General features: G+C 72.4%; 45 protein-coding genes and 1 pseudogene (1 of these 46 running past the window's edge). 17 read left to right on the top strand and 29 right to left on the bottom strand.

Annotated elements, in window-relative coordinates; genetic code table 11:
* Positions 1 to 85, bottom strand: partial view of a helix-turn-helix transcriptional regulator gene (locus JNW98_RS09875; protein ID WP_223767779.1) — the 5' end (the start) only. Its footprint begins 656 nt before the window's first position; the window shows 85 of its 741 coding nt (coding positions 1-85); the start codon lies at positions 83 to 85; its stop codon lies off the left edge, out of view.
* 266 nt (positions 86 to 351) lie between these two features.
* Between JNW98_RS09875 and JNW98_RS09870 the strand changes: the two genes are divergently transcribed.
* The 3 genes from JNW98_RS09870 (at position 352) to JNW98_RS09860 (ending at position 3,158) form a co-directional block, all read left to right on the top strand.
* Positions 352 to 1,299: an ABC transporter ATP-binding protein gene (locus JNW98_RS09870; protein WP_223767753.1), complete on the top strand. Its 948-nt coding sequence runs from the start codon at positions 352 to 354 to the stop codon at positions 1,297 to 1,299.
* Complete coding sequence (locus JNW98_RS09865) at positions 1,296 to 2,066, top strand: ABC transporter permease (RefSeq protein ID WP_223767752.1); 771 nt, start codon at positions 1,296 to 1,298, stop codon at positions 2,064 to 2,066. The genes JNW98_RS09870 and JNW98_RS09865 overlap by 4 nt, the downstream gene beginning before the upstream one ends.
* Positions 2,067 to 2,171: 105 nt before the next feature.
* Entirely contained in the window at positions 2,172 to 3,158 is a 987-nt protein-coding gene (locus tag JNW98_RS09860) for a COX15/CtaA family protein (protein WP_223767751.1), read from the top strand.
* 73 nt (positions 3,159 to 3,231) lie between these two features.
* Here the strand turns inward: JNW98_RS09860 and JNW98_RS09855 are convergent, their stop codons facing one another.
* A complete protein-coding gene (locus tag JNW98_RS09855) occupies positions 3,232 to 3,606 on the bottom strand; it encodes a hypothetical protein (protein WP_223767750.1) in 375 nt (124 codons plus the stop codon).
* Positions 3,607 to 3,698: 92 nt separating this feature from the next.
* Positions 3,699 to 4,640, bottom strand: a complete 942-nt coding sequence (locus tag JNW98_RS09850) for a heme o synthase (RefSeq protein ID WP_223767749.1) — start codon at positions 4,638 to 4,640, stop codon at positions 3,699 to 3,701.
* Positions 4,641 to 5,120: 480 nt separating this feature from the next.
* Here JNW98_RS09850 and tkt point away from each other — a divergent pair, with 480 nt between their 5' ends.
* Genes tkt through pgl form a run of 5 tightly spaced genes read left to right on the top strand, consistent with a single transcriptional unit; the run spans position 5,121 to position 11,711 of the window.
* Positions 5,121 to 7,202: a transketolase gene (gene tkt / locus JNW98_RS09845; RefSeq protein ID WP_223767748.1), complete on the top strand. Its 2,082-nt coding sequence runs from the start codon at positions 5,121 to 5,123 to the stop codon at positions 7,200 to 7,202.
* Between the two features lie 37 nt (positions 7,203 to 7,239).
* Entirely contained in the window at positions 7,240 to 8,355 is a 1,116-nt protein-coding gene (tal, locus tag JNW98_RS09840) for a transaldolase (RefSeq protein WP_223767747.1), read from the top strand.
* 1 nt (position 8,356) lies between these two features.
* Entirely contained in the window at positions 8,357 to 9,880 is a 1,524-nt protein-coding gene (gene zwf / locus JNW98_RS09835) for a glucose-6-phosphate dehydrogenase (RefSeq protein WP_223767746.1), read from the top strand.
* Positions 9,877 to 10,932 carry a glucose-6-phosphate dehydrogenase assembly protein OpcA gene (opcA, locus tag JNW98_RS09830; protein ID WP_223767745.1) on the top strand — a complete coding sequence of 352 codons (1,056 nt, stop codon included), beginning with the start codon at positions 9,877 to 9,879 and terminating at the stop codon, positions 10,930 to 10,932. Before zwf ends, opcA begins: the two co-directional genes overlap by 4 nt.
* Positions 10,929 to 11,711 (top strand): 6-phosphogluconolactonase, encoded by a 783-nt coding sequence (gene pgl / locus JNW98_RS09825; RefSeq protein ID WP_223767744.1) that lies wholly within the window; start codon positions 10,929 to 10,931, stop codon positions 11,709 to 11,711. Before opcA ends, pgl begins: the two co-directional genes overlap by 4 nt.
* Positions 11,712 to 11,971: 260 nt before the next feature.
* Here pgl and pgi read toward each other — a convergent pair whose 3' ends face one another.
* The 13 genes from pgi to JNW98_RS09760 form a co-directional block, all read right to left on the bottom strand.
* Positions 11,972 to 13,624, bottom strand: coding sequence for a glucose-6-phosphate isomerase (pgi, locus tag JNW98_RS09820; protein WP_223767743.1), 1,653 nt, complete (start codon positions 13,622 to 13,624; stop codon positions 11,972 to 11,974).
* 219 nt (positions 13,625 to 13,843) lie between these two features.
* A complete protein-coding gene (locus tag JNW98_RS09815; RefSeq protein ID WP_003957010.1) occupies positions 13,844 to 14,179 on the bottom strand; it encodes an RNA polymerase-binding protein RbpA in 336 nt (111 codons plus the stop codon).
* Between the two features lie 158 nt (positions 14,180 to 14,337).
* A complete protein-coding gene (gene secG, locus JNW98_RS09810; RefSeq protein ID WP_040890769.1) occupies positions 14,338 to 14,568 on the bottom strand; it encodes a preprotein translocase subunit SecG in 231 nt (76 codons plus the stop codon).
* Between the two features lie 150 nt (positions 14,569 to 14,718).
* Positions 14,719 to 15,495 carry a triose-phosphate isomerase gene (tpiA, locus tag JNW98_RS09805; RefSeq protein ID WP_223767742.1) on the bottom strand — a complete coding sequence of 259 codons (777 nt, stop codon included), beginning with the start codon at positions 15,493 to 15,495 and terminating at the stop codon, positions 14,719 to 14,721.
* 6 nt (positions 15,496 to 15,501) lie between these two features.
* Positions 15,502 to 16,713, bottom strand: coding sequence for a phosphoglycerate kinase (locus JNW98_RS09800; protein ID WP_223767741.1), 1,212 nt, complete (start codon positions 16,711 to 16,713; stop codon positions 15,502 to 15,504).
* Positions 16,714 to 16,842: 129 nt separating this feature from the next.
* Positions 16,843 to 17,847, bottom strand: coding sequence for a type I glyceraldehyde-3-phosphate dehydrogenase (gap, locus tag JNW98_RS09795; protein WP_223767740.1), 1,005 nt, complete (start codon positions 17,845 to 17,847; stop codon positions 16,843 to 16,845).
* Between the two features lie 196 nt (positions 17,848 to 18,043).
* Positions 18,044 to 21,010 (bottom strand): M14 family metallopeptidase, encoded by a 2,967-nt coding sequence (locus JNW98_RS09790; RefSeq protein ID WP_223767739.1) that lies wholly within the window; start codon positions 21,008 to 21,010, stop codon positions 18,044 to 18,046.
* A 261-nt stretch (positions 21,011 to 21,271) separates the two neighbouring features.
* Positions 21,272 to 22,291, bottom strand: a complete 1,020-nt coding sequence (gene whiA, locus JNW98_RS09785) for a DNA-binding protein WhiA (protein ID WP_223767738.1) — start codon at positions 22,289 to 22,291, stop codon at positions 21,272 to 21,274.
* The gene (locus JNW98_RS09780; protein ID WP_185943717.1) at positions 22,282 to 23,331 is read right to left on the bottom strand and encodes a gluconeogenesis factor YvcK family protein; all 1,050 of its coding nucleotides are present in this window, start codon (positions 23,329 to 23,331) and stop codon (positions 22,282 to 22,284) included. The genes whiA and JNW98_RS09780 overlap by 10 nt, the downstream gene beginning before the upstream one ends.
* Entirely contained in the window at positions 23,328 to 24,260 is a 933-nt protein-coding gene (gene rapZ, locus JNW98_RS09775; protein WP_223767737.1) for an RNase adapter RapZ, read from the bottom strand. The genes JNW98_RS09780 and rapZ overlap by 4 nt, the downstream gene beginning before the upstream one ends.
* A gap of 163 nt (positions 24,261 to 24,423) precedes the next feature.
* Positions 24,424 to 26,430: an excinuclease ABC subunit UvrC gene (uvrC, locus tag JNW98_RS09770; RefSeq protein ID WP_223767736.1), complete on the bottom strand. Its 2,007-nt coding sequence runs from the start codon at positions 26,428 to 26,430 to the stop codon at positions 24,424 to 24,426.
* A 113-nt stretch (positions 26,431 to 26,543) separates the two neighbouring features.
* Positions 26,544 to 27,410: a hypothetical protein gene (locus JNW98_RS09765; protein ID WP_223767735.1), complete on the bottom strand. Its 867-nt coding sequence runs from the start codon at positions 27,408 to 27,410 to the stop codon at positions 26,544 to 26,546.
* A gap of 5 nt (positions 27,411 to 27,415) precedes the next feature.
* Positions 27,416 to 28,051, bottom strand: coding sequence for a papain-like cysteine protease family protein (locus JNW98_RS09760; protein ID WP_223767734.1), 636 nt, complete (start codon positions 28,049 to 28,051; stop codon positions 27,416 to 27,418).
* Positions 28,052 to 28,283: 232 nt separating this feature from the next.
* Between JNW98_RS09760 and JNW98_RS09755 the strand changes: the two genes are divergently transcribed.
* On the top strand, positions 28,284 to 29,222 hold the full coding sequence (locus JNW98_RS09755; protein ID WP_223767733.1) for a hypothetical protein: 939 nt from the start codon (positions 28,284 to 28,286) through the stop codon (positions 29,220 to 29,222).
* A gap of 30 nt (positions 29,223 to 29,252) precedes the next feature.
* Here JNW98_RS09755 and JNW98_RS09750 read toward each other — a convergent pair whose 3' ends face one another.
* Both JNW98_RS09750 and uvrA read right to left on the bottom strand, forming a co-directional pair.
* Complete coding sequence (locus tag JNW98_RS09750) at positions 29,253 to 29,690, bottom strand: QcrA and Rieske domain-containing protein (RefSeq protein ID WP_223767732.1); 438 nt, start codon at positions 29,688 to 29,690, stop codon at positions 29,253 to 29,255.
* Positions 29,691 to 29,871: 181 nt separating this feature from the next.
* The gene (uvrA, locus tag JNW98_RS09745) at positions 29,872 to 32,910 is read right to left on the bottom strand and encodes an excinuclease ABC subunit UvrA (protein WP_223767731.1); all 3,039 of its coding nucleotides are present in this window, start codon (positions 32,908 to 32,910) and stop codon (positions 29,872 to 29,874) included.
* 250 nt (positions 32,911 to 33,160) lie between these two features.
* Here uvrA and JNW98_RS09740 point away from each other — a divergent pair, with 250 nt between their 5' ends.
* The 3 genes and pseudogenes from JNW98_RS09740 to JNW98_RS09730 form a co-directional block, all read left to right on the top strand.
* Positions 33,161 to 33,847: a maleylpyruvate isomerase family mycothiol-dependent enzyme gene (locus JNW98_RS09740; RefSeq protein WP_223767730.1), complete on the top strand. Its 687-nt coding sequence runs from the start codon at positions 33,161 to 33,163 to the stop codon at positions 33,845 to 33,847.
* A 64-nt stretch (positions 33,848 to 33,911) separates the two neighbouring features.
* Positions 33,912 to 34,568, top strand: a complete 657-nt coding sequence (locus JNW98_RS09735; RefSeq protein WP_223767729.1) for an MBL fold metallo-hydrolase — start codon at positions 33,912 to 33,914, stop codon at positions 34,566 to 34,568.
* Positions 34,569 to 34,797: 229 nt separating this feature from the next.
* Positions 34,798 to 36,045: pseudogene (locus tag JNW98_RS09730) on the top strand (MFS transporter); the annotation flags it as partial.
* A gap of 153 nt (positions 36,046 to 36,198) precedes the next feature.
* Here the strand turns inward: JNW98_RS09730 and JNW98_RS09725 are convergent.
* From JNW98_RS09725 to uvrB, 4 genes are all read right to left on the bottom strand, one after another.
* A complete protein-coding gene (locus JNW98_RS09725) occupies positions 36,199 to 37,197 on the bottom strand; it encodes a TerC family protein (RefSeq protein WP_223767728.1) in 999 nt (332 codons plus the stop codon).
* A 181-nt stretch (positions 37,198 to 37,378) separates the two neighbouring features.
* Positions 37,379 to 39,316: a TerD family protein gene (locus JNW98_RS09720; protein WP_223767727.1), complete on the bottom strand. Its 1,938-nt coding sequence runs from the start codon at positions 39,314 to 39,316 to the stop codon at positions 37,379 to 37,381.
* Positions 39,317 to 39,456: 140 nt separating this feature from the next.
* Positions 39,457 to 40,035, bottom strand: coding sequence for a TerD family protein (locus JNW98_RS09715; RefSeq protein WP_223767726.1), 579 nt, complete (start codon positions 40,033 to 40,035; stop codon positions 39,457 to 39,459).
* A 242-nt stretch (positions 40,036 to 40,277) separates the two neighbouring features.
* Positions 40,278 to 42,410 carry an excinuclease ABC subunit UvrB gene (gene uvrB, locus JNW98_RS09710; RefSeq protein WP_263420588.1) on the bottom strand — a complete coding sequence of 711 codons (2,133 nt, stop codon included), beginning with the start codon at positions 42,408 to 42,410 and terminating at the stop codon, positions 40,278 to 40,280.
* Positions 42,411 to 42,638: 228 nt separating this feature from the next.
* Here uvrB and JNW98_RS09705 point away from each other — a divergent pair, with 228 nt between their 5' ends.
* From JNW98_RS09705 to JNW98_RS09695, 3 genes are all read left to right on the top strand, one after another.
* A complete protein-coding gene (locus JNW98_RS09705) occupies positions 42,639 to 43,607 on the top strand; it encodes a glycerophosphodiester phosphodiesterase (protein WP_223767725.1) in 969 nt (322 codons plus the stop codon).
* Positions 43,608 to 43,726: 119 nt separating this feature from the next.
* The gene (locus tag JNW98_RS09700) at positions 43,727 to 45,184 is read left to right on the top strand and encodes a WGR domain-containing protein (protein WP_223767724.1); all 1,458 of its coding nucleotides are present in this window, start codon (positions 43,727 to 43,729) and stop codon (positions 45,182 to 45,184) included.
* Positions 45,185 to 45,243: 59 nt separating this feature from the next.
* A complete protein-coding gene (locus tag JNW98_RS09695; protein WP_223767723.1) occupies positions 45,244 to 45,525 on the top strand; it encodes a DUF6343 family protein in 282 nt (93 codons plus the stop codon).
* A 17-nt stretch (positions 45,526 to 45,542) separates the two neighbouring features.
* Here the strand turns inward: JNW98_RS09695 and JNW98_RS09690 are convergent, their stop codons facing one another.
* From JNW98_RS09690 to rpsA, 4 genes are all read right to left on the bottom strand, one after another.
* Entirely contained in the window at positions 45,543 to 45,911 is a 369-nt protein-coding gene (locus JNW98_RS09690) for a tetratricopeptide repeat protein (RefSeq protein WP_223767722.1), read from the bottom strand.
* A 128-nt stretch (positions 45,912 to 46,039) separates the two neighbouring features.
* Positions 46,040 to 46,648, bottom strand: a complete 609-nt coding sequence (gene coaE, locus JNW98_RS09685; RefSeq protein WP_223767721.1) for a dephospho-CoA kinase — start codon at positions 46,646 to 46,648, stop codon at positions 46,040 to 46,042.
* A gap of 25 nt (positions 46,649 to 46,673) precedes the next feature.
* Positions 46,674 to 47,618 (bottom strand): PAC2 family protein, encoded by a 945-nt coding sequence (locus JNW98_RS09680; RefSeq protein WP_223767720.1) that lies wholly within the window; start codon positions 47,616 to 47,618, stop codon positions 46,674 to 46,676.
* A 152-nt stretch (positions 47,619 to 47,770) separates the two neighbouring features.
* The gene (gene rpsA, locus JNW98_RS09675) at positions 47,771 to 49,276 is read right to left on the bottom strand and encodes a 30S ribosomal protein S1 (RefSeq protein ID WP_185943698.1); all 1,506 of its coding nucleotides are present in this window, start codon (positions 49,274 to 49,276) and stop codon (positions 47,771 to 47,773) included.
* Between the two features lie 372 nt (positions 49,277 to 49,648).
* On the opposite strand from rpsA, the gene JNW98_RS09670 reads away from it, so the two are divergent.
* Positions 49,649 to 50,464 (top strand): class I SAM-dependent methyltransferase, encoded by an 816-nt coding sequence (locus JNW98_RS09670; RefSeq protein ID WP_223767719.1) that lies wholly within the window; start codon positions 49,649 to 49,651, stop codon positions 50,462 to 50,464.
* A gap of 59 nt (positions 50,465 to 50,523) precedes the next feature.
* Here JNW98_RS09670 and JNW98_RS09665 read toward each other — a convergent pair whose 3' ends face one another.
* Complete coding sequence (locus JNW98_RS09665) at positions 50,524 to 52,035, bottom strand: L-lactate permease (protein WP_223767718.1); 1,512 nt, start codon at positions 52,033 to 52,035, stop codon at positions 50,524 to 50,526.
* 221 nt (positions 52,036 to 52,256) lie between these two features.
* Between JNW98_RS09665 and hrpB the strand changes: the two genes are divergently transcribed.
* Positions 52,257 to 54,812: an ATP-dependent helicase HrpB gene (gene hrpB, locus JNW98_RS09660; protein WP_223767717.1), complete on the top strand. Its 2,556-nt coding sequence runs from the start codon at positions 52,257 to 52,259 to the stop codon at positions 54,810 to 54,812.
* A 19-nt stretch (positions 54,813 to 54,831) separates the two neighbouring features.
* On the opposite strand, the gene JNW98_RS09655 is transcribed toward hrpB, so the two are convergent.
* Positions 54,832 to 55,023, bottom strand: a complete 192-nt coding sequence (locus JNW98_RS09655; protein ID WP_223767716.1) for a hypothetical protein — start codon at positions 55,021 to 55,023, stop codon at positions 54,832 to 54,834.
* A gap of 201 nt (positions 55,024 to 55,224) precedes the next feature.
* Positions 55,225 to 57,671: DNA polymerase I (gene polA / locus JNW98_RS09650; RefSeq protein ID WP_223767715.1), on the bottom strand; the 2,447-nt coding region annotated here is incomplete at its 5' end.

The following is a 57,671-nucleotide window of genomic DNA, read 5'->3' as shown; positions in this document are numbered from 1 at the left end:
GGATGGAGCGGGCCACGCGCGCGCGGGTGCCGCGCTGCTCGTCGTGGGCACGCTGCTCCTCGCGTGCCGGGGCCGCCGGGGACACCGGGGATACGGCCTCGCGAGCCGCGGGCACGGGCGTACCGGCCGCGGGTACGGGCGATCCGGGTCCGGCGGCCGTACCGGCCGGGGGCCCTTCCGGTGCCTCGCCCGCGTATTTCACAACACCATTGTTGCGTAATTACCTGAGCCGGGACAAGCCTCGACGCCCCGTCCGGCGGTGGTCTCGATCACTAAGGGTCACCTAACCGGCACGGCGATCACGCACCCCGGCGGCATCGGGAGGCCCGCGGGGTTCGTAGACTTCCCGCCATGCGCAGCGCCTTCCCGGAGGACCCCCGGACCCCGGCGGTCGAGGTCCACGGCCTCGTCAAGCGGTACGGGCGGAAGACCGCGGTGGACGGTCTCGACCTGTCCGTCGCGGCCGGCACCCTCACCGCCGTCCTCGGCCCCAACGGGGCCGGCAAGACCACCACCGTCGAGACCTGCGAGGGCTACCGCCGCCCCGACGCCGGCACCGTCCGCGTCCTCGGCCTCGATCCGGTGGCCGACGCCGCCACCCTGCGCCCGCGCGTCGGCGTGATGCTGCAGAGCGGCGGGATCTACTCGGGCGCCCGCGCCGACGAGATGCTGCGGCACTTGGCCGCCCTGCACGCCCACCCGCTGGACGTGGGCATGCTGATCGAACGCCTCGGCCTGGACTCCTGCGGACGCACGACGTACCGGCGGCTCTCCGGCGGCCAGCAGCAGCGGCTCTCCCTGGCCATGGCCGTGGTCGGCCGCCCCGAGCTGGTCTTCCTGGACGAGCCCACGGCCGGCCTCGACCCCCAGGCGCGCCGCGCGACCTGGGACCTGGTCCGGGAGCTGCGCGAGGACGGCGTCACCGTCGTGCTCACCACCCACCACATGGAGGAGGCGGAGGAGCTCGCCGACGACGTCGCGATCATCGACGCCGGCCGGGTCATCGCCCAGGGCAGCCCCGAGGAGCTGTGCAAGGGCGGCGCGGAGAACACCCTCCGCTTCACCGGCCGGGCCGGCCTGGACGTCGCCTCCCTCCTCAAGGCCCTCCCCGCCGACTGCGCGGCCGTCGAGCTCACCCCCGGCTCGTACCGGGTCACCGGCTCCGTCGACCCGCAGCTGCTCGCCACGGTGACCACCTGGTGCGCGCAGCACGGCGTGATGCCGGACCGGATAGCCGTGGAGCGGCACACCCTGGAGGACGTCTTCCTCGAACTGACGGGCAAGGAGCTGCGCGCATGACCACCCCGGGAACCTTCGCCCCCCGCCCCGGCGCCGCCCCCCTCCCCCGGATGATCCGCGCGCAGGCCGCGCTGGAGACCCGGATGCTGCTGCGCAACGGCGAGCAGCTGCTGCTGACGGTCGTCATCCCGACGCTGCTGCTGGTCCTCTTCAGCACGGTCGACGTCGTGGACACGGGCGACGGGAAGGCGGTCGACTTCCTCGCCCCCGGCATCCTCGCCCTGGCCGTGTTGTCCACCGCCTTCACCGGCCAGGCCATCGCCACCGGCTTCGACCGGCGGTACGGGGTGCTCAAGCGGCTCGGCGCGTCCCCGCTGCCGCGCTGGGGGCTGATGGCCGCCAAGACGGCGTCGGTGCTGGTCACCGAGGTACTCCAGGTCGTCCTGCTGACGGTGATCGCGTTCGCGCTCGGCTGGTCGCCGCACGGCAACCCGTTCGCTGTCCTCCTGCTGCTCGTCCTCGGCACGGCCGCGTTCTCCGGCCTCGGCCTGCTGATGGCGGGCACGCTGAAGGCGGAGGCGACCCTGGCGGCGGCGAACCTGGTCTTCCTGCTGCTGCTCGTCGGCGGTGGCGTGATCGTGCCGCTGGACCGCTTCCCGGACGCCGCCCGGGCGGTGCTGGAGCTGCTGCCGATCTCGGCCCTCTCCGACGGGCTCCGGGACGTGCTGCGGGACGGCGCCGGGATGCCCTGGCGGGACCTCGGCATCCTCGCCGTGTGGGCGGTGCTGGGCCTCGGCGCGGCGGCCCGCTTCTTCCGCTGGGAGTGATCACGCGGCCGGCGTGAGCGCCGATGACACGGCGCTCACCTCGGCTTTCGCGCCCCGCCCCACCCCTCGTGAATCCATGCACAAGCGGGCCCTTACGATGAGCCCGTGCCGAATTCGCTGAATCCTCTGCAGGCCATCGCCGACCGCTGGCAGCCCTCCGCGCGCTTCGTCCGGCGGGCCGCGTTCGCCTGCGTCGTCATGGGCGTGATCATCGTGGTGACGGGTGGCGCGGTCCGGCTCACGCAGTCCGGTCTGGGCTGCCCGACGTGGCCGACCTGCACCGAGGACAGCCTCACGCCCACCCCGGCGATGGGCATCAACGGCGTCATCGAGTTCACCAACCGCATGCTGACCTACGTGCTCTGCGTGGTCGTCGGCATCGCGATCATCGCGGCCCGCGCCCGGAGCCCGCGCCGCCGGGACCTGACCCGGCTGGGCTGGGCCCAGTTCTGGATCGTCGCGGGCAACGGCATCATCGGCGGCGTCACGGTCCTCACCGGCCTCAACCCGTACATCGTCGCCGCGCACTTCCTCGCCGCGACGGCGCTGCTGACCGTCGCCGTGGTCATGTGGCACCGGTCCGGTGAGGGCGACGACGCGCCGCGCGACCTGGTGGCCCGCCCGGTCCGCCAGCTGAGCTGGGTGCTGGTCGTCTCGACCGTCCTGCTGATCGTGGCGGGCACGGTGGTCACCGGCTCGGGGCAGCACGCGGGCGACGCGTCGAAGGACGTCCACCGCATCCCGCTGAACTTCCGGGAGATCACCCAGCTCCACGTGGACCTGGTGTTCATCGTGCTCGGCCTGACGGTGGCGCTGTGGTTCGCGCTGCGCGCCGTGAAGGCGCCGGGCGGGCCGCGCCGCCGGGTGGTGGAGCTGTTCGCCGTCCTGATGCTGCAGGGCGCCGTCGGCTACGTGCAGTACTTCAACGACTCGCCCGAGTTCGTCGTCGGCACGCACATGTTCGGATCCTGCCTGGTCTGGATCGCCGTCCTGCGGGCCTTCCTCTCGCTGCGGGACCGCGGCGAGCTCGTGACGCTCCCGTCCCCCGCCGCGGAGCCCGAGCCGGCGAAACTGGCCGCCGCCGAGCGCTGAGCGACCGCATACGAAACCGGAGGGGCGGACACGAAAGCGTGTCCGCCCCTCCGGCGTTTTCCGTACGGCCCGGTCAGCCGTTGGACGGCCCACCCAGCTGGATCCCGGCCATCCGCGACCACTCGTACGGGCCGGTGCGCACCTTGGCGGCCATCTCCCCGTCGAAGTCCTCCTGGACGCTCAGACCCGCCGGCTCGGCCAGTTCGAGGGCCTTCTCCGCCGTGGCGTAGGAGGGGGCCACCAGGTTCCCCCACTCCCCGTCCGCGCCCACCAGGGCGATCCGGGTCCTGCCCCGCCCTATGTGGGCGAGCTGACCCTCCGCGCTCCCGCCGTGGGTCCGTGCGAAGTCGCCGATCTGCTTGGCCAGCCGGGCCGCCCGCCGCTGCGCCCTGGCGTCCAGCGGGGCGTTGCCGGCCTCGGTGTCGCCGGCCTGCTTGGTGTCTGCCATGACCAGGATGCTACCGACGGGTAGCCGGAATGGCGACGGGCGGCGCGGGTGGCTTTGACCACCCGCGCCGCCCGTTCGAAGCGACTGTCGGACTACCGCAGGAAGGGATCGATCGCGACCGCGGTGAACAGCAGCGAGACGTAGGTGATGGACCAGTGGAACAGCCGCATCTCCTTCAGCTTCGCCCCGGTGACCCCGGCCTTGGCGCGGGCCTGGAGGGCGTGTGCCTCCTTGAGCCACAGAGCGCCGCAGGCCACGGCCACCACGGTGTAGAACCAGCCGGTGTACCCGAGCGGCGTCAGCAGCAGCGAGACGCCCACCATCACCCAGCTGTAGAGGACGATCTGCCGCGCGACGGCCTTGTTGCCCGCGACGACCGGCAGCATGGGGACGCCGGCCCGCTCGTAGTCGTCCTTCACCTTCATCGACAGCGGCCAGTAGTGCGGCGGCGTCCAGAAGAAGATGACGAGGAAGAGGATCAGGGAGGCCCAGGAGACCTCGTTCTTCACCGCGGACCAGCCGATGATGACCGGCAGGCAGCCCGCGATGCCGCCCCACACGATGTTCTGCGCGGTGCGGCGCTTGAGGAGCATCGTGTAGACGACGGTGTAGAAGAGCGAGGCGCCGAGCGAGAGCATCGCCGACAGGGGGTTGACCAGGAACCAGAACCAGACGGTCGACCCGACGGTGAGCGCCGAGGCGAAGACCAGGCACTCGCGCGGCGAGACCATGCCGGTGACCAGCGGGCGCTGGGACGTCCGGTCCATCATGGCGTCGATGTCGCGGTCGTAGTACATGTTGAACGCGCCCGCGCCGCCGGCGGAGAGGTAACCGCCGAAGCAGGTGGCCAGCACGAGCCACATGTCCGGGACGCCTTCGGCGGCCAGGAACATCACCGGCACCGTCGTCATCAGCAGCAGCTCGATGACGCGCGGCTTCGTCAACGCCACGAAAGCCTTGACACGGGCCCCGAACGGCCGGTGACCGGGACTCTCGACGAGTACCCCCGCAGGACGGGATTCGACGGCCGTCACGCACACCCCTGACAGAGATAAGGCCAGCAAGCACATCCGGCCCGACGGCCGGGGAAGACTTGCGCGTACCACGCCACTCTAGACGCAGGGCCTCGCACGGCCTCCGCCGGGGTGGGTCGTGTTGGTCCCCGGGGAATCCGGGCGAAAGCGAGCCCGGGCCGCTTCCCGCGCCCTTCCTCGGGGTGCCCCGCGCCCTTCCGCCGGGTGCCCCGCGGGCGTCCTCCGAGAGGCGCGCTCCGGCGCCGCACCGCAGGCTTGACACATGACGGACACCCGCCGGCCGGGAATCTTTACCGCCCAGGACCGGTTGCCCGGGGCGTGCGGCGGGCAGCCGGACAGTCGCGAGCGGCAGCCGGGCATCCGCCGAGAGTACGCGAAAAGACGGGCATTCCCTCGGGGGTAGGCTCGACACCGCCGCGTCGTGGCGGAACATACCGCCCCCGGCAAGTGAAACAATGTGGAGAGGAGCCCTGACCTAGGGTGAGCACCAAGCCGACCACCACAGACCTCGAGTGGACCGATCTGGACCAGCGGGCCGTCGACACCGCCCGCGTCCTGGCCATGGATTCCGTGCAGAAGGTCGGCAACGGCCATCCCGGTACGGCCATGAGCCTGGCGCCCGCCGCGTACCTGCTCTTCCAGAAGCTGATGCGGCACGACCCGAGCGACGCCGACTGGACCGGCCGCGACCGTTTCGTCCTCTCTCCCGGTCACACCAGCCTGACCCTCTACGTCCAGCTCTTCATGGCCGGCTACGGCCTGGAGCTGTCGGACCTCAAGGCCTTCCGCACCTGGGGCAGCAAGACCCCGGGCCACCCGGAGCACGGCCACACCCGCGGTGTCGAGACCACCACCGGCCCGCTGGGCCAGGGCATCGCCAACGCGGTGGGCATGGCGATGGCCGCCCGCTACGAGCGCGGCCTGTTCGACCCGGAGGCCCCGAAGGGCGAGTCGCCCTTCGACCACACCATCTGGGCGATCGTCTCCGACGGCGACCTGGAGGAGGGCATCTCCGCGGAGGCGTCCTCGCTGGCCGGCCACCAGAAGCTCGGCAACATCGTCGCCCTGTACGACGACAACCACATCTCGATCGAGGGCGACACCGCGACGGCGCTCTCCGAGGACGTCCTCAAGCGCTACGAGGCGTACGGCTGGCACGTCCAGCGCATCGAGCAGGCGCCCAACGGCGACTTCGACATCCAGGCGCTGTACGCGGCGCTGAAGGCGGCGCAGGACGAGACCGAGCGTCCGTCGCTGATCGCCGCCCGCACGATCATCGCCTGGCCGGCCCCGAACGCGCAGAACACCGAGGCCGCGCACGGCTCGGCGCTCGGCGACGCCGAGGTGGCCGCGACCAAGGAGGTCCTCGGCTTCGACCCGAAGCAGACCTTCCAGGTCGACGAGGACGTCTTCGCACACGTCCGCAAGGTCGTCGACCGCGGCCGCGAGGCCCACGCCACCTGGGAGAAGAAGCTCACCAAGTGGCGCGAGGCCAACCCGGAGCGGGCGGCCGAGTTCGACCGGATCAACGCGGGCGAGCTGCCCGACGGCTGGGAGAAGGTCCTCCCGGTCTTCCCGGCCGGCAAGTCCGTCGCCACCCGCAAGGCGTCCGGCGAGGTCCTCAAGGCCCTCGGCGGCGTCGTGCCCGAGCTGTGGGGCGGCTCCGCCGACCTCGCCGGCTCGAACAACACCACGATCGACGCGTCGTCGTCGTTCCTCCCGGAGGGCAACCCGCTCCCCGAGGCGAACCCCTACGGCCGCACGATCCACTTCGGCATCCGCGAGCACGCCATGGGCTCGACCATGAACGGCATCGCGCTGCACGGCAACACCCGCGTCTACGGCGGCACCTTCCTGGTGTTCTCCGACTACATGCGCCCCGCCGTCCGCCTCGCCGCGCTGATGAAGCTGCCGGTCACCTACGTGTGGACGCACGACTCCATCGGCCTCGGCGAGGACGGCCCGACGCACCAGCCGGTCGAGCACATGGCCGCGCTGCGCGCCATCCCGGGCCTGAACATGGTCCGCCCGGCCGACGCCAACGAGACGGCCATCGCCTGGCGCGAGATCATGAAGCGCCACGCGAGCAAGCCCGCGCCGCACGGTCTGGCCCTCACCCGCCAGAACGTCCCGACCTACGAGGCCAACGAGGGCGCGGCCAAGGGCGGCTACGTGCTGTTCGAGGCCGAGGGCGGCCGTCCCCAGGTGATCCTGATCGCCACCGGTTCCGAGGTCCAGATGGCCGTCGAGGCCCGCGAGACCCTGCAGGCCGAGGGCGTCCCGACCCGCGTCGTCTCGATGCCGTCGGTCGAGTGGTTCGAGGAGCAGGACCAGGCGTACCGCGACGGCGTCCTGCTGCCGGACGTCAAGGCCCGCGTGGCCGTCGAGGCGGGCATCGGCCTGACCTGGCACCGCTACGTCGGCGAGGCCGGCCGGATCGTCTCGCTGGAGCACTTCGGCGCCTCGGCGGACTACCAGGTCCTGTTCCAGGAGTTCGGCCTGACCTCGGAAGCCGTCGTCGAGGCCGCCCGCGAGTCGCTGGCCGACGCCGGCCGCCGCTGACGCGCAAGCACACGATTCAGTAGGAGATGTAGAACCCATGACAGACGCACTCAAGCGCCTCTCCGAGGAAGGCGTCGCGATCTGGCTGGACGACCTGTCCCGCAAGCGCATCACGTCCGGCAACCTGCGCGAGCTGATCGACGACAGCCACGTGGTCGGTGTCACCACCAACCCGTCGATCTTCCAGAAGGCGATCTCCAGCGGCGACGGCTACGAGCAGCAGCTGTCCGACCTCGCGGTCCGCAAGGTCACCGTCGAGGAGGCCATCCGCATGATCACGACGGCGGACGTGCGTGACGCCGCCGACATCCTGCGCCCGGTCTTCGACGCCACGGACGGCCAGGACGGCCGGGTGTCCATCGAGGTGGACCCGCGGCTGGCGCACGACACCCACGCCACCGTGGCCGAGGCCAAGCAGCTCGCGTGGCTGGTCGACCGCCCGAACACCCTGATCAAGATCCCGGCCACCATGGCGGGCCTGCCGGCCATCTCCGAGACCCTCGGCCTGGGCATCAGCGTCAACGTCACGCTGATCTTCTCGCTGGAGCGCTACCGCGCGGTCATGGACGCCTACCTGACCGGTCTGGAGAAGGCCAAGGCGGCCGGCCTGGACCTGTCGCTGATCCACTCGGTGGCGTCCTTCTTCGTGTCCCGCGTGGACACCGAGATCGACAAGCGCCTGGACGCGCTGGGCACCGAGGAGGCCAAGGCGCTCCGCGGCAAGGCCGCACTGGCCAACGCCCGCCTCGCCTACCAGGCGTACGAGGAGGTCTTCTCCTCCGACCGCTGGCTGGCCCTGGAGAAGGCCGGCGCCAACAAGCAGCGTCCGCTGTGGGCGTCGACCGGCGTCAAGGACCCGGCCTACAAGGACACCCTGTACGTGGACGACCTGGTCGCCCCGAACACGGTGAACACCATGCCGGAGGGCACCCTGGAGGCCGCCGCCGACCACGGCGACGTCAAGGGCGACACCGTCCGCGGCACGTACGAGCAGGCCAAGGCCGAGCTCGACGCGCTGGAGAAGCTGGGCATCTCGTACGACGAGGTCGTCCAGCTGCTGGAGGACGAGGGCGTCGACAAGTTCGAGGCGTCCTGGAACGACCTGCTCAAGTCGACGGAGGCGGAGCTCAAGCGCCTCGCACCGGAGGCGTGAATTGACCCGCAGCAACCCGCTGCGTGACGCACAGGACCGACGGCTCCCGCGTATCGCGGGGCCGTCCGGCCTGGTCATCTTTGGCGTCACGGGCGATTTGTCCCGTAAAAAGCTGATGCCCGCCGTCTACGACCTCGCCAACCGCGGTCTGCTGCCGCCGGGCTTCTCCCTCATCGGCTTCGCCCGCCGCGACTGGGAGAACGAGGACTTCGCGCAGATCGTGCACGACGCCGTCAAGGAGCACGCGCGCACGCCCTTCCGCGAGGAGGTGTGGCAGCAACTGGTGCAGGGCTGCCGCTTTGTCCAGGGCGACTTCGACGACGACGCCGCCTTCGAGACCCTCAAGACGACCATCGAGGAGCTCGACAAGGCGCAGGGCACGGGCGGCAACTTCGCCTTCTACCTGTCCGTCCCGCCGAAGTTCTTCCCCACCGTCGTCCAGCAGCTCAAGAAGCACGGCCTGGCCGAGCAGACGGAGAAGTCCTGGCGGCGCGCGGTCATCGAGAAGCCGTTCGGCCACGACCTGAAGAGCGCGCAGGAGCTCAACAGCATCGTCCATGACGTCTTCCCGCCCAACGAGGTCTTCCGGATCGACCACTACCTGGGCAAGGAGACCGTCCAGAACATCCTGGCGCTGCGCTTCGCCAACACCCTCTTCGAGCCGATCTGGAACCGGTCCTACGTGGACCACGTGCAGATCACCATGGCCGAGGACATCGGCATCGGCGGCCGGGCCGGCTACTACGACGGCATCGGCGCCGCGCGCGACGTCATCCAGAACCACCTGCTCCAGCTGCTGGCGCTGACCGCCATGGAGGAGCCCGCCTCCTTCGACGCGGACGCCCTGGTCGCCGAGAAGACCAAGGTGCTGGGCGCCGTCCGGCTCCCCAAGGACCTGGGCAAGGAGACCGTCCGCGGCCAGTACGCGGCCGGCTGGCAGGGCGGCGAGAAGGTCGTCGGCTACTGCGAGGAAGAGGGCATCGACCCCAAGTCGAAGACCGACACCTACGCCGCCATCAAGCTGGAGATCGACAACCGCCGCTGGGCGGGCGTCCCCTTCTACCTGCGCACCGGCAAGCGGCTCGGCCGCCGCGTCACCGAGATCGCGGTCGTCTTCCAGCGCGCCCCGCACTCCCCCTTCGACGACACCGCCACGGAGGAGCTGGGGCAGAACGCCCTGGTCATCCGGGTGCAGCCGGACGAGGGCGTGACCCTGCGGTTCGGCTCCAAGGTGCCGGGCACCTCGATGGAGGTCCGGGACGTCTCGATGGACTTCGCCTACGGCGAGTCGTTCACCGAGTCCAGCCCGGAGGCGTACGAGCGGCTCATCCTCGACGTGCTGCTCGGCGACGCCAACCTGTTCCCGCGCCTGCGCGAGGTCGAGCTCTCCTGGCAGATCCTCGACCCGATCGAGGAGTACTGGGACAAGCACGGCAAGCCCGCGCAGTACCCGGCCGGCACCTGGGGGCCGGTCGAGGCGGACGAGATGCTCGCACGAGACGGACGGAGCTGGCGTCGGCCATGAAGATCGATCTCACGGACACCACGGCCAGCAAGATCAACAACGCTCTGGTCCAGGGGCGCCGCGCCATCGGCACCCCGGCCATCGGCATGGTCCTCACGCTGGTCATCGTCACCGACGAGGAGCACGCCTACGACGCGCTCAAGGCCGCCAACGAGGCGTCCCGCGAGCACCCGTCGCGCAAGCTCGTCGTCATCAAGCGCGTCAGCCGCTCCCCGCGCGACCGCGCGCAGGCCCGGCTGGACGCCGAGGTCCGCGTCGGTACGTCGGCCGGTACCGGCGAGACCGTCGTCCTCCGGCTCTACGGCGAGGTCATAGACCACGCCCAGTCGGTCGTGCTGCCGCTGCTGTTGCCGGACGCGCCCGTCGTCGTCTGGTGGCCGGTCAACTCGCCGCTCCACCCGGCGAAGGACCCGCTGGGCGTCCTCGCCCAGCGCCGCGTCACCGACACCTACGCGGCCGAGGACCCGGTCTCGGAGCTCGCGGCCCGCGCCGCGAACTACGCGCCCGGCGACACCGACCTGGCCTGGAGCCGGATCACCCCGTGGCGCTCGATGCTCGCGGCGGCCCTGGACCAGCAGGCCGTCGAGGTCACCGGCGCCGAGGTCGAGGGCGAGGGCTACAACCCCAGCGGCGAGCTGCTGGCCATGTGGCTCGCGGACCGCCTCGGCGTCCAGGCCCGCCGCACCGTCTCCGACGGCCCCGGCCTCACGGCCGTCCGCCTGGAGACCAAGGACGGCGTCATCACGCTCGACCGCCCGGACGGCTCGCTGGCCAAGCTCACCATGAAGGGCCAGCCGGACCGCGCCGTGGCGCTCAAGCGGCGGGAGACCGCCGAGCTCCTCGCCGAGGAGCTGCGCCGGCTCGACCCGGACGACATCTACGAGTCCGCACTGAAGTACGGCGTGGAGCGGCTGGGCGACGCGGCGGCGGTACGGCCGGCGGCGGGCGCGGCACCGGAGTCCCCGGAGGCGCCTGCGCCGGAGGACAAGCCCGCCCCCGAGGAGAAGCCGGCTCCGAAGAAGCCCGCGGCCTCGAAGAAGGCGGCCAAGTGAGCACCGCGCCGCAGATCGTCGTCCACCGGGACAAGGAGCTGATGGCGCGGGCCGCCGCGGCCCGGCTGATCACGAAGATCGTGGACGCCCAGGCCGCGCGCGGCACGGCCTCCGTCGTCCTCACGGGCGGGCGCAACGGCAACGGGCTGCTCGCGGCCCTCGCCGACGCGCCCGCCCGGGACGCGGTCGACTGGTCGCGCCTCGACCTGTGGTGGGGCGACGAGCGGTACCTGCCCGACGGCGACGCCGAGCGCAACGTCACCCAGGCGCGCGAGGCCCTGCTCGACGCCGTCGACCTGGACCCGGCCCGCGTGCACGCCATGCCCGCGGCCGACGGCCGGTACGACGACGCCGACGCGGCGGCCGAGGCCTACGCGGCCGAACTGGCCGCCGCGGCCCGCCCGGAGGACCACGGCCCCGTGCCCTCCTTCGACGTCCTCCTGCTGGGCGTCGGCCCGGACACCCACGTCGCGTCGCTCTTCCCCGAGCTCCCCGGCGTCCGGGAGACCGACCGCACGGTCATCGGCGTCCACGGCGCCCCCAAGCCCCCGCCCACCCGCATCTCCCTCACGCTGCCGGCCATCCGCGCGGCGCGGGAGGTGTGGCTGCTGGCGGCGGGCGAGGACAAGGCCAACGCGGTGGCGCTCGCGCTGAGCGGGGCCGGTGAGATCCAGGCTCCGGCGGCCGGGGCGTACGGCCGGCGCCGCACCCTGTGGCTGCTCGACCAGCCGGCGGCGTCGCAGCTGCCGCGGGACTTGTATCCGCCGGCTTCGCCCTGACGGGCGTGGGGGTGCCCCGGACCCGCCCTTTCACCGTTTCTTGCGGGGGCTGACGCCCCCGTACCCCCGAAGCGCCCTTCGGGCGCTGTCCTCAAACGCCGGACGGGCTGGGTCGTGCCTGAGCGGGCACTTTCAGCCCGTCCGGCGTTTGAGGACGAGCGGCGAAGCCGCGAAAAGGGGGTCTGGGGGCTTGCCCCCAGAAAACGGCGAATGGGGGTGCCCCCTCTGGGGGAGGGACCGGGGCACCCCCCAGGGGCGCGTCAGCGCCCCCGAACCGCCCGGTACCGGGCGACGAGCGCGGAGGTGGACGCGTCCAACCCCTCCACCTCGGCCCCCTCACTCAGAGCGGGCTCAACCCGCTTTGCAAGCACCTTCCCCAACTCGACCCCCCACTGGTCGAACGAGTCGATGTTCCAGATCGCCCCCTGAACGAACACCTTGTGCTCGTACAAGGCGATCAACTGCCCCAGCACGGACGGCGTCAGAGCGTCAGCGAGAATCGTCGTCGTAGGACGATTCCCCCGGAACGTCTTGTGCGGCACGAGCTCCTCCGGAACACCCTCCGCCGCCACCTCCTCCGCCGTCTTGCCGAAGGCGAGCGCCTGCCCCTGGGCGAACAGGTTCGCCATCAGCAGGTCATGCTGGGCGGCCAGCGAAGGCTCCAACTCGTCCACCGGCCGGGCGAAGCCGATCAGATCGGCGGGGATGAGCTTGGTCCCCTGATGGATCAACTGATAGTAGGCGTGCTGCCCGTTGGTGCCGGGCGTCCCCCACACCACAGGCCCGGTCTGCCACTCGACACGCCGCCCCTCCCGGTCCACGGACTTGCCGTTGGACTCCATGTCCAACTGCTGGAGGTAGGCCGTGAACTTCGACAGGTAGTGGCTGTAGGGCAGCACCGCGTGCGACTGCGCGTCGTGGAAGTTGCCGTACCAGACGCCCAGCAGACCGAGCAGCAGCGGCACGTTCTCCTCGGCCGGCGCGGTGCGGAAGTGCTCGTCGACGAGGTGGAAGCCGTCGAGCATCTCCTGGAAGCGGTCCGGGCCGATGGCGATCATCAGGGAGAGCCCGATGGCCGAGTCGTACGAGTACCGGCCGCCGACCCAGTCCCAGAACTCGAACATGTTGGCGGTGTCGATGCCGAAGTCGGCGACCTTCTCGCCGTTGGTGGAAAGCGCCACGAAGTGCTTGGCCACGGCGTCCTCGCCGGCCCCGAGCCCGGTCAGCAGCCACTCCCGCGCGGAGGTGGCGTTGGTGACGGTCTCGATGGTGGTGAAGGTCTTCGACGCGACGATGAACAGCGTCTCGGCCGGGTCCAGGTCGCGCACGGCCTCGTGCAGGTCCGCGCCGTCCACGTTGGAGACGAAACGGAACGTCAGGTCCCGGTCGGTGAAGGGCCGCAGCACCTCGTAGGCCATCGCCGGACCGAGGTCGGATCCGCCGATACCGATGTTGACGACGTTGCGGATGCGCTTGCCGGTTTGGCCCTTCCACTCCCCCGAGCGGATCCGCCCGGCGAAGTCCCGCATCTTGCGCAGCACCGCGTGCACGGCGGGGACGACGTTCTCCCCGTCCACCTCGACGACCGCCGACTCCGGCGCCCGCAGGGCGGTGTGCAGCACCGCGCGGCCCTCGGTCGTGTTGATCTTCTCGCCCCGGAACATGGCGTCCCGCAGCTCCGCCACACCCGTCGCCGCCGCCAGCTCGCGCAGCAGCCGCAGGGTGTCGTCGGTGACCAGGTGCTTCGAGTAGTCGACGTAGAGGTCTCCGACGGTCAGCGCGTACCTCTCGGCCCGCCGCGGGTCGTCTGCGAACAGCTCGCGCAGGTGCACCTCCCCGAGCTCGTCCCGGTGCTTGGCCAGCGCGTTCCACTCGGGCGTGCGGTCGAGCCTGTTACGGGCTTCAGCGTTCATTCCGGACATCAGTCCATTTCTCATCGTTCTTCTCGTAGCTCTCGCCTCCCACCAACCTAATTGATGGAACGTCCATTCCGACGCGCGGCATCACCCCGCCGCCGGGCGCCGACCGCCGAAACGGTGCACCCGGAAACGCGACCGGCCCGGCCGGAAGGTGGGTACCTCCCGGCCGGGCCGGTCGTCTTCATGCCGCTCATCCTCAGCCGTGGGCGATCGTCAGATCTCCCCGCGCAGCTTCGCCAGCGCCTCGGCGAGGATGGCCTCGCCGTCCGCGTCGCTGCGCCGCTCCCGGACGTACGCGAGGTGCGTCTTGTAGGGCTCGGTGCGCGGCGGGTCCGGGGGGTTGTCCCGGTCCTGGCCGGCCGGGAAGCCGCAGCGCGGGCAGTCCCAGGTGTCCGGCACCTGCGCGTCGCTGGCGAAGCTCGGCTGCGTCTCGTGCCCGTTGGAGCACCAGAAGGAGATGCGCAGCCGCGGGGCCGACTCGCCCCGCTCCGCCTCCCCCATAGGCCCCGCCCCGACCCGGCTTCCTCGGATCGCGTTGCCACTTGCCACGGTCGTAACTCCCTGCGTGATGGTGCCGCGGAGCGTGACAGTCCGCTCCGCCGCGGGCGCCCCAGTCTACGTAAGGCCCAACGCGCGTCCAGCGGCAGGAGTTACCGACCGGCCGTGAAGACGCGGTCACCATCATAGGCCGAGGGTGCGACGGAGCGTCAGCTGTCGAACTTCATCAGCAGCCCGAGCACCACGATGCAGGCGAACCACAGCAGGCCCACCACGATGGTGATCCGGTCCAGGTTGCGCTCGGCGACGGAGGAACCGCCGACGGAGGACTGCATGCCGCCGCCGAACATGTCGGACAGGCCGCCGCCCTTTCCCTTGTGCATGAGCACCAGCATCATCATCAGCAGGCTGAAGACGATGAGGGCGATCGAGAACCCCATGACCACGGCTGGACCAACTCTCTCGGACTGTCACGGACGGACACTGGACGATGACGCTGCGGGGCCGGGCGGCGCGTTTGCGCCGGTCCCGGCCCCGACAGGGTACGACGGGCGGGGCCCGTCGGGATACTGCCGCTGGTCGCGGTACTGCTACTGGTCGCGGAAGCGGACGATCTTGACGAACTCGTCGGCGTCCAGCGCCGCGCCGCCGACCAGCGCGCCGTCCACGTCGGGCTGCGCCATGATCGCGGCGACGTTCCCGGACTTCACCGAGCCGCCGTACTGGATGCGGACCTTGTCGGCCAGCTCCTGGGAGTACAGCTCGGCGAGCCGGCCGCGGATCGCCCCGCAGACCTCCTGCGCGTCCTCGGGCGTGGCGACCTCGCCGGTGCCGATGGCCCAGACGGGCTCGTAGGCGATGACGATGCTCTCGGCCTGCTCGGCCGGGACGTCCTTCAGGCCGCCGTCGAGCTGCGCGAGGGTGTACGCGACCTGGTTGCCCGCCTTGCGGACGTCCAGGCCCTCGCCGACGCAGAGGATCGGGGTGATCCCGTTCTTGAACGCGGCCTTGACCTTGGCGTTGCAGAGCTCGTCCGACTCGCCGTGGTACTGGCGGCGCTCGGAGTGGCCGACGGCCACGTAGGAGCACTTCAGCTTGGCGAGCATCGGGCCGGAGATCTCCCCGGTGTACGCGCCGGAGTCGTGCGCGGAGATGTCCTGCGCGCCGTACTTGATCTTCAGCTTGTCGCCGTCGACCAGCGTCTGGACCGAGCGCAGGTCGGTGAAAGGCGGCAGGACGGCGACCTCGACGGCCTCGAAGTCCTTGTCCGCGAGGGCGAAGGCGAGCTTCTGGACGTGGGCGATGGCCTCAAGGTGGTTGAGGTTCATCTTCCAGTTGCCCGCCATCAGCGGAATTCGTGCACTCACGGTGTTTCAGTCCTCCAGTGCGGCGAGGCCGGGGAGCGTCTTGCCCTCGAGGTATTCGAGGCTGGCGCCGCCACCGGTCGAGATGTGGCCGAAAGCGTTCTCGTCGAAGCCCAGGGTGCGCACGGCCGCGGCCGAGTCGCCACCGCCGACGACGGTGAAGCCCGGCGAGTCCAGCAGGCCCTGCGCGACGGCCTTGGTGCCGTTCGCGTAGTCGGGGTGCTCGAAGACGCCCATCGGACCGTTCCAGAAGACGGTGCCGGCGTCGGCGAGCTTCGAGGCGTACAGCTCCCGGGTCTTCGGGCCGATGTCCAGGCCCTCCTTGTCCGCCGGGATGGCGTCCGAGGCGACGAGCTCCGGGTTGGCCGGGGCCTTGGTCTTCAGGTCCGGGAAGTCGGCCGAGACCAGGACGTCGACGGGGAGGACGAACTCCACGCCGCGCTTCTCGGCCCGGGCCAGGTACTCCAGGCAGACCGGGACCTGGTCCTCCTGCAGCAGCGAGATGCCGACCTCGTGACCCTTGGCCTTGAGGAAGGTGTACGACATGCCGCCGCCGATGAGGATGCGGTCGGCCTTCTCCAGCAGGTTGTCGATGACACCCAGCTTGTCGGAGACCTTGGCGCCGCCGAGCACCACCACGTAGGGGCGCGCGACGTCCTCGGTGAGCTTCTTCAGGACGCCGACCTCGGTGGCGATCAGGTCGCCGGCCGCGTGCGGGAGGCGCGCCGGGAGGTCGAAGACCGAGGCGTGCTTGCGGTGCACGGCGCCGAAGCCGTCGCCCACGTACAGGTCTGCCAGCGACGCGAGCGCGTCGGCGAAGGCGCCGCGCTCGGCGTCGTCCTTGCTGGTCTCGCCCGCGTTGAAACGGAGGTTCTCCAGCAGCGTGACCTCGCCGTTGCCCAGGGCGGCAACGGTGGCCTTCGCGCTGTCCCCGACCGTGTCGGTGGCGAACGAGACGTTCTTGCCCAGGATCTCGCCGAGCCGCTCGGCGGCCGGGGCGAGGGAGAACCGGGGCTCCGGGGCGCCCTTGGGACGGCCCAGGTGGGAGGCGACGATCACCTTGGCGCCCGCGGCGGCGAGCTTGGCGATGGTCGGGGCGACGGCGCGGATCCGGCCGTCGTCGGTGATGGTGGTGCCGTCGAGCGGCACGTTGAGGTCGGCGCGGACGAAGATCCGCTTGCCCTCGACGCCGTCCTGGACGAGTTCGTCGATCGTCTTCATGCGGTGACTCCGGTGACTTCCGTTGGGGGTCAGTCATGGGACGGGGCTCGTCCGACGCGTCGTCGCGTCGCACGAGCCCCGTCCCCTACATCCCGATGCCTGTGATCGTACGACCAGCGGGCAGAGAGATCAGAGCTGGCCGCCGACGAAGACGGTCAGGTCGACCAGGCGGTTGGAGTAGCCCCACTCGTTGTCGTACCAGCCGACGACCTTGACCTGCTTGCCCTGGACCATCGTGAGCTGCGAGTCGAAGGTGCAGGAGGCCGGCCAGTTGACGATGTCCGAGGAGACGATCGGGTCCTCGGTGTACTCGAGGATGCCCTTGAGCTGGCCCTCGGCGGCCTTCTGGAAGGCGGCGTTGATCTCTTCCTTGGTGGTCTCGCGGTCGAGCTCCAGGACGAGGTCGGTGACCGAGCCGGTGGGGACCGGGACGCGCATGGCGATGCCGTCCAGCTTGCCCTTCAGCTGCGGGAGGACCAGGGCGGTGGCCTTGGCGGCGCCCGTCGAGGTCGGGATGATGTTCTCCGCGGCGGCGCGGGCGCGGCGCAGGTCGCTGTGCGGGAAGTCCAGGATGCGCTGGTCGTTGGTGTACGCGTGGACCGTCGTCATCATGCCCTTGACGATGCCGAAGGTCTCGTCGAGGACCTTGGCCATCGGCGCCACGCAGTTGGTGGTGCAGGAGGCGTTGGAGATGACGTGGTGGTTGGCCGCGTCGTACTTGTCCTGGTTGACGCCCATCACGATGGTGATGTCCTCGTTCTTGGCCGGGGCCGAGATGAGGACCTTCTTCGCGCCGGCGGCGAGGTGCTTGGCGGCGTCCTCGCGCTTGGTGAAGATGCCGGTGGACTCGATGACGATGTCGGCGCCCAGCTCGCCCCAGGGCAGGTTGGCGGGGTCGCGCTCGGCCATCGTCTTGAAGGTCTGGTTACCGACGGTGATCGAGTCGTCGGTGTGGCTGACGTCCTGCTTCAGGCGACCGAGGATGCTGTCGTACTTCAGCAGGTGGACCAGGGTGGCATTGTCGGTCAGGTCGTTGACACCGACAATCTCGATGTCCGCACCCTGCTCCAGGAGCGCACGGAAGTAGTTGCGACCGATACGGCCAAAGCCGTTGATGCCTACGCGGATCGTCACGAACCGATCTCCTCGTTGGTGTGCCGGTCTGTCCCGGCGACTGTAAATGGGATGTCCCCGACCACCACCGACCCTACCCCCAACACGGGACGTACGTGACATTGGCGGGCCTGGTGGGACAGGGGTCCGCACCCCCTCTCACCGGGGGCGCGGACCGCTACCACAGGGGGTCGCCCGGCCTGCGGGCGACCCCCGGTCAGCCGTGCACGGCGCGCAGTGCGGCGCGCAGCAGGGCCGCGCGCTGCCCGCCGTCCCGTACGTGCTCCAGGCCGAAGCCCAGCAGCGCCGTGTCGGGCGTGACGACGGCGGCCGAGGAGTGGGCGAGGGCCCGGGAGGCCGCCCAGTCGCCGGCGTTCCGGACGCTCCCGGCCGGTGCGCCGGGAGTCTTCCAGGTGCCCAGGGTTCCGCCCTCGAAACCTTCGGCCGACCGGTCACCGCCGGTGACGACGGCCTCGTCGACGAGCGCGCCCGTGCCGCCCGTCCCCGCGTCGGTGACGTAGGAGACGGCCAGCTCGACCTTCTTGCCCCGGTAGGCGCTCAGGTCGAAGGAGGCGGCGTGCCAGCCCTGGGTGGAGCCGGTGAAGCGCTGCCAGCCGCCGCTGGTGCCGCGCGCGGCGCAGTCCTCGCCGGCGACGGTGAGGTAGTGCTTGAGGAAGGGATGGGCCGAGACCAGGGCGGCGCAGCCGCGGGGGGTCTCGTCGGTCGTACCGCCGTTCGTGTCGCGCAGGGTGGTCCAGTCGTCCCGGCCGACGGTGTGCGCCTCGACGATCACCTGGTCGTAGCCCTGCTCGGCGTCGAGGCTGAGGCGGAGGCCGAGCGCCGGCCTGGCGGCGCCGCGGACACCGGTCAGGTCGACGGTGCGGGCGAGCCGCATCCAGGACTTGTCCTTGTGCCGGGCGGCGGCCATCCAGCGGCCGGCCCAGGGCTCGTACGCGGTCCTGACCCCGGGGTAGTCGCCGGCCGGCGCGCTGCGGAACTGCGGGAAGTCGCGGGAGCGCAACCGGTCGGAGGTGACGACGTAGGAGCCGGCGGCGTCCAGCGGGTTGCCGGGCGCGTCGGCGAGGTCGGCGCGGACGCCGGCCAGCGGCCCGGCGCCGGTGAAGTGCTTCGGGTGCTTCAGCGGGGTGCGGGCGTAGGCGCCGAGGTAGTACTGGGCGAAGTCGTCCGTGTCGGCGCGCCCGACCCGGGACTCGCCGCCGGCTTTCTCACCCATGGTGATGAGCTTGCCGCCCTCGTTGACGTAGTCGCGGACGGCGAGCAGGGTGCCGCCGCTCGGCTTCTCGCCGCCCGTGTACCAGAGGACCGTCTTGAAGTGGGAGAGGACGCCGAGCGGGTCGGGCGTGCCGTCCCGGGCGACGTCCCAGATCAGGCCCTTGCGCCCGGCGGCGGACAGCGCCTCGGTGTACGTGACGGGGTGGCGGGCCGGTGCGGTGCCGCCCTCGTCGGCGATGACCAGGGTGTCGGCCTGCGGCCGGTGCCAGACGGTGTAGGTGAAGGGCTTGCTCCGGGTGGCCTTGCCCTCGGCCGTGCGCCCGGTGAACCAGACCTCCACCCTGGCTCCCTCGCGGGCGGCCGGGACCGTGCCCCGGTACTCGTCGAAGCGGACGTTGTCGTGCCCGCCGTAGCGCTTGCCGCCCTTCCAGGGCGTCATGGCCGCGGTGTGCGTCCGGCCGCCGTCCACGCGGTAGTTGAGCCTCTTGTCGCGCACGCTCTTGCGGGCCGTGACGGCGACGGTCTGCCCGGTGCCGCGCGCGTACGAGGCGGTGAACGCGTGCGGGGTGAAGTCCGGGGCGTCCAGGCCGGTGACGGAGACCGGGCGGTCACCGCGGGCGGCGGTCTCGGCGACGGAGAGGGCGAAGGGGAGGTTCTTGGCGAACTCCGCCTGGATGAGCTTCCGGTCGTCGGGGAACGCGAACTCGGACGGGCAGTCGGCCGGGTCCCAGCGGCCGGAGGTGTCCGCGCGCGAGGCCGTGCGGCACGTCGACATCTCCGGGGTGAACATCAGCAGCCCGTTGGCGTTGGCCGCGTGGCCGTCCGCCTCGCCATTGGTGGTGTACAGCTCGGAGGAGAGCTGCGGCCGGTAGCCGGGGATCGCGGACTTCTCCGGAGTCCCGGCCAGGGCCTTGAGGAGGACGTCGTCCGGGGTGGGCGTGGCGACCTGCCAGCCGACGCCGTAGAGCAGCATCTCCCCGGCCGAGTGGTAGTTGACCGCGTAGGAGAAGCGGACGCGCTTCTGGAACGCGTCCAGCGCCCGGGTCTCGGGTTCGGAGGCGGGGGCGGGGCCGCGGTAGGTCTCGGAGGCCGGGTCGGGGGACGAGCCCTCGTTGTCGTAGCCCCACTTGTAGGGGAAGTTGCGGTTGAGGTCGACGCCGTCGCCCGCGGTGATCTTCCCGTCGCCGTTGTTGTCGCGCAGGTTCTTGCGCCAGAAGCGGGTGTCGGGGCCCTTGAAGGTGTGGTCGTAGCCGTCCGGGTTGGCGGAGAGCAGGAACCACAGTTCGGTGCGGTCCACGAGCCGGGTGATCCGCCGGTCCTTGCCGTAGCGGTCGAGGTAGTGGTGCATCAGCCGCCGGGTGGTCTCCGGGGTGATCCACTCCCGGGCGTGCTGGTTGGACATGTAGAGCACGGCGGGCTTGGAGCCGTCCTTGCTCCTGGCCGCGCCCTTGCTGATCTTGAGGGCGAGGATGTCCTGCCCGCGCGTCGTCTTGCCGATGCTCACGACCTTGGTGAGCTCCGGGTGGGCCCGGCCGGTGTCGACGATCTCTTTCTGGAGCCCCTTGGGGCCGCTGTACGGGCGGAAGACGCCGTCGCCCGCGGCCTTGAGGCGTTCGCGGGCGCGGTCCGTCATGCGTTTCTCGGTGAGCTTGACGCCCTGGCCGCGCAGTTCGTCCGCCTGCGCGCGGGTGAGGTAGAGCTCGACCGGGACGGCCCGGTCCCCGGCGGGCCGGCCCAGCTCGTGCCCGTCGACGCCCGCCTTGAGCAGCAGCGGTACCTGGGCCTGGGTGACCTCGCCGGTCCATACGGTCAGCGCGTCGGAGGCGCCGGTGTCCGGTCGCGCGGGTGTGAAGGGTGCTGCGAAAGGTTCAGCCTGTGCGAAGGGTGTCGCGGTGACTCCGCCGAGGAGCAGCGATGCCGCCACGAGGGTCGCCCGTGTCCTGCGTCTCATGAACCCCCCTTGCCGTTGTCTGTCCCGTCCATGCCGGACGCCAGGCTTCCGACGGCCCATGAGCATGTCAATAGGGCCTGGAGGGGGGCGGGGATATCGGGCCCGGCGGGGCGGGCCGCCCATCGGGAGGCCCGTCGGGATGCCCATCGGGAGGCCGACCGCGAAGCTCGTCGCGAAGTCGGCCGGGAAGTCGGCCGGAACCCGCCGGGCCGGCCAGCGGCGGCCCGCGAGGGCCCGGACCGCACCGTCAGCACGCCGGTGTCAGCCGGCCAGGCCCTTGACCATGCCGTCCACCATGTCCTCGGGCAGATCGGCCAGTTCGGTCAGGTTCGACTCGGTCCCGGGGATGCCGAGGTCCTGGGCGCGCTTGTCGGCCATCGCGAGCAGCCGGCGGATCCGGCCGGCCACGGCGTCCTTGGTGAGCGGCGGGTCGGCGAGGGCGCCCAGCTCCTCCAGCGAGGCCTGCTTGTGCTCCATGCGCAGCCGGCCGGCGGCGGCGAGGTGCTCGGGGACCTCCTCGCCGAGGATCTCCAGGGCCCGCTGGACCCGGGCCCCGGCGGCGACGGCGGCCCGGGCGGAGCGGCGCAGGTTGGCGTCGTCGAAGTTGGCCAGCCGGTTGGCGGTGGCCCGCACCTCGCGGCGCATCCGGCGCTCCTCCCAGGCGAGCACCGACTCGTGGGCGCCGAGCCGGGTGAGCAGCGCGCCGATGGCGTCGCCGTCGCGGACGACCACCCGGTCCACGTTGCGCACCTCGCGGGCCTTGGCGGCGATCTGGAGCCGGCGGGCGGCGCCGACCAGGGCGAGCGCCGCCTCCGGGCCGGGGCAGGTGACCTCGAGGGAGGAGGAGCGGCCGGGCTCGGTCAGCGAGCCGTGCGCCAGGAAGGCGCCGCGCCAGGCGGCCTCCGCGTCGCAGGTGGCGCCGGAGACGACCTGCGGGGGCAGGCCGCGGATCGGCCGGCCGCGGCCGTCGACCAGGCCGGTCTGGCGGGCCAGCTGGTCACCGCCCGCCACCACCCGCACCACGTACCTGCTGCCGCGGCGCAGTCCGCCGGGGGCCATGACGACCAGGTCGGAGGCGTGGCCGAAGATCTCCAGGATGTCCTTGCGCAGCCGCCGGGCCGCGATCCCGGTGTCCAGCTCCGCCTCGATCACGATGCGCCCGCTGACCAGGTGCAGGCCGCCGGCAAAGCGGAGGATCGCCGAGACCTCCGCCTTCCGGCAGCAGGTCCGGGTGACGGGGAGCCGGGAGATCTCGTCCTTCACCGCTGCCGTCATCGCCATGGGCCGATCCTTCCATGCATCCGAAAAATACGGTCGTACGCGGCGGCCAGCAGTTCCGGATCGTGCGTAGCGGAACTCCCCTGGGCGGCGACCGGCGCCAGCTCGACCGTGCCGCCGAGCCGCTTTGCGGCGTCCCGGAGGCTGTCCCGGTCGGGCACGGCGGCCTCGTCGGCCAGCACCACGTCCAGGGCGAGTTTAGGGGCGTGTCGGGCCAAAACCTCCAAATGACGCTGCGGGGAGAAGCCCTCGGTTTCGCCGGGCTGGGGGGCGAGGTTCAGCGAGAGCACCCGGCGGGCCTTGGTCTCCTGCAGGGCGGTCAGCAGTTCGGGGACCAGCAGGTGCGGGATCACCGAGGAGAACCAGGAGCCGGGGCCGAGGACCACCCAGTCGGCGTCCAGGACCGCCTCGACGGCCTCGGGCACGGCCGGCGGGTCCTCCGGGACCACGTGCACGGAGTGCACCTCGCCGGGGGTGAGGGCGACGGTGGCCTGGCCGCGGACGGTGGTGACGGCGTCCGGCTCGCGGGGGTCGTGGCCGCGGACCAGCGCCTGGAGCTCCAGCGGGACGGCGGACATGGGCAGCACCCGGCCGTGCGCGCCGAGCAGCTTGCCGACCAGGTCCAGGGCCTGGACGTGGTCGCCGAGCTGCTCCCAGAGGGCGACGATCAGCAGGTTGCCGACGGCGTGGCCGTGCAGGTCGCCCTCGCTGGCGAAGCGGTGCTGGACGACGCGCGACCAGGTGCGCCCCCAGTCGTCGTCGCCGCACAGCGCGGCGAGGGCCTTGCGCAGGTCGCCCGGGGGCAGCACGCCGAGCTCGTCGCGGAGCCGGCCGCTGGAGCCGCCGTCGTCGGCGACGGTGACCACGGCCGTCAGATCGCCGGTGATCCGGCGCAGCGCGGCGAGCGAGGCGGACAGCCCGCGGCCGCCGCCGAGGGCGACGACCTTGGGCTGGGTGCGGCGCTGGAGGCGCCGCTCGGCGCCGCGCGGACCGCCGGGGACGACCCGGCGGGCGCGGCGCATCCGGAAACCGCGGCCGGTCACTCGCGCCCCATGTCCCGGTGGACGACGACGGTCTCGACACCCTCCGAGACGAGGCGGTGGGCCAGCTTCTCGGACATGGCGACCGAGCGGTGCTTGCCGCCCGTGCAGCCCACGGCGATCGTCACGTAGCGCTTGCCCTCGCGGCGGTAGCCGGCCGCAATGAGCTGGAGCAGCTCGGTGTAGCGGTCGAGGAACTCCTTGGCGCCGGGCTGGTTGAAGACGTAGCCCGAGACCTCCTCGTTGAGGCCGGTGAAGGGGCGCAGCTCGGGGACCCAGTGCGGGTTGGGCAGGAAGCGGCAGTCCACCACCAGGTCGGCGTCGACGGGCAGGCCGTACTTGTAGCCGAAGGACATGACGGTGGCGCGGAGCTCCGGCTCCTCCTCGCCGGCGAACTGGGCGTCCATCTTGGCGCGCAGCTCGTGGACGTTGAGGCTGGAGGTGTCGATGACGAGGTCGGCGTCGCCGCGCAGCTCGCGGAGCAGGTCGCGCTCGGCGGCGATGCCGTCGACGATGCGGCCGGAGCCCTGGAGGGGGTGCGGGCGGCGGACCGACTCGAAGCGGCGCACGAGGGCGTCGTCGGACGCCTCCAGGAAGATCACCCGGCGCTTGACCTTCTTGGCGGCGAGGTCCGCGAGGGACTCGCGGAGGTTGTCGAAGAACCGCCGGCCGCGGACGTCGACGACCACGGCGATCCGGGCCACGTTGCCCTGGGAGCGGGCGCCGAGGTCGACCATGGTGGGGATGAGGGCGGGGGGCAGATTGTCGACGACGAACCAGCCGAGGTCCTCCAGGCACTTGGCGGCGGTGCTGCGGCCCGCCCCCGACATGCCCGAGATGATGACCAGCTCGGGGATGCCCGCCGCCTCGCCGGTCGTGTCCGCCGTCGTGCCCGTACTCACCTTTGCTCCGTCCCGATCGGTTTCGTTCATGCCGTGCTGCATGTGGTGTCCCCCGTTCTGCCGGCGGGGCCGTGGTCGGGGCCCCGTCCTTCCGGCTTTCCCTGTGCTCTTTCCCTGATCCTCGCAGGGCCCGGCGGCGGGCCCGGGGTCACGCGCCCGCCGGCCGCTCCCGCGCTCCGCGCCGTCGTCTCCATCATCCCTCGGACTCGTCCAGGATCTCGCCCGTCGCCATGTTGACGGCGGGGGCGGGCGGGGTGCTTTCGGCCAGGGCGGCGGCGACGGCCAGGGCGGTCTTCCGGCCGACGCCGGGCACCTCGCAGATCTGCTCGACGGTCGCGGCCCGCAGCTTCTTCACCGAGCCGAAGTGCTTGAGCAGCGCCTGCTTGCGGCTGTCGCCCAGGCCGGCGACCGCGTCCAGCGGGGACGCCTTCATCGTCTTGGCGCGCTTGCCGCGCTGGTAGGCGATGGCGAAGCGGTGCGCCTCGTCGCGGACGCGCTGGAGCAGGTAGAGGCCCTCGCTGGTGCGCGGCAGGACGACCGGATCCTCCTCGTCCGGCAGCCAGATCTCCTCCAGCCGCTTGGCGAGGCCGCAGACGGCCACGTCGGCGATGCCGAGCTCGTCCAGGGCCCGGCGGGCGGCCTGGACCTGCGGCCGGCCGCCGTCGACCACGACGAGCTGCGGAGGGTAGGCGAAGCGCTTGGGGCGGCCGTTGTCGTCGCGGGGGCCGGCGGTGTCCTCCTCGGGACCGTCCGCTTCCGCCCCTTCCGCCCCTTCTTCCACGGTCCACTCCCCCGTCTTCTCGCTCTCCCGCAGATAGCGGCGGAAGCGGCGGGAGACGACCTCGTGCATGGACCGGACGTCGTCCTGTCCCTCGAAGCTCTTGATCTGGAAGCGGCGGTACTCGCTCTTGCGCGCGAGCCCGTCCTCGAAGACGACCATGGACGCCACCACGTCCTGCCCTTGCAGGTGGGAGATGTCGAAGCACTCGACGCGCAGCGGCGCCGAGTCCAGGCCGAGGGCCTCGGCGATCTCCTCCAGGGCGCGGGAGCGGGTGGTGAGGTCGGAGGCGCGCTTGGTCTTGTGCAGGACCAGTGCCTGCTGGGCGTTCCGCTGGACCGTCGCCATCAGGTCCTTCTTGTCGCCGCGCTGCGGGATGCGCAGGTCGACGCGGGAGCCGCGGCGGTCGGCCAGCCACTCGGCGACCGGCTCGACGGGGTCCGGCAGGGCGGGGACGAGCACCTCCTTGGGCACCGCGTCGCCCTTCTCCTCGCCGTAGAGCTGCTGGAGCGCGTGCTCGACCAGGCCCGCGGTGTCCACCGCCTCGACCTTGTCGGTCACCCAGCCGCGCTGGCCGCGCACCCGGCCGCCGCGGACGTGGAAGATCTGCACGGCCGCCTCCAGCTCGTCCTCGGCCACGGCGATGAGGTCGGCGTCGGTGGCGTCGGCGAGGACGACGGCGCTCTTCTCCATGGCGCGCCGGAGCGCCTCTATGTCGTCGCGGAGCCGGGCGGCCTTCTCGTACTCCATCTCCTCGGCCGCCTCCTGCATGTGCCGCTCCAGGCGGCGGAGGTAGGCGCCGGTACGGCCGGCCATGAAGTCGCAGAACTCCTCGGCCAGTTCGCGGTGCTCCTCGGGGGTGACGCGGCCGACGCAGGGCGCGGAGCACTTGCCGATGTAGCCGAGCAGGCAGGGGCGGCCGATCTGGGCGGAGCGCTTGAACACCCCGGCGGAGCAGGTGCGGACGGGGAAGACGCGGAGCATCAGGTCGACGGTCTCGCGGATCGCCCAGGCGTGCGCGTAGGGCCCGAAGTAGCGCACGCCCTTCTTCTTGGCGCCGCGCATGACCTGGACGCGCGGGAACTCCTCGTTCAAGGTGACGGCCAGGTACGGATAGCTCTTGTCGTCCCGGTACTTCACGTTGAAGCGCGGGTCGTACTCCTTGATCCAGGAGTACTCCAGCTGCAGCGCCTCGACCTCGGTGGCGACGACGGTCCACTCGACGGAGGCGGCGGTGGTGACCATCGTGCGGGTGCGCGGGTGCAGACCGGCGAGGTCCTGGAAGTACGAGGAGAGCCGCTGGCGCAGGCTCTTCGCCTTCCCGACGTAGATCACCCGGCCGTGCTCGTCACGGAACCGGTACACCCCGGGCGAGTCGGGGATCTGTCCCGGCTTGGGTCGGTAGCTGCTGGGGTCGGCCATGTCTCACACCCTACTTGCGGGCACTGACAAGCCGGCCCCGTGGACGCACGGCTCCGGCCCCGGCGCGTGGAGGGCGCCGGGGCCGGAGCGTGTGGGGGGTGACCGGCGTCGCGTCAGCGGCGCCGGAGCCTGCGGACGGCGACGGTGCCGAGGCCGAGGGCCAGGGCCGCGCCGCCGGCCGAGGCGGCCAGGGTGGTGGTGCTGAGAGAACCGGAGTCCGAAGCGGAGCCGACGGGCTCGGCGGCGAGCGGCGCCGGGGCGTCGGCCGCCGGGGCCGCCTGGGACTCGGCCCCGCCTCCGTAGCCGCCGGCCAGGCCCTTCTTCGCGTAGGCCGAGCCGGGCAGCTTGTCGCCGTACGCCTTGTGGACGCGGTCCCGGTAGGCGTCCACGGTGGTGCCGCGGGCGCCGACGGCCCGGACGGCCTCCGGGTTCAGGGGAAGGATCCGGTCGGCGCGCTGTACGTACCAGGCGTTGACCTGGGGCTCGCGGAAGACCGTGCCGCCGGCGAGCTTCTTCGCCCCCTCGGCCGCGTAGCGCGTCTCGTCGTCGCCGGTGGCGATGTTGACGACCTTCCAGTCGGTGCCGCCGCCGGCCGTCCACACGGACGCCTTCTGTCCGTCGGCCGAGACCGCCTTGCTGGCGAGGTACTCCAGCGTGGCGACGGGCGCGTTCCGCTTGCCCGCCACGAAGTCGGGCGAGAGCGCGTAGACGGGCACGGCCGCGCCCTCGATCCGCGGCTTCGCGGCCGTCCTGGCGATGGCGCCGTCCCGGGCGAAGAACCGGGACAGGGTGTCCAGCGTCGGGGACGCCGACGCCGCGTCACGGGCCGCCGCCAGCCCGGCGGCGGGCGGGGCGGGGGCCGCGGGCGGCGGTGCGGCGTAAGCGGACGTGGCGAGGGAGAGGACGCCGGCGGTCAGGGCGCCGGCGGCCGCGGCACGGGCGTACGTCCGGCCGGAGCGGTGGGTTCCACGCGTGGTCATGACCGTCACCCGCCGATCCGGTAGAGCGAATGCGTCCAGGCGAACTGGTTGTTGTTCACGTACCAGCTGTGCGACGCCCAGTTGTAGCGGTTGCTGCTCGGCCACGGGTCGCCCCAGTAGACCATGCTGTTGGAGTCGTCGTAGCCGTAGACGACGTGCATGTGGCCGCCGCCGGACTTCCAGCCGATGCGCGTCTCGATGGGCCGGTTGGCGTTGATCTCGCTCTGCACGGTCGAGTAGCGCAGCCAGCCGTCCACGTACGAGCCGCTGTTGATGCCGGCCCAGCGCAGGGCGTTCTGGACGTTGCCCAGGTTGGCCTGGTTGTTGGGGCAGTCGGTGCCCTGCTGCCGGTTGAAGGCGGCGTTGCAGAACTGGTTCTGGCTGTACTTGCGGCCGTACCAGGTGGCGATGGTGTTGCCGGAGGCGGCCCAGCACCAGTTGTTCTTCTGCTGGGCCTGCATGGAGATGTTGAGCCGGTTGGCGCCGCGCAGCTCGTGGCCGGTGGGGGCGGCCGTGGCGGTGGCGGCGGGCAGCGCGATCAGCGCCGCGGTGGTGAGGGCGGCGACGGAGAGCCGTCTGCCGCGCGGTCGGGGGGTGGGGGATATTCGGGGTCTTTCGAGCTGTGCCGAGGCACGGGACATGGACGTTCCTCCCGTGGTGGGGTGGTTCGGTGGAGGAGCGCGTCCGGACGCTGGTGAGGAGCATCGGATGTTGTCGGGTTCGGGTCAACCGGCTTGAATGCGGAGGGGAACACCCAAGTGAACGGATCACGTCGGATGTGAACGCCCTGTGCCCGTCAGGAGGAAGGCTGTCCTCCGCGCGGCCGTGACCCCGGTCACCCCGAGTGAATATTCACAGGAGGCAGCGAGCCGCATGGTACGTACCAGTATCCGGGACGCCGAGGCCGTGCTGGCCGAGGCGCTGCGCACCGGGCCCTTTCACCTGGCACTGCGCACCGCGCTGACGGCGCGTGGGCTGGCCCTGCACCGGGTGCAGCGCCGACTCGCCCAACGCGGCGTCACCGTCGGCATCACCAGCCTCAGTTACTGGCAGCAGGGGGCGCGAAGACCCCAGCGGCCGGAGTCACTGCGCGCGGTGCGCCTGCTGGAGGAGATCCTGGAGCTGCCCCCGCGGGCCCTGACCCGGTTACTCGAACCGGTGGTCCGGCCGGCCGCGGAGCGCCCCGCCGCCCGCTCGCTGCGCGCCCTGATGGACGAGGCCCGGGCGGTGGAACGGCTCCTCGCCGAACTGGAGTCGCCCGCCGACGGCGGGCTGCACACGGTCTGTCACCTGGAGCACGTCCACATCGGGGCGCGGCGCGAGCTCCTCGGCCGCGAGTCCCACCACGTCGTCCGGGCCCACCGGGACGGCGTGGACCGTTACGTCGCCATCCACTACGGGGACGCCGGCTGCGACCCGGCCCGGATCGGGGTGCGCGCCACCGAGAACTGCCGCGTGGGGCGCGTCCGGTGGCACGCGGGGGCCGGCGTCCTGGTCGCGGAGCTGCTGTTCGACACCCGGCTGCGGTGCGGCGACACGCACCTCCTCGGCTACGCCTTCGACGACGGGACGGGCGGCCAGAGCAGCGAGTACGTGCGCGGTTTCAGCTTCGCGGGCGGGCAGTACGTGCTCCAGGTGCGCTTCGACGCCGCCGAGCTGCCGGTGCGCTGCCGCCGCTTCACCCAGGCCACGGCGAGCGCGCCGCGCGGCGGCCAGCAGGAGCTGACCCTGGCCGGGCGGCATCCGGGGGTGCACATGGTGGAACAGGCGGTGCGGCCGGGGATCGTGGGGATCGGTTGGGACTGGTCGTGAGGGCCGGGGGTGGTCCCCGTCTTGGCCCCCTCAGCTCTCCGGGCCCGCCACCAGCCGGTCGCCCTTCACCCGCACCGGCACCTCGGGCAGCGGGACCGAGGCCGGGCCGTGCAGCACCTTGCCGGTGCTCGCGTCGAACTTGCTGCCATGGCAGCGGCAGACCGCCGCGCCCTCCTCGATCTTCGAGACCACGCAGCCGGCGTGGGTGCAGACGGCGCTGAACGCCCGGTACTCGTCCTTCTTCGGCCGGGTGACCAGCACCCGCTCCTCCCGGTAGAGGCGCGCCCCGCCGACCGGGACGTCGCCCGCCGCGCCGAGCTCGACCGGGGCGGTGGGCGTCGAGGAGGGCGTGCCGGCCTCTCCCGCGCCGCAGGCGGTGACGCCCAGCCCCGCCGCGCCCGCGAGGGCGGCGCCGCGCAGGACGGTACGGCGAGAGGCGCAGCAGGGCTCCGGCTGCCGGCTGGTCATGGAGGCTCCCACGGGGGTACGCCGACGGGCGGTGCCGCCGGAGCTGCTGTGACGATCGGTCCCGACGATACCGGCACCGATCGGGCGTCCCGTGCGCGGCACCGGTCGGCCTCCGGGGGCAAGGGGAACGCGGCCGGTCCCGGACCCCCGAGGGGATCCGGGACCGGCCGCCGTGCCGCTCTCAGGCGCGGCGCGCCGCGGCCTTCTTCGCCGTCGTCTTCTTGGCGGCGGCCTTCTTGGCCACGGTCTTCTTCGCGGCCGTCGCCTTCGCCGCGGCCGTCGCCTTGCCGGCCGTCGCCTTCGCCGCGGTCTTCTTCGCGGGCGCCTTCCGCGCCCCGGCGGCACGCTTCGGGGCGTCCTCCGGGTCGCAGTCCGCCACCAGCTCGCCGAGCATCTCCCGCAGGAACCGGCCGGTGTGGCTGTCCTCGACGGCCGCGACCTCCTCCGGAGTGCCCTCGGCGATGACCATGCCGCCGTTCTTGCCGCCCTCCGGGCCCATGTCGACGATCCAGTCGGCCGTCTTGATCACATCGAGGTTGTGCTCGATGACGATCACACTGTTGCCCTTGTCGACCAGACCCGACAGCACCGAGATCAGCTTGTTGATGTCCTCGAAGTGCAGACCGGTCGTCGGCTCGTCCAGGACGTACACCGTGCGGCCCGTCGAGCGCTTCTGCAGCTCGCTCGCGAGCTTCACGCGCTGCGCCTCGCCGCCGGACAGCGTCGGCGCGGGCTGGCCGAGGCGCACGTACCCGAGGCCGACCTCGTGGAGCGTCCGCAGGTGGCGCGCGATCGTCGGGACGGCCTCGAAGAAGCCGAGCGCCTCCTCGATCGGCATGTCCAGCACCTCGGCGATGGACTTGCCCTTGTAGTGCACCTCCAGGGTCTCCCGGTTGTACCGCGCCCCGTGGCAGACCTCGCACGGCACGTAGACGTCCGGCAGGAAGTTCATCTCGATCTTGATGGTGCCGTCGCCGGAGCAGTTCTCGCAGCGGCCGCCCTTGACGTTGAAGGAGAAGCGGCCGGGCAGGTAGCCGCGGACCTTCGCCTCCATCGTCTCCGCGAAGAGCTTCCGGATGTTGTCGAACACCCCGGTGTACGTGGCCGGGTTGGAGCGCGGCGTCCGGCCGATCGGCGACTGGTCGACGTGCACGACCTTGTCGACCAGGTCGTCGCCGTCCACCCGGGTGTGCCGGCCGGGCACGGTGCGGGCGCCGTGCAGCTCGCGGGCCAGGTGCGTGTACAGGATGTCGTTGACCAGCGTCGACTTGCCGGAACCGGAGACACCGGTGACGGCCGTGAGCACCCCGAGGGGGAACGACACGTCGATGTCGCGCAGGTTGTTCTCCCGGGCGCCGCGCACGGTGAGCGCGCGCTTCCGGTCGATCGGGCGCCGCAGCTCCGGGGTGGCGATGGCCCGCCGGCCGGACAGGTACTGCCCGGTCATGGACGCGTCGTTGGCCAGCAGCTCGGCGAGCGGGCCGCTGTGCACGACCTTGCCGCCGTGCTCGCCGGCGCCCGGGCCGATGTCCACGACCCAGTCGGCGACCTTGATGGTGTCCTCGTCGTGCTCGACGACGATCAGGGTGTTGCCCATGTCCCGCAGCCGCACCAGCGTCTCGATCAGCCGGTGGTTGTCGCGCTGGTGGAGGCCGATGGACGGCTCGTCCAGCACGTACAGCACGCCGACCAGGCCGGAGCCGATCTGCGTGGCGAGCCGGATGCGCTGCGCCTCGCCGCCGGAGAGGGTGCCCGCGGCGCGGTTGAGCGAGAGGTAGTCCAGGCCGACGTCGACGAGGAAGCGGAGCCGCTCGTTGACCTCCTTCAGGACGCGCTCGGCGATCTTCTTCTCGCGGCCGGTGAGCGTCATGTCCCGCAGGAAGTCGGCGCATTCGCTGATCGACATCGCGGAGACCTCCGCGATGGAGCGGTCCTGGATGGTGACCGCCAGCACGACCGGCTTGAGGCGGGTGCCCTCGCAGGTCGGGCAGTGCACCTCGCGCATGTAGCCCTCGAAGCGCTCGCGGCTGGCGTCGCTCTCCGCCTCGGAGTGCCGCCGCTTGACGAACGGGATGGCGCCCTCGAACGAGGTGGTGTACGCGCGCTCGCGGCCGTACCGGTTGCGGTAGCGCACCTCGACCTGCGTGCGGTGCCCGTTCAGCAGGGCCTTCTTGGCGCGCTGCGGCAGCCCCGCCCAGGGGATGTCCGTGCGGAAGCCCAGCTCGTCGGCGAGGGCGGAGACCAGGCGGTGGAAGTAGTCCTTGCTCTGGCCGTGCGACCAGGGGCTGATCGCCCCCTCGTCCAGGCTCTTCTCCTCGTCCGGGACGATCAGCTCCGGGTCGACCTCCATGCGGGTGCCGATGCCGGTGCAGTCCGGGCAGGCGCCGAAGGGCGAGTTGAAGGAGAAGGAGCGCGGCTCCATCTCCTCGAAGGAGAGGTCGTCGTACGGGCAGTAGAGGTGCTCGGAGTACATCCGCTCACGCTCGGGGTCGTCCTCGGGGAGGTCGACGAAGTCCAGGATGACCATGCCGCCGGAGAGGCCGAGCGCGGTCTCGACCGAGTCGGTCAGCCGGCGCTTGGCGCTGCTCTTGACGGTGAGGCGGTCGACGACCACCTCGATGGTGTGCTTCTCCTGCTTCTTGAGCTTGGGCGGCTCGGTGAGCTGGATCGTCTGCCCGTCCACCCGGGCGCGGCTGTAACCCTTGGTCTGGAGGTCGGAGAAGAGGTCGACGTACTCGCCCTTGCGCTCGCGCACCAGCGGCGAGAGCACCTGGAAGCGGCTGCCCTCCGGCAGCTCGAGCACCTTGTCGACGATGGCCTGCGGCGACTGCCGGGTGATAGGCCGCCGGCACTCGGGGCAGTGCGGCTTGCCGATGCGGGCGAAGAGCAGGCGGAGGTAGTCGTAGACCTCGGTGATCGTGCCGACCGTGGAGCGCGGGTTGCGCGAAGTCGACTTCTGGTCGATGGACACGGCCGGGGACAGGCCCTCGATGAAGTCCACGTCGGGCTTGTCCATCTGACCCAGGAACTGCCGTGCGTACGAGGAGAGCGACTCGACGTAGCGGCGCTGCCCCTCGGCGAAGATCGTGTCGAAGGCGAGGGACGACTTGCCCGACCCGGAGAGTCCCGTGAAGACGATGAGGGAGTCACGGGGGAGGTCGAGCGAGACGTTCTTGAGGTTGTGCTCGCGCGCGCCACGGACGATGAGACGGTCTGCCACGCCGGTCGGCACCTTTCTTGAGAAGACGAGGGGGTGCGCCGGCCCCGCCACCACGCGACGCGGGCCCGGATGCGGGTCCGTCGCGGCGGCAGGGGTCAGTGCGGAGCGATGCTCCCGACCCAGCCAGGGTACGAGAGCGCTGCGGCCATCTCTCCAGGATGCCGCACTCCGAGCGTATAGCACGCACATTCGATTTACGGCCCGTGTTCACCTCCTTCACCCGAACGAGTGGCGGCGCTATCGTCGGCCCATGGCTGATCACGAGCACGACCTCGCCTTGGTCGCCGAGGCCACCGACCGGCTGCTGACCGCCGTCGCCAAGCTCCCGGAAGCCGCCCTCCCCGGCCCCTCCCGGCTCCCCGGCTGGACCCGCGGCCACGTCCTGGCCCACCTCGCGCGCAACGCCGACGCCCTGGTCAACGTGCTCGCCGGACGGCCCATGTACGCCGACGCCGCGGCCCGGGACGCCGACATCGAACGGGACGCCCCGCGCCCCCTCGCCGCCCACCTCGCCGACCTGCGGGACAGTTCCCGGCGCTTCCTGGAGGCGGCCGCCGTGCCCGGCGACCCCGGCCGTACGGTCACGCTGCGCAACGGCGTCACGGACCGCGCCTCCCGGGTGCCCTTCCGGCGGCTGATCGAGGTCGAGCTGCACCACGTGGACCTCGGGATCGGCTACGACCTGGAGGACCTGTCCGCGGAGTTCACCGACCGGGAGATCGACTTCCTGGCCCGGCGCTTCTCCGGCCACCCCGAGGTGCCGTCCCTGCTGCTCGTCGCGGCGGACGGACGGGAGTGGCGGACGGGGAGCACGGACGGCCCGTGGCTCCGGATCGCCGGACCCGCGCCCGCGCTGCTGGGCTGGCTCGCCGGCCGGAGCGACGCCTCCGCCCTGGACACCGGCGGGAGCCCGGTACCGGCCCTGCCCCCGCTGTGACGCCGGGCACGGGCGGCGCCGGGCTCCCCGGCCCGTTGTCGTACCGAGGAACTAGGCTGATCCCATGGCATACACGGGAGCGGTGAAGGTCGGCGGGCCCGCCGACGTACACGAGCTGACCGACCTGATGATCTCCAAGGTCGCGGTCGGTCCGATGGACAACAACGCCTATCTGCTGCGCTGCCGCGCGACCGACGAGCAGCTGCTCATCGACGCCGCCGCCGAGCCGCACACCCTGCTGAGTCTGATCGGCGACGGCGGGATCACCTCCGTCGTCACCACCCACCGGCACGGCGACCACTGGGGCGCGCTGCGCGAGGTGGTCGACGCCACCGGCGCGCGCACCTACGCGGGCCGGTACGACGCCGAGGGCATCCCGGTGCCCACGGACGTGCCCGTCGAGGACGGCGACGAGCTCCGGGTGGGCCGGGTGGCCCTCACCGCCGTGCACCTGGTCGGCCACACGCCGGGCAGCATCGCGCTGGTCTACGACGACCCGCACGGCCACCCGCACGTGTTCACCGGCGACTGCCTGTTCCCGGGCGGGGTCGGCAACACGCACGACGACCCCACGGCGTTCGCCGGCCTGCTCGGCGACGTGGAGACCAAGCTCTTCGGACGGCTCCCGGACGAGACCTGGGTCTACCCCGGGCACGGCGCGGACACCACGCTCGGCGCCGAGCGGCCGCACCTCGCGGAGTGGCGCGAGCGCGGCTGGTGAGACGCGGGTGACCCGGGGTACGGGGCTCCGCGGGTAGCGGCGCCCCGGCGGGGGCGCGTGCCTGCCGTACGACAAACGGAAGCAGAGATTCCTACGCGCCCCGGCAACGCGCCCGCACGCCCCGTGTCCCGTGCCGGCACGGGAAGTTGGACGGTACATGCACCGTGACGGCTCCCCCACCGGTTCTCCCGCCCCTCCCGTCCCTCCCCCATCGACCGCCCCCGCCGCCATGCTGCGCCTGGCGACCGCCTCCCTCGCCGGGACGGCCATCGAGTTCTACGACTTCTTCGCCTACGGCACGGCGGCGGCGCTGGTGCTCGGCCCCCTCTTCTTCCCCACCGTCTCGCCCCTGATGGGCACCCTGGCGGCGTTCGGCACCTTCGGCGTGGGCTTCATCGCCCGCCCGCTGGGATCCGTGCTCTTCGGCCACGTCGGCGACCGCTACGGCCGGCGCCCCGTCCTCGTCCTCTCCCTGCTGCTGACCGGCGTCGCCACCGTCGCCGTCGGGCTGGTGCCGCCGTACGCCGCGATCGGCGCCGCCGCCCCGCTGCTCCTCCTCGTCCTGCGCTTCCTCCAGGGGCTCGGACTCGGCGGGGAGTGGGGCGGCGCGGTGCTGCTCACCGCCGAGCACGCTCCCCCGCACCGCCGTGCGCTGTGGGCCTGCTTCCCTCAGCTCGGCCCGCCGCTGGGTTTCCTGCTCGCCAACGGCATCACCCTCGCCCTCTCCGTCGGACTCACCGACGCGCAGTTCCGCTCCTGGGGCTGGCGGGTGCCCTTCTGGGTGGCCGGCGTGCTGGCGGTCGGGGGCATGCTGCTGCGGAACCGGGTCAGCGAGTCCCCCGAGTTCCGGGCGGCGGCCGCCGGGGAACCGGCCCGGCTGCCGATCGCCGAGGTGGTGCGCGACCACTGGCGGCTGGTCCTGCTCACCGCGGGCGGCCTGGCCGTCGGCTACGCCGTCTACTACACGATCACCACCTGGGCGCTGACCTACGGCACCGAGCGGCTCGGCGTCGACCGCCCCGTGATGCTCGGCTGCGTCATGGTCGCGGTCCTCGCCTCGGGGATCGCCACCCCGCCGCTGGCCCTGCTCGGCGACCGCGTCGGACGGCGCCCGCTGTGCGTGGCCGGCTGCGTCGCCGTCGCGCTGTGGATGGTCCCGCTGGTCGCCCTGTTGCACACGGGGAACCCGGTGCTGATGACGGTGGGCTTCGTCGTCGGGATGCTGGCCTTCATGATCTCGTTCGCCGTGGTCGGCGCCTATCTGCCGGAGCTCTACGCGGCCCGGGTGCGCTGCACGGGCGCCACGGTCGGCTACAACCTCGCGGGCGTCCTGGGCGGCGCCGCCACCCCGCTGGCCGCCACCGGGCTCACCCGCGGGGACGGGCCTCCGTGGGGCGTGGCCGGCTATCTGATCGCCGTAGCGCTGCTCAGCCTCGTCTGCTTCGTCCTGCTGCCGGAGACCCGGCCGGAGCCCGCGGAGGTGCAGGGGGCCACGGAGGCGCTGGGGGCCGCGGAGGCGCCGGGGGCCGCGGAGGCGCCGGACGCCGCCCCGGAGGCCACGCTGGGGACCGCGTCCGGGACCTGGCTCCCCGGCCCGCGGAACGGCGCGGCCACCTGGGAACGCGTCGGCTCAGACGTCCGTGTGGACGTCCGCGCGCTCCCGGCTCCCCGCGGCGCCGGCCCGCTCGGCCTTCGCGGAGGCGCGCAGGCTGGTGACGGTGGTGACCGCGAGCACCGCGCAGATGACGCCGAGCGAGACCGGGATGCTGATCTCGGGCACCGCCACCCCGCTCTCGTGGAGGGCGTGCAGCACCAGCTTGACGCCGATGAAGCCGAGGATCACCGACAGCCCGTACGAGAGGTGGACCAGCTTCCGCAGCAGGCCGCCTATCAGGAAGTACAGCTGGCGCAGGCCCATGAGGGCGAAGGCGTTGGCCGTGAAGACGATGTACGCGTCCTGCGTCAGACCGAAGATCGCCGGAATTGAGTCCAGGGCGAAGAGGACGTCGGTCGTGCCGATCGCCAGCATGACGATCAGCATCGGCGTCATCAGGCGGCGTCCCCCCTCCACGACGAAGAGCTTGGTGCCGTGGTACCGGTCCGTGGAGGGGAAGCGCCGCTCGACCGCCTTCAGGAAGCGGTTCTCCTCGAACTCCTCCTCCTCGTCGTCCGACCGCGCCTCCTGGATCAGCTTCCACGCGGTCCAGACGAGGAACGCGCCGAAGATGTAGAAGACCCAGGAGAAGTTGGCGATGATCGCCGCGCCCGCGCCGATGAACACGGCCCGCAGGACGAGGGCGATGAGCACGCCGACCATCAGCACCCGCTGCTGGTAGACGGCCGGCACCGCGAACTTGCCCATGATCAGGACGAAGACGAAGAGGTTGTCGACGCTCAGCGACTTCTCGGTGATGTAGCCGGCGAAGAACTCGCCCGCGGGCTGCCCGCCGCCCAGGAAGAACAGGCCCAGGCCGAACAGGGCGGCGAGGACGATCCAGACGACCGTCCAGGTGCCGGCCTCCTTGAGGGAGACCTCATGCGGCTTCCGGCCGCCGATGAAGAAGTCGGCGGCGATCAGGGCGCACAGACCGGCGACCGTCACCAGCCACAGCGTGAGGGAGACATCCATCGGACCTCCGGCATCTCGTACGGCAACTTCCAGCGTCGTCGCTGCCGGAGGCCCCTTCCACTCGCCTGGTGCACACCAGGGCGCCTCCGCACCAGAAACGGTACAGGAAGCACCAAGAAAGAGTAAAGAGAACCCCAAAGGCCCGCCAAAGGCCGCGCCTAGGTGGCTCCCTAGGCCGCCTTCAGAGTCCGTAGGCCCGCCTCGCCTGCCCCACCTGCCACAGCACTTGCCGGACCACATCGCTGCCCGCCGGCGCCAGCGACGGCTCGTACGTCCAGGCGTGCCGGACCCACGGATCGGCGAGGTGGTCGTCGGGCACCGGCGTGATCCGCAGCAGCGAGCGCCACAGCGGGTCGAGGACGGGCCCGAAGCCGCGCGAGTCCTCCCGGTCGGCCACCATCATCAGGTGCACGCCCACGGCGGGGCCCTCGTCCGCGAGGTAGCGCAACTGTGTGACCGCCCGGTCGTCGAAGCCGTGCGGGAAGTCGTTGACGATCAGCAGCTGCTCGGCCGTGTCCAGGTCGGGCGGCAGCGCGTCGGCGGCCCCGCTGCGGACCGCCATCTGCACCAGGTCGACACGTCGCGTCAGCTCGGTCAGGACGGCGGAGACCCCCTGCGCCCCGGCCGCCGGAGGCCGCGCCAGCACCCCGTTCTCGACGAGCGGGGCCAGGGCCGCCGCGCCCGACCCGGCAGGGTCGAGGACGTGCACGCCGAACTCGCCCACGGGGTGCACCGCCAGCATCCGCGCGGCGTGCGCCACCGCGCAGTCCATGGCCAGCCGGCGCAGCTCGGCCGGGTCCGCCATGTCCGTGCCCGAGCCGGTCGCCCGGCCGCAGTCGACCCACAGGCCGCGCTGGAGCGGCAGCCGGACCAGCATGGGGATGCGCAGGCCCCGCCGCTCCGGCAGGTGCAGATCGCCCAGGCGCAGCGCCATCGGCGTCTCCAGCGGCGCCTGGTAGGCGTGCCAGACGGGGCTGTCCCAGCGGGCGAGGGCCGGCGGCAGGGCGTGCTCGACGACCTCGGCCTCGGCGGTGAGCTGGGCGAGGTCGCGGTCGAGTACCGCGCGGGCCTGCTCCACGAGGCCGCCGTGCTTGGCGCGCGCCTCCTCGCGGGCCGCGTCGGCGGCCGGGCCGACCCGCGTGGCGGGGTCGGAGAGCACCCGGTCGAGCTCCTTCTCCAGGCGCGACTCGGCGAAGCCGACCGCGCTGCGGTACGCGGCGGTGCTCCGGGCGAGGTCCTCGAACATGCCCCACACCTGGTTGTAGAGGCGCTCCTCCATCGTCCAGCCGGCGGCGTCGCCGGCCACGGGCTCCGGCGGCGTCCCCGGCCGGGCTTCCGGGGTGGCGGGAGCGGGCTGCGGGGGCTCGGTGGCCCGGCGGCGCGGGTGCCGGTAGTCGACGGGCCCGGCCGGGGACGGGGTCTCGGACGCGGGGACGGGCTGCGACGCGGCGGCGGGCGACGCCGCTTCCGGGGTGGCGGGTTCGGCGGGCCAGTCCACCGCCGTCCCGCCGTGCCGGCCACCGCTGCCGGCGTGCCGCGCCGAGGGCTGCGGTGCCGAGAGCACGGCCGCGCTCCCGGCCGCCTCCGCCTCGACGCCCGCGGCGAGCTCGGCGGCGCGGTCCACCCCGAGGTCGCGGAAGAGTTCGGCGAGGCCGCCGGCGTAGCCCTGGCCGACGGCCCGGACCCGCCAGGCGCCCTGGCGCCGGTAGAGCTCCAGGGCCACCAGGGCGGTCTCGCTGTCGAGTTCGGTGACGGTGAAGCTGGCGACGTCCGCACCGCCGGCCCCGGACAGGGCGAGGAACGGCGCGGCCGTCGCCCCGAACCGGGCGGGTCCGCGGCCGCCGGGCGGCAGGGCGAGCAGGACGTGCACGCGGTGCACCGCGTCGGGCAGGGCGTCCAGGTCGACGGAGAGCCGCTGCACCGGGGCCACACCGGCCGGCGCCTCCACTCCCGGCAGCCGCGGGGAGCCGGGGCGCGCGACCTGACCGGCGTCGGCGACCCTGCCGTCCGCGCCGCCGAACGCGGCCGCCACCACCACCGGATCCCCCGCCGAGACCCGGATCTCCACCCGGCTCTCGGTCAGCGGGTGGTTCTGCCCCCGTACCAGCTCGGCCGTCATCGCCCTGCTCCCCCTCGTCCGTCCTGTGCGTCGCAGAAGCCCGGTGGCGCCGTGCCACCGGGCCGTTCCCTACCGTCCGTACCGTCCGTACTGTCCGTGCTTCCGTGTCCGCCCCGTCGGACCCGCCCTCCGGCGGCGGCCTACAGGATGGTCGCGATCACCGGGTAGAGGTCGTGGATCGTCCGGCCGTTGGACGGGGTGCCGATGGCCGTCATCTGCCAGCCGCCGCCCACGCGGTGGACCTTCGCCATGATCTGCGCGGTGTACGGGCCGCCGCCGTCGAGCGTGTAGCGGGCGAGCTCCTCGCCGGTGTTGTCGTCGACCAGTCGGCAGTGGGCGCTGGCGATCTCGGAGAAGGTCTGTCCGCTGAACGAGTTCACCGCGAAGACGATCTGGTCGACGTGGACGGGCACCCGGTCGAGGTCGACCAGGATCGTCTCGTCGTCACCGCCGGTGCCGGCGCCGCCGACCAGGTTGTCCCCGGTGTGCCGCACCGAACCGTCGTGGCTCACCAGGTGGTTGAACCAGACGTCGTCGATGTGCTGGCCGTCGGCGAACATGCTCGCGGAGGCGTCGAGGTCGATCTCCTTGGTGCGCGACCTGAACAGTCCCCGGCGCGGGGCCGACTTCCAGCCCAGCCCCATCCGCACCGCGGTCAGGCTCCCCCCGCCGGCCTTCTGCAGGCTGATGCCCTGACCCTTGGACAAGTTGACTGTCACGCGCGGTCCCTTCTCGTGTCGTCGTTCGGCCACCGTCGTACGGTGCGTCCCCCGGAACGCCGCGCGCGTGCGCGGCGCATGGGAACGACCCTATGCACTCCCGCTCCCGACCGCTCCACCCAGGTCGGTTTGTGGCGGTCTTGCAACATCTCCGCCGGGCTTTTCCGGACAAAGGAACAGCGGCTTCCGCACCGCCGGCTCCGGGACGCGCTTCGCGCGGGGCCGGTGGCGCGGACGCACCGTCAGGAGACCCCCGCCTCCTTCATCTGCCGCAGCTCCTTCTTGAGCTCGCCCACCTCGTCCCGCAGCCGCGCGGCGACCTCGAACTGGAGCTCCGCGGCGGCCGCCCGCATGCGGTCCGTCATGTCCTCGATGAGCTGGGCCAGTTCCGCCGCCGGCCGGTCGGTCGCGACGGCCGCCTTGGCCTTGCCCTTCTTGCCGCCGCCGGCGGCCGTCGGGACGGGGGCCTTCCCCTTCTTCTCGCCGTCCTTGCCCTCCGCCGGCTTCCGGTAGCCCGTGCCCAGCAGCTCCTGGGTGTCGATCTCCTCGCGGACGATGGTGGCGACGATGTCACCGATCTTCTTCCGCAGCGGCTGCGGGTCGATGCCCCGCTCCTTGTTGTACGCGATCTGCTTGGCGCGGCGCCGGTTGGTCTCCTCGATGGCCTTCTCCATCGCCGGAGTGATCTTGTCGGCGTACATGTGCACCTGGCCGGAGACGTTGCGCGCCGCGCGGCCGATGGTCTGGATCAGCGACGTGCCGGAGCGCAGGAAGCCCTCCTTGTCGGCGTCGAGGATCGCCACCAGCGACACCTCGGGCAGGTCGAGGCCCTCGCGCAGCAGGTTGATGCCCACCAGCACGTCGTACTCGCCGGCCCGCAGCTCGCGCAGCAGCTCGATGCGGCGCAGGGTGTCGACGTCGCTGTGCAGGTAGCGCACCTGGATGCCGAGCTCCAGGAAGTAGTCCGTCAGGTCCTCGGCCATCTTCTTGGTGAGCGTCGTCACCAGGACCCGCTCGTCCTTCTCGGTGCGCTCGCGGATCTCGTGCACCAGGTCGTCGATCTGGCCCTCGGTCGGCTTGACGACGACCTCCGGGTCGACCAGCCCGGTGGGCCGGATGATCTGCTCGACGTAGCCGTCGCCCTTCGCCAGCTCGTACTTGCCGGGCGTCGCGGACAGGTAGACGGTCTGCCCGATGCGCTCGGTGAACTCCTCCCACTTCAGCGGCCGGTTGTCCATGGCGGACGGCAGCCGGAAGCCGTGCTCGACCAGCGTCCGCTTGCGGGAGGCGTCGCCCTCGTACATGGCGCCGATCTGCGGCACGGTGACGTGCGACTCGTCGATGACCAGGAGGAAGTCGTCGGGGAAGAAGTCCAGCAGGGTGTTGGGCGGGGAGCCGGGCTCGCGGTCGTCCATGTGCAGCGAGTAGTTCTCGATGCCGGAGCAGGAGCCGATCTGACGCATCATCTCGATGTCGTACGTGGTGCGCATGCGCAGCCGCTGGGCCTCCAGCAGCTTGCCCTGCTTCTCCATGCGCGCCAGGGTCTCCTCCAGCTCCGCCTCGATCCCGGCGATGGCCTTCTCCATCCGCTCGGGGCCGGCGACGTAGTGGCTGGCGGGGAAGACGTACAGCTCCCGGTCGTCGGAGATGACCTCGCCGGTCAGCGGGTGCAGCGTGGACAGCGCCTCGATCTCGTCGCCGAACATCTCGATGCGGACGGCCAGTTCCTCGTAGACCGGGAAGATCTCGATGGTGTCCCCGCGCACCCGGAAGGTGCCGCGGGTGAAGGCCAGGTCGTTGCGCGTGTACTGGATCTCCACGAAGCGGCGCAGCAGCTCGTCCCGGTCGATCTCCTCGCCGACCTTGAGCGGGACCATGCGGTCCACGTACTCCTGGGGCGTGCCCAGGCCGTAGATGCAGGACACGGAGGCCACCACGACCACGTCCCGCCGGGTGAGCAGCGAGTTGGTCGCGGAGTGGCGCAGCCGCTCCACCTCCTCGTTGATCGAGGAGTCCTTCTCGATGTAGGTGTCCGACTGGGGGACGTACGCCTCGGGCTGGTAGTAGTCGTAGTACGAGACGAAGTACTCGACCGCGTTGTTGGGCAGGAGCTCGCGGAACTCGTTGGCGAGCTGTGCCGCGAGCGTCTTGTTGGGCGCCATGACGAGCGTCGGCCGCTGGAGCTTCTCGATCATCCACGCCGTGGTCGCCGACTTGCCGGTACCGGTCGCGCCGAGCAGGACGACGTCCTTCTCGCCCGCGCGGATGCGCTTCTCCAGCTCGGCGATGGCCGTCGGCTGGTCACCGCTGGGCTGGTAGGGGCTGACGACCTCGAAAGGCGCCACCTTGCGTTCGATGTGGGAAACGGGCCGCATGGAACCACCGTACGACCTGCCACTGACAACGGCCGGTGCGGCGGCCCTCACCTGCGGTTTTCCCAGGTGGACGGGGTGTGAGGATCCGGCGGACGATCTGCCGCCCGACCGTCCTTCCTGCTGCGCGGAGGCGGGGGTTTCCGGTACGACTGTCTTCGTACGCCGTCTCCGTACGCCATGGACCGGGCGCCACCGCGCCCGGCACCCCGGACGCCGCGAGGAGCCCCGATGCGCATCCGCCCCGCCTCCCCCGTGACCCGCACCCTCCTGGGCCTGGCCGTGACCGTCCCGGTCGCGCTGGGCCTGGTCGCACCGGCCGCCGAGGCCGCGCCGGACACCGACGCCGCACCGGACACCGCCGCCACGGCCCGCGCCCGGGTGCCGCTGACGATCGGGCACCGCGGGGTGCCGGTCCAGGCCCCCGAGAACACCCTCGCCTCCATCGACAGAGCCGCCCGGCTGGGCGTCGGCTGGGTCGAGAACGACGTCCAGCGCACCAAGGACGGCAAGCTGGTCGTCATCCACGACACCACCCTCACCCGCACCACCGACGTCAAGAAGCGCTTCCCCGGCCGGGCGCCCTGGAAGGTCGGCGACTTCACCCTCGCCGAGATCCGCAAGCTGGACGCGGGCAGTTGGTTCGACCGCCGCTTCGCCGGCGAGCGCGTCCCCACCCTCGACAGCTACCTGCGGCGCGTCGACCACAACCGCCAGAAGCTGCTGCTGGAGGTCAAGGCGCCCGAGCTGTACCCCGGCATCGAGCGCCAGCTGGTCGCGGAGCTCCGCCGGACCGGCTGGCTCGACCGGCGGCACGTCGGCGGCCGGCTGGTCGTCCAGAGCTTCGACGCCGCCTCCCTCAAGACCTTCCACGGCCTGCGCCCCGACGTGAAGACCGGCTTCCTCGGCGCGCCGAAGCCCGCCGAACTCCGCGACTACGCCAAGTTCGCCGACCAGATCAACCCCGACCACAAGAAGGTCGACGCGGCCTGGGTGCGGTCCGTGCACGCGGTCAAGGGCCCGCACGGGCGGCGGCTGGAGGTCTCCGCCTGGACCGTGGACGACCCCGACCGCGCCGTCGCCCTGGCGCACCTCGGCGTGGACGCGATCATCACCAACGCGCCGCACGTGATCGCGGACGCGCTGGAGGAGGACGCGGAGGGACCGCTCACCCTGGCGGACGTCCCCGACGCCGCCTGATCGGCGCGGCCTCACCTACGCGGCCTGACCTGCGGAAACGGCCCGTTGTCAGTGGTACCCCCTAACGTTCCGGGCAGTGAAGGGCGGCCGTCCGAGGCCGTCGGGGAAGGGGGCCTGCCATGTCCGTCACACCGTCCGCGTCCGGCGCGTCCGAGCGCACCTACCTGGAGCTCTCGCAGGAGGGCGCCGGCGCGCACAAGTTCTACGAGGTGACGGTGGACGGCACGACCGTCACCGTCCGCTACGGCCGGATCGGCGCGGCGGGGCAGACGCAGACGTCGTCCTTCGCCACGGAGGACAAGGCACGGGCCGCCGCGGCGAAGAAGGTCGGGGAGAAGGTCCGCAAGGGCTACGCCCCGGCCGAGCCGGGCGGCCGGGCGGCGCGCCCGGTGACGCGCCGCCAGGTGGCCTCGGCCCCCTCGACCGCCCGCGCGGTCGCCCCGGTGCTGTGGCGCTTCCGCACGGGCGCGGCGGCCTTCGGCATCCACGTCGACGAGGACCGCTGCTGGGTCGGCAACCAGGACGGCGACGTCTTCACACTCGGCCACGGCGGCGAGGTCCTCGCCCGCTACAGACTGCCGGACGGCGTCAAGTGCCTGGTGGCGGACGACTTCTGGATCTACGCCGGGTGCGACGACGGCACCGTCTACGACCTGTCGTCCAAGCTCCCGTTCGCGGCCTACGAGGTCACGGCCTCCGTCGACATCTTCTGGCTGGACATCCACGAGGGCGTACTCAACGTGGCCGACCGGGACGGTGGCCTGACCGTCATCGACCACGAGGACGAGCACCAGTGGTCGCGCCGGAGCGACGGCACCTACGCGTGGATGGTCCGCCGGGACGCGCACGCCGTCTACCACGGCCACTCCGCGGGCGTGACCGCCTACGCCCCCGACGGCGGCGGCCGGCTCTGGCACTCAGCGACCGACGGCCCGGTCCTGTTCGGCTGGCAGGAGGACCGCTCCGTCTACGCGGGCACCGCCCGGCGCAGCGTGCAGCGGCTGTCGAAGGCGACGGGCCGGATCGAGGCCACCTACCGCTGCGACGCCGTCGTCTACTCCTGCGCCACCGCCCCCGGCGGGCGGTACGTCTTCGCGGGCGACAACTCCTCGTCCGTCTACTGCTTCGACGCCGACGGCACCCGCCTGTGGAAGCTCGGCACGGGCAGCGGCTCGGCGCTGTCCATGCAGTATCTGGACGAGCGGCTCTACATGGTCACCACGGACGGCTCCCTGGTCTGCGTGGACGCCTCGGACGCCGCGATCTCCGCCGCCCGTTCCGGCACCGTCCCGGTGCCGCGCGACATCAAGTCGGCCGCCGCCCTGCCCACCTACACCCCGGCGACCACGGTGGCCACCGTCGAGGCCGTCCCGGCGTCGGGCGGCGTCGTGGTCGAGTGTGTCCAGGAGGGCGGCCGGCTCCGTGTGCACGTGGTCTCCGACGGCTACGAGCCCGCCTGGAACGTCCAGTTCCCGCGCCACATCCGCCGGGCGGGCGCCCGCTACGTCGTCGACGCCCTCGCCCCGGCCTCGGGGGGCTTCTACCGCGTCCGGGGCGAGATACGGCAGCTGATCTGACCCCGGCGGCCGCGGAGGGTGGATCCTGGGAGGGGAGATGGTGTGGGGAGATGGTGCCCATGCGTACGGGAAACGAGCCCCTCACGGCCCGCAGCCCGTTGCGGCTACGCTGCGGGCTGGCCGTCCTCGGCCTGGTGTTCTCCGGCGCGGGCGCCGCGCTGTTCGCCCTCACCGGCCATCCCGGCTGGGCGGCGGCCTTCGCGGCGCTGGCCCTGGTGACGCTCGCCGACCTGACGGTGGTGATCCACCACATCCGCCAGGGCGCGCACTACCAGCCGGGCCGCGACGTCCCGCCGTACGAGCCGCTCGACGACGGGAGGCCGCCGGGCCCGAGCCCCTGACCGCGCGCTCCCGTGCCTCAGCCCTTTTCGTCGAAGCGGGCCGCCGCCACGAAGTCCGGCCGGGGGTCGAGCGCCGCGGCGAGCCGGAAGTGCCGTACGGCCTCCTCCGGCCGGCCGTCCCGCACGAGGGTCCGGGCCAGGGCGAAGTGCGCGAAGGCGTTGTCCGGCTCGCGTTCCAGCACGTGCTGGAACTCCCGCTCGGCCGGCCGGAGCCGGGCGGCGGCGAAGTAGGCGCGCGCCCGCAGCAGGCGGGCCGCGGTGTTCTCCGGATGGGAGGCGATGACCGAGTCCAGCAACTTGACGGCGCCGCGCGGGTCGCGGGCGTCCAGCAGCCGCTCGGCGGAGCGGAAGTCGATGACGTGGGTCTCGGGTGTCGGCTCGGCCACGGGCACGGTCCTTCCCTGTCGTACTCCCGGAGGATGCCGGAGGATCCGGGAGGATGCGCCCGCACAACGCCGGGGCGTCAAGCCCTATTCCCGGCCGCGCCCCGCGCCCCGCGCTCCCCGGCTCGCCCTCATGCCCGCCGCTCGGCCGCCCGCGCGCACAGCCCGGCCCACACCTCGTCCACCCGGGCCTCCAGCTCGGCCACCGGGCCGTCGTTGGCGATCACGACGTCGGCCGCCGCGAGCCGCTGCTCGCGCGTGGCCTGGGCGGCCATCCGGGCCCGCGCCTCCTCCGGCGCCATGCCCCGCAGCCGCACCAGCCGGTCCAGCCGCGTGTCCTCCCGGGCGTCGACCACGACCACCACGTCGTACAGCGGCGCGAGGCCGTTCTCGACCAGCAGCGGCACGTCGTGCACGACGACCGCGTCCGGCGCCGCCGCGGCCTCCAGCTCGGCCGACCGGGCCCGTACCAGCGGGTGCACGATGGCGTTGAGCGCGGCCAGCCGCCCCGCGTCGGCGAAGACGACCGCGCCGAGGCGGGGGCGGTCCAGCGAGCCGTCCGCGGCCAGCACCCCGGGGCCGAACTCGGCGACCACCGCGGCCAGTCCGGGCGTCCCCGGCGCCACCACCTCCCGGGCGATCACGTCCGAGTCGACGACCACCGCCCCGTGCGCGGCCAGCCGGCGCGACACCTCGCTCTTCCCCGCACCGATACCGCCCGTGAGACCCACCTTCAGCATGAGCCCCACGCTATCGGCCGCCGGTTCACCGGCCGCCCTCGCCCTCCCGGTCGGCGAGGAACCGCTCGAACTCCGCGCCGAGTTCATCGGCGGACGGCAGTTCCAGCGGCTCGGCGACGAGGTTCCCGCGCGTCTCCGCGCCGGCCACCGCGTCGTACTGGTGCTCCAGCCCGCGGACGAGCGCCACCAGCTCCTCGTCCCCCTCGGCGACCTGCCGCTCGATCTCCTCCTGGGTGCGCAGCGCCTGACTGCGCAGCGTGTGCGCGGCGTTGGGCAGCACCAGGCCGGTGGCCGAGGTGATCGCCTCCAGGGTGACCAGCGCGGCGTCCGGGTACGGCGAGCGGGCGATGTAGTGCGGGACGTGGGCGGCGATGCCCAGGACGTCGTGGCCCGCCTCCGCCAGCCGATACTCGAGGAGCGCCTCGGCGCTGCCGGGCACCTGCGCCTCGTCGAAGTGCCCGCGGTTTCCCGGGACGAGCTCCGCGCGGTTGCCGTGCGGGGTGATGCCGACGGGCCGGGTGTGCGGCACGCCCATCGGGATGCCGTGGAAGTTGACCGAAAGACGCACGTTCAGCCGCTCCACCAACTGCCGTACGGCGGCGGCGAACCGCTCCCACTCGACGTCCGGCTCCGGCCCGGAGAGCAGGAGGAACGGCGCGCCGGTGGCGTCCTGCACCAGCCGCAGCTCGATGGCGGGGGCCTCGTAGGAGCTCCAGCGGTCCCGCTGGAAGGTCAGCAGCGGGCGGCGGGCCCGGTAGTCGACGAGCCGGTCGTGGTCGAAGCGGGCCACGACCTGGTTCGGCAGCTGGTCGAGCAGCCGCTCGACGATCTGCTCGCCGGTCGCTCCGGCGTCGATGTACCCCTCGAAGTGGTAGAGCATGACCAGGCCGGCGGTTTCCTGAGCCAGGGCCAGGTCGGCCACGGCGAGCCCCTTGGGCTCCCATTCGTACAAACCCTGCGGATCCAACACGGTGACCGTTCCTCCTCATGTTCTGTGGGAGGGAACGCTCTTGGTCGCCCCGGCCATTCCCCGCACGGTCCCGGAAACACGCGTGAGGCCCGCTCCCCCGAAGGGGAACGGGCCTCACGTCAGCCTGCGGTCAGCCGCGGCCGGTCAGAGCCTCAGCTCTGGCCGCCGGCGAGCTTCTCGCGGAGGGCGGCCAGCGCCTCGTCCGACGCCAGGGCGCCGGAGGTGTCGGCCGACTCCGAGGAGTACGAACCGCCGGAGACGTTGCCGGCACCGGAGGCGGCGGCCGGAGCGGCAGCACCCTCGGCAGCGGCCTGCTCGTCGGCCTCGCGGGACTTGATGACCTGCGCCTGGTGCTGCTCGAAGCGCTGCTGCGCCTCGGCGTACTGGCGCTCCCACTCCTCGCGCTGCTTCTCGTAACCCGGCAGCCAGTCGTTGGCCTCGGGGTCGAAGCCCTCGGGGTAGATGTAGTTGCCCTGGTCGTCGTAGGACGCGGCCATGCCGTACAGGGTCGGGTCGAACTCGACCACGGACGGGTCGGCACCGAAGGACTCGTTGGCCTGCTTCAGCGAGAGGCTGATGCGGCGGCGCTCGAGGTCGATGTCGATGACCTTGACGAAGATCTCGTCGTTGACCTGGACGACCTGCTCCGGGATCTCCACGTGGCGCTCGGCCAGCTCGGAGATGTGGACCAGGCCCTCGATGCCCTCGTCGACGCGCACGAACGCACCGAAGGGAACGAGCTTGGTGACCTTACCCGGGACGACCTGACCGATCTGGTGGGTCCGGGCGAACTGCTGCCACGGGTCTTCCTGGGTGGCCTTGAGCGACAGGGAGACGCGCTCGCGGTCCATGTCGACGTCCAGGACCTCGACCGTGACCTCCTGGCCGACCTCGACGACCTCGGAGGGGTGGTCGATGTGCTTCCAGGACAGCTCGGAGACGTGGACGAGACCGTCGACGCCACCCAGGTCCACGAAGGCACCGAAGTTGACGATGGAGGAGACGACGCCGGAGCGCACCTGACCCTTCTGGAGGGTGGTGAGGAAGGTCTGGCGGACCTCGCTCTGGGTCTGCTCCAGCCAGGCGCGGCGGGACAGGACCACGTTGTTGCGGTTCTTGTCCAGCTCGATGATCTTCGCCTCGAGCTCCTTGCCCACGTAGGGCTGGAGGTCGCGGACGCGGCGCATCTCGACCAGGGAGGCCGGGAGGAAGCCGCGGAGGCCGATGTCGAGGATGAGACCACCCTTGACGACCTCGATGACGGTACCGGTGACGATCCCGTCCTCTTCCTTGATCTTCTCGATGGTGCCCCAGGCACGCTCGTACTGGGCGCGCTTCTTCGAGAGGATCAGGCGGCCTTCCTTGTCCTCCTTCTGGAGAACGAGGGCCTCGACCTGGTCACCGACGCTGACGACCTCATTGGGGTCGACGTCGTGCTTGATCGAGAGCTCGCGGGAAGGGATGACGCCTTCGGTCTTGTAACCGATGTCGAGCAGGACCTCGTCCCGGTCGACCTTCACGATGACGCCGTCGACGATGTCGCCGTCGTTGAAGTACTTGATCGTCTCGTCGATCGCGGCGAGGAAGGCTTCCTCGTTACCGATGTCGTTGACCGCAACCTGCGGGGTGGTGGCGGTGGTCTCGGTGCTGCTCGTCATGTGGGAAAGGGCTCCGGTACGGACATTGAGTCGTAGGTACTGCTACGCCATGAGCCCGTATATCGCACCGCCGAAGCCGGACAGCTTAGAAGCGCACTCTCCGGATGACTCCGAAGGCGCCTCGACAACCGAGGGGACATACAACAAGTACGAAAGCGGCCTGCTCGGTCCGAGGCGCGCAGGCTCGCAGCGCAACTTGTAGCATACGGGGGCAGCCGGACACGGTCAATGCGCGAAGGCGCACACCAGGGACAAAATGCTCCGAATCCGGCACAACTCGCGTTGCGGAAGCCCTTCCAAGCCTCCCGGCGGCCGAACACGTTACCCCCAAGCACCGTCCACCCCCACCTCCCCGGGATCGCGACCACCCAGATGACGCCAGACACGTACGACCACGTCGAGCCCGAGGCGACCAGGCGGACCGCCGGTGACGCGGAGAGCAGCCGGGCCAGCCGAGGCTGGTGGGACGGAAACGCCGACGAGTATCAGCAGGAGCACGGGGAGTTTCTCGGCGACGACCGTTTCGTGTGGGGCCCGGAAGGGCTCGACGAGGCGGACGCCGGCCTGCTCGGCCCGGCCGCCGACCTGGCCGGACGGGACGTCCTGGAGATCGGCGCCGGGGCCGCCCAGTGCTCCCGCTGGCTCGCCGCCCAGGGCGCCCGGCCGGTGGCGCTGGACCTCTCCCACCGGCAGCTCCAGCACGCCCTGCGGATCGGCGGCGGGATCCCCCTGGTGGAGGCGGACGCCGGCGCGCTGCCGTTCGCGGACGGCTCCTTCGACCTGGCCTGCTCGGCCTACGGCGCGGTGCCGTTCGTGGCCGATCCGGTGCGGGTGATGCGCGAGGTGCGCCGGGTGCTGCGGCCCGGCGGCCGCTGGGTCTTCTCCGTCACCCACCCGATCCGCTGGGCCTTCCCGGACGAGCCGGGCCCCGAGGGCCTGTCCGTCGCGGCCTCCTACTTCGACCGCACCCCCTACGTGGAGCAGGACGAAACGGGACGTGCCGTCTACGTGGAACACCACCGGACCCTCGGCGACCGGGTGCGGGACGTGGTGGCGGGCGGGTTCCGGCTGGTCGACCTGGTCGAGCCGGAGTGGCCGGACTGGAACACCCAGGAGTGGGGCGGCTGGTCCCCGCTGCGCGGGCATCTGATCCCGGGCACGGCGATCTTCGTCTGCGAACGGGACTGAGTCTTCGCTTGCGAACGGACTGAGCGGACGGCCTCGGCTCAGCCCCGGAGCACGCCGCTTCAGCCCCAGAGGACGCCGATCACCCCGGTCGTCAGGAACACCAGCGCGTGCACACCGAGCACCGTGCGCAGCACCCAGCGCGTGTCCACCGGCGTGTCGGCGGCCGTCTCCACGACCGTGGCGGCCGCCACCGAGGAGCCTGCGGCGGCCGGGACGGCAGCGGCCCGGGGGCGTACGGAAGCGGGACCCGGCGCGCTCTCCGCCAGTTGCGCCGCCAGGGCGACGCGTGCGGCGGCGGCGCCGGAGGCCAGGGCGGCGCTGACGTTCTGCACGGCGACGAGGTGGGCCGCGGAGTGGCCGAGGGCCCGGGCGGTCTCGGCCTGGCCGGCGGCGAACATCGCGTTGGCCCCGGTGTTGGAGCCGGCGAGGAACCCGCCGACCGCGCCGATCCAGGGCGCGAGGAAGAGGTACGAGGAGCCGAGCGAGGCGCACGCCCCGGCGATCTCCCGGCTCATGCCGGTGACCGTGAGCAGGGTGCCCAGGGCGAGGAAGACGACGGTCGTCAGGGTCACCTGCCACCAGCGGCCGAACGCGGCGCGGGCGGCCCCGCCGAGCACCGGCTCGCGGGTGCCCACCAGGCGCGGGGCGAGGACGGCGGTCAGCGGCAGCCACCCGGCGGGACCCGCCACGACCGTCCACCAGCCCTCGCTGATCCCGGCCGCCTCCAGCGCCGCACGGCTCAGCAGCAGCCCCGCGACCAGGAACCCGTAGGGGGACAGCGCCCGCCCGACCGGCTCGCCGCCGGAGGTGTTCCGCTCCCGCAGCCGGGAGACCAGCAGGAGGGCGGCCATCGTGACGAGCCCGCCCAGGACGCCGGCCGGTGGCACCCCCACATAGGTGTCGACGGCCCAGACGGTGGCCCAGAGCGCGATCACGGCGACGGCCAAGTCGCCGGCCGAGGCCAGGGCGCGGCGGGCGCCGAGGGCGACGGTCAGGGCCGCGGCGCCGCAGATGAGGAAGACGGGCGCGGACAGCAGGGCGGAGTCGACGCCGAGCCGCTGGAAGTCGACGTCGCCGAGTTCCGCGGCGACCAGGCTGCCCGGTGCCAGGGACCCCCAGGGGACGGTCACCAGCCCGAGCAGGCCGGCCACGGCGGCCCGGGCCGGGGGCAGGCCGAGCCGGCGCAGCAGCGGGATGGCGACGATCACCCCGATGCCGAAGCCCGTCAGCGACTCGGCGAACGGGGTGACGCCCAGCGTCACCAGCAGCACCGCGCGCCCCGGTGAGCTGCACGCGCCGGCGAGGCGTTCGCCCATGCGCGCCTGGGCGCCGGTGCGGGTCATCAGTTCGCTGAGCAGGATGCCGCCGAAGAGGATCGCCGCGAGTTCGACGACGGTGGGCAGCATGCGCAGGTGGGCGTCGCCGAGCTCGCCCAGGGGCGTGCGGAAGGCCGTGGCGGTGAGGACCAGCGCGGTCGTCAGGGCCGACAGGGCGGCGTACAGCGCGCGCACGCCCAGGGCGAGGAGGGCCAGGGTGACGAGGACGGGGAGGGTGGCGAGAGCGGCGTTCACAAGGTGACCTCTGTGGCCCGGGCGCTTCCGCCCGTGCTGAGCTGCGGAAACACGGTGGCGTTCGGCCGCCGCCGGTGTCCCCGCGCGGGCAGGGGCGAGCAGCATGTACAGCGCCCCGAGGACGGATCAACGCGTTCCGGATAGTCGGTCACCTCATGGCCGGAATGGTGTGGGCGGGGTGCGGATCCGTCCGTTTCCCGGGGTCGGCGACACTGGTGCGCGTGATCCGCACCGACGTCCTCGACCGGCTCCCCGTCCGCGCCGCGCTGCCCGCGCTCGTCTCCGCCCTGGACGGGCACGGCACCGCCGTGCTCTGCGCGCCGCCCGGCACGGGCAAGACGACGCTGGTCCCGCTGGTGCTGGCGGGACTGGTGGGGTCGGAGGGCCCGGTCCGGCGGGTCCTGGTGGCCGAGCCGCGGCGCATCGCCGCCCGCGCGGCGGCCCGGCGGATGGCGTGGCTGCTGGGCGAGGAGGCCGGGGGGCGCGTCGGGTTCACGGTGCGCGGGGAGCGCCGGGTCGGGCCCGGGACCGTCGTGGAGGTGGTGACCACGGGTGTGCTGCTCCAGCGGCTCCAGCGCGACCAGGAGCTGTCCGGGGTCGACGTCGTGGTCCTCGACGAGTGCCACGAACGGCACCTGGACGCCGACACCGCGGCCGCGTTCCTGCTGGACGTACGGGCCGCGCTGCGGCCGGAGCTGCGGCTGGTCGCCGCGTCGGCGACGACCGACGCCGAGGGGTGGGCGCGGCTGCTCGGCGACGCGCCGGTGGTCGCCGCCGAGGGCGTGTCGCACCCGGTGGAGACGGTGTGGGCGCCGCCGGGGCGGGCGGTGCGGCCGCCGCACGGGACGCGGGTGGACCCGGTGCTGCTGGAGCACGTGGCCGCGGTGGTGCGGCGGGCGCTGCGGGAGCGTGCGGGCGACGTGCTGTGCTTCCTGCCCGGTGTCGGGGAGATCGCCCGGGTCGCGGGGCTGCTGGGCGGCCCGGCGAGGCTCGGGGCCGAGGTGCTCCAGGTGCACGGCCGGGCCCCGGCGGCGGTGCAGGAGGCGGTCCTGTCGGGCGGGTCGGGAACGCGGCGGGTGGTGCTGGCGACGTCGGTGGCGGAGTCGAGCCTGACCGTGCCGGGCGTCCGCGTGGTGGTGGACTCCGGGCTGGCCCGGGAGCCGCGCACGGACCACGCGCGCGGGCTGAGCGCGCTGGCCACCGTCCGGGCGTCCCGGGCGGCCGGCCGGCAGCGGGCGGGGCGCGCGGGGCGGGAGGCGCCGGGAACGGTCTACCGCTGCTGGTCGGAGGCCGACGAGACGCGGCTGGCCGCGTTCCCCGCACCGGAGATCCTGGTCGCCGACCTGGCGGCGTTCGCGCTGCAGGCGGCCTGCTGGGGCGACCCGGACGCGAGCGGGCTGGCGCTGCTGGACCCGCCGCCGTCCGGAGCGCTGGCCGCCGCGCGCGCCGTCCTGACGGCCACGGGCGCCGTCGACGCGGCCGGGCGCCCCACCGCGCGCGGCCACCGGATGGCCCGGCTGGGCGTGCATCCGCGGCTGGCGCGGGCCCTGCTGGACGGCGCCGCCGAGGTGGGGGCGCGGCGCACGGCCGAGATCGTGGCGCTGCTGAGCGAGGAGCCGCCGCGCGAGTACGGCGACGACCTGGCGGCCGCCTGGCGGGCCGTGCGCCGGGGCGGAGACGCCTATTCCGCGCGCTGGCGGACGGAGGCCCGGCGGCTGGAGTCCTCGCTGCGCGGCGTCGCCGAAGGGAAGCCGGGGGATGCCGGGGGCGCTGGGGCCGCTGGGGCCGCGCTCACCGACGACGCCGCCGCGGGCCTGGTCGCCGCGCTGGCGTTCCCCGAGCGGGTGGCGCGGGCACGCGGCGAGGGCGCGTTCCTAATGGTGTCGGGGACCGGCGCCGTCCTGGGCGACGGCTCACGGCTGCGCAGCGCGCCGTGGCTCGCGGTGGCCGTGGCGGACCGGCCGGTCGCCGCGGCGTCGGCGCGGGTGCGGCTGGGCGCGCTGATCGACGAGGACACGGCCCGGGCGACCGCCGGGGCGCTGTTCGCCGAGGCCGAGGAAGTGGGCTGGTCGGCGGAGCGCGGTGACGTGGTGGCCCGGCGCGTGGCGCGCCTGGGCGCGGTGGAACTGGCGTCCCGGCCGCTGGCCTCCCCCGACCGCGGGCTGCTGCGCGCGGCCCTGCTGGAGGGGCTGCGGGCCGAGGGTGTGGGGCTGCTGCGCTGGAGCCCGGAGGCGACGGGCCTGCGGGAGCGGCTCGCGTTCCTCCACCGCGAGCTGGGCGCCCCCTGGCCGGACGTCTCCGACGAGGCGCTGCTGGGAGAACCCGAGGCGTGGCTGGGCCCGGAGCTGGACGCGGCGCGGCGCCGCGCCGACCTGGAGCGGGTGGACGCCCGGACCGCCCTGGAGCGGCTGCTCCCGTGGGCGGGCGGGGAGGCGGCCCGGCTGGCCGAGCTGGCTCCGGAGCGGATCGAGGTGCCCAGCGGCTCGCGGATCCGGGTGGACTACGCGAGCGGGCGGCCGGTGCTGGCCGTCAAGCTGCAGGAGCTGTTCGGCCTGGAGCGGACGCCGACGGTGGCCGGCGGGCGCGTCCCCGTCCTCGTCCACCTGCTGTCCCCGGCGGGGCGTCCGGCGGCGGTGACGGCGGACCTGGCGTCGTTCTGGCGCGAGGGCTACCGGGCGGTCCGGGCCGAGCTGCGGGGCCGCTATCCGCGGCACCCCTGGCCGGAGGACCCGTCGACGGCGGAGCCCACACGGCGGGCCAACGCCCGGCGCCGGTGAGGGCGCCGGGCGGGGGCGGTCAGGGCAGATAGCGCTCCAGCGCCGCCGCGCCCTTCTCCTCGATGTGCCGCCGAGCGGCCTCCACCCGTTCCGGAGTGACGTCGTGCCCCGAGGCCATGACCAGGTCCTCGGGGTCGAAGGGTCGCTCACTCCCGGTGTAGAGCCGCCGCGGCGCTGATGCCGTGGACGCGTCCTCGGGACTCTCCTTCACGGTGAGCCTCCTCTGCTCCGCGGTCCCCCTCCCCGGGGAACCGGCCGTTCGGGTTTCCCTCCATCGTGTGACACGGAACGGGCGTGCGCACACCGATCTCCCGGGAAAAACTTCCGTCTCCCCGGAAACGCGCGTACCCGCCGCCCCCGAAACGTGGTCGTACCGGGGGCGGCGGGTACGCGGCGGCTCTCGCCGGGCGGCTCAGTGGGCGGCGGACTCCCAGTCGCCGCCGACGCCCACCGACACGTCGAGCGGGGCCCGCAGGCTCACGGCCCCGGCCATCTCCCGGCGCACCAGCTCCTCGACCTTCTCCCGCTCGCCCGGAGCGACCTCCAGCACGATTTCGTCGTGCACCTGGAGCAGCATCCGGGTGGCCAGCCGCTCCTTCTCCAGCGCCTCGGCCACCCGCAGCATGGCGACCTTGACGATGTCGGCGGCGGTGCCCTGGATCGGCGCGTTGAGCGCCATCCGCTCGGCCATCTCCCGGCGCTGTCGGTTGTCGCTGTTGAGGTCCGGCAGGTAGCGGCGGCGGCCGTGCATCGTCTCGGTGTAGCCGGTGGCGCGGGCCTCCTCGACGACCCGGCGCAGGTAGTCGCGCACGCCGCCGAACCGCTCGAAGTAGGTGTCCATCAGGCCGCCCGCCTCGCCCGGGGAGATCCCGAGCTGCTGCGAGAGGCCGAACGCGGACAGCCCGTACGCCAGCCCGTACGACATGGCCTTGATCTTGCGGCGCATCTCCGGGTCGACCTCGGCCTTGGCCACGCCGAAGACCTGCGAGGCGACCGTGGTGTGCAGGTCCTCACCGGAGGTGAACGCCTCGATCAGGCCCTCGTCCTCCGACAGGTGGGCCATGACGCGCAGTTCGATCTGGCTGTAGTCGGCCGTCATCAGCGACTCGAAGCCCTCGCCGACCACGAAGCAGCGGCGGATGCGGCTGCCGTCACCGGTGCGCACCGGGATGTTCTGCAGGTTGGGGTCGGTGGAGGACAGCCGGCCGGTGGCCGCCACCATCTGGTTGAAGGTGGTGTGGATCCGGCCGTCCGCCGCCAGGTTGTTGATCAGGCCGTCGACGGTCGTCTTGAGCTTGGCCCGGTCGCGGTGGCGCAGCAGGACGACCGGCAGCTCGTTCTCCGTCTGGGCGGCGAGCCAGGCCAGCGCGTCGGCGTCGGTGGTGTAACCGGTCTTGATCTTCTTGGTCTTGGGCAGGCCGAGCTCCTCGAAGAGGATCTCCTGGAGCTGCTTGGGCGAGGAGAGGTTGAACTCGCGGCCCGCGGCGCGGTGCGCCTCGGCGACGGCCTGCTCGATCTCGCCCAGGTACTCCTCGGACAGCCGCTCCAGGCGGGCCCGGTCGACGGCGATGCCCTCGCGCTCCATGGCGACGAGCAGGTCGCCGACGGGGAGCTCCAGGTCGCGCATGAGCTCCAGGCCGCCCGTCCCGGCGAGCTTCCGCTCGTAGAAGACGCCCAGGTCGAGGACCGCGCGGCCCTCGATCATCAGCTTCTCGGCGGCTTCCTTGTCGGCCGTGCCGTCGAAGTCGAACGCCTGCTGGCCGGCCTCGGCCTTGTCGGGGTCGACGCGCGGGAGGGTCCGGCCGAGCTTGTCCTCGACGAGCACCTCCAACTCGGTGAGCTGGCGCTTGCCCTTGTTGAACCGGACCTTGCCGGCCCGCTTCTGCCGGTGCCGGTTGAGCGGGTCCGTCTCGAACGGCCGGGACCCCGGCTCGTCCAGGTAGGCGGCAACGGCGGTGTCCATGGTGACGCCCTCGACCCGCCAGCCTCGCTCGGCGAAGACGCGGACGACGCGCTTGCCCATGTGCAGCACCTTGGGGCGGTCCGCGTCGGCGAGCCAGGCGGCGAACGCCCGGTCGTCGTCCTCGGACAGCTCCTGCGGGACGAACCAGCAGGCCCGGTCGTCCGGCAGGGCCAGCGCCACCTCGTGGACGTCGCCCGAGCCGAGCTTCCAGTCGTAGCCGGCCACCACGGCGGCCGGCACGTCGGCCGGGATGTCGGCCAGCCAGCCGGCCAGCTCGCCCTGGCCCAGCATGCGGCCGTCGAGCTCGATCTCCAGCTCCTCGGCCGCCTCCTCGACGACCGCGGCCGGGTCCGTGCCCCACAGCCGGTCGCGCAGGCTCCGGTTGCGGATCTCCAGGCGGTCCAGCAGCCCGCCGAGCGCGGTGAGGTCGTACGCCTCCCGGACCAGCCCCTCGGGGCCCGTCGTCAACTCGACGTCGCGCACCATCTCGGTGAGGCGGCGGTTGAGCTTGACCGCCTCCAGGTGGTCGCGCAGGTTCTGCCCGGCCTTGCCCTTGACCTCGTCGGCCCGCTCCACCAGCTCCGCGAACGAACCGAACTGGTTGATCCACTTCGCGGCGGTCTTCTCGCCGACACCCGGGATGCCCGGCAGGTTGTCCGACGGGTCGCCGCGCAGCGCCGCGAAGTCCGGGTACTGCGCGGGCGACAGGCCGTACTTCTCCTGCACCTTCTCCGGCGTGAAGCGCGTCAGCTCCGAGACGCCCTTGGTCGGATACAGCACCGTGACGGCGTCGCTGACCAGCTGGAACGAGTCCCGGTCACCGGTGACGATCGACACCTCGAAGCCCTGCGCCTCGGCCTGGACCGCCAGCGTGGCGATCACGTCGTCGGCCTCGT

Origin of the sequence: Streptomyces huiliensis (assembly GCF_020037025.1) — a bacterium.
In the GTDB taxonomy this organism is placed as follows: Bacteria; Actinomycetota; Actinomycetes; order Streptomycetales; family Streptomycetaceae; genus Streptomyces; species Streptomyces huiliensis.
This window is presented reverse-complemented; position numbering and strand designations above follow the sequence as displayed.

Excerpts from the sequence above, each read along its gene's own strand:
- JNW98_RS09870 (WP_223767753.1), top strand. The coding sequence starts at position 352 with ATGCGCAGCGCCTTCCCGGAGGACCCCCGGACCCCGGCGGTCGAGGTC.
- JNW98_RS09865 (WP_223767752.1), top strand. The coding sequence starts at position 1,296 with ATGACCACCCCGGGAACCTTCGCCCCCCGCCCCGGCGCCGCCCCCCTC.
- JNW98_RS09855 (WP_223767750.1), bottom strand. The coding sequence starts at position 3,606 with ATGGCAGACACCAAGCAGGCCGGCGACACCGAGGCCGGCAACGCCCCG.
- tal (WP_223767747.1), top strand. The coding sequence starts at position 7,240 with ATGACAGACGCACTCAAGCGCCTCTCCGAGGAAGGCGTCGCGATCTGG.
- opcA (WP_223767745.1), top strand. The coding sequence starts at position 9,877 with ATGAAGATCGATCTCACGGACACCACGGCCAGCAAGATCAACAACGCT.
- pgi (WP_223767743.1), bottom strand. The coding sequence starts at position 13,624 with ATGAACGCTGAAGCCCGTAACAGGCTCGACCGCACGCCCGAGTGGAAC.
- secG (WP_040890769.1), bottom strand. The coding sequence starts at position 14,568 with ATGGGGTTCTCGATCGCCCTCATCGTCTTCAGCCTGCTGATGATGATG.
- JNW98_RS09800 (WP_223767741.1), bottom strand. The coding sequence starts at position 16,713 with ATGAAGACGATCGACGAACTCGTCCAGGACGGCGTCGAGGGCAAGCGG.
- JNW98_RS09790 (WP_223767739.1), bottom strand. The coding sequence starts at position 21,010 with ATGAGACGCAGGACACGGGCGACCCTCGTGGCGGCATCGCTGCTCCTC.
- whiA (WP_223767738.1), bottom strand. The coding sequence starts at position 22,291 with ATGGCGATGACGGCAGCGGTGAAGGACGAGATCTCCCGGCTCCCCGTC.
- rapZ (WP_223767737.1), bottom strand. The coding sequence starts at position 24,260 with ATGAACGAAACCGATCGGGACGGAGCAAAGGTGAGTACGGGCACGACG.
- uvrC (WP_223767736.1), bottom strand. The coding sequence starts at position 26,430 with ATGGCCGACCCCAGCAGCTACCGACCCAAGCCGGGACAGATCCCCGAC.
- JNW98_RS09765 (WP_223767735.1), bottom strand. The coding sequence starts at position 27,410 with ATGACCACGCGTGGAACCCACCGCTCCGGCCGGACGTACGCCCGTGCC.
- JNW98_RS09760 (WP_223767734.1), bottom strand. The coding sequence starts at position 28,051 with ATGTCCCGTGCCTCGGCACAGCTCGAAAGACCCCGAATATCCCCCACC.
- JNW98_RS09755 (WP_223767733.1), top strand. The coding sequence starts at position 28,284 with ATGGTACGTACCAGTATCCGGGACGCCGAGGCCGTGCTGGCCGAGGCG.
- JNW98_RS09750 (WP_223767732.1), bottom strand. The coding sequence starts at position 29,690 with ATGACCAGCCGGCAGCCGGAGCCCTGCTGCGCCTCTCGCCGTACCGTC.
- JNW98_RS09740 (WP_223767730.1), top strand. The coding sequence starts at position 33,161 with ATGGCTGATCACGAGCACGACCTCGCCTTGGTCGCCGAGGCCACCGAC.
- JNW98_RS09735 (WP_223767729.1), top strand. The coding sequence starts at position 33,912 with ATGGCATACACGGGAGCGGTGAAGGTCGGCGGGCCCGCCGACGTACAC.
- JNW98_RS09725 (WP_223767728.1), bottom strand. The coding sequence starts at position 37,197 with ATGGATGTCTCCCTCACGCTGTGGCTGGTGACGGTCGCCGGTCTGTGC.
- JNW98_RS09720 (WP_223767727.1), bottom strand. The coding sequence starts at position 39,316 with ATGACGGCCGAGCTGGTACGGGGGCAGAACCACCCGCTGACCGAGAGC.
- uvrB (WP_263420588.1), bottom strand. The coding sequence starts at position 42,410 with ATGCGGCCCGTTTCCCACATCGAACGCAAGGTGGCGCCTTTCGAGGTC.
- JNW98_RS09705 (WP_223767725.1), top strand. The coding sequence starts at position 42,639 with ATGCGCATCCGCCCCGCCTCCCCCGTGACCCGCACCCTCCTGGGCCTG.
- JNW98_RS09700 (WP_223767724.1), top strand. The coding sequence starts at position 43,727 with ATGTCCGTCACACCGTCCGCGTCCGGCGCGTCCGAGCGCACCTACCTG.
- JNW98_RS09695 (WP_223767723.1), top strand. The coding sequence starts at position 45,244 with ATGCGTACGGGAAACGAGCCCCTCACGGCCCGCAGCCCGTTGCGGCTA.
- coaE (WP_223767721.1), bottom strand. The coding sequence starts at position 46,648 with ATGCTGAAGGTGGGTCTCACGGGCGGTATCGGTGCGGGGAAGAGCGAG.
- rpsA (WP_185943698.1), bottom strand. The coding sequence starts at position 49,276 with ATGACGAGCAGCACCGAGACCACCGCCACCACCCCGCAGGTTGCGGTC.
- JNW98_RS09670 (WP_223767719.1), top strand. The coding sequence starts at position 49,649 with ATGACGCCAGACACGTACGACCACGTCGAGCCCGAGGCGACCAGGCGG.